Origin of the sequence: Anaerocolumna chitinilytica (genome assembly GCF_014218355.1) — a bacterium.
Lineage (GTDB): Bacteria > Bacillota > Clostridia > Lachnospirales > Lachnospiraceae > Anaerocolumna > Anaerocolumna chitinilytica.
In genome coordinates this window covers 2576177-2633847 of sequence record NZ_AP023368.1, presented here as the reverse complement: position 1 = coordinate 2633847, position 57671 = coordinate 2576177, and the positions used below count along the sequence as shown (strand labels likewise).

The 57671-nt window shown below is 39.8% G+C and carries 55 protein-coding genes and 1 riboswitch (2 of these 56 running past the window's edge); of the genes, 9 read left to right on the top strand and 46 right to left on the bottom strand.

Annotation, left to right across the window (positions count from 1 at the left end):
• Positions 1-348 carry the start of a cytochrome c biogenesis protein/redoxin gene (locus tag bsdcttw_RS11475; RefSeq protein ID WP_185259496.1) on the bottom strand. It extends 978 nt beyond the left edge of the window, so only the first 348 of its 1326 coding nucleotides appear in the window; its start codon is at positions 346-348; the stop codon falls past the left edge of the window.
• A 265-nt stretch (positions 349-613) separates the two neighbouring features.
• Between bsdcttw_RS11475 and bsdcttw_RS11470 the strand changes: the two genes are divergently transcribed.
• The gene (locus bsdcttw_RS11470) at positions 614-1741 is read left to right on the top strand and encodes an SLC13 family permease (RefSeq protein WP_185259495.1); all 1128 of its coding nucleotides are present in this window, start codon (positions 614-616) and stop codon (positions 1739-1741) included.
• Positions 1742-1783: 42 nt separating this feature from the next.
• On the opposite strand, the gene bsdcttw_RS11465 is transcribed toward bsdcttw_RS11470, so the two are convergent.
• Complete coding sequence (locus bsdcttw_RS11465; RefSeq protein ID WP_185259494.1) at positions 1784-2128, bottom strand: winged helix-turn-helix transcriptional regulator; 345 nt, start codon at positions 2126-2128, stop codon at positions 1784-1786.
• A 154-nt stretch (positions 2129-2282) separates the two neighbouring features.
• Here bsdcttw_RS11465 and bsdcttw_RS11460 point away from each other — a divergent pair, with 154 nt between their 5' ends.
• Complete coding sequence (locus tag bsdcttw_RS11460) at positions 2283-2675, top strand: pyridoxamine 5'-phosphate oxidase family protein (RefSeq protein ID WP_185259493.1); 393 nt, start codon at positions 2283-2285, stop codon at positions 2673-2675.
• A gap of 142 nt (positions 2676-2817) precedes the next feature.
• Here the strand turns inward: bsdcttw_RS11460 and bsdcttw_RS11455 are convergent, their stop codons facing one another.
• From bsdcttw_RS11455 to bsdcttw_RS11375, 17 genes are all read right to left on the bottom strand, one after another.
• Positions 2818-3645, bottom strand: coding sequence for an ABC transporter permease (locus bsdcttw_RS11455; protein WP_185259492.1), 828 nt, complete (start codon positions 3643-3645; stop codon positions 2818-2820).
• Positions 3645-4559 (bottom strand): ABC transporter ATP-binding protein, encoded by a 915-nt coding sequence (locus bsdcttw_RS11450; RefSeq protein WP_185259491.1) that lies wholly within the window; start codon positions 4557-4559, stop codon positions 3645-3647. The genes bsdcttw_RS11455 and bsdcttw_RS11450 overlap by 1 nt, the downstream gene beginning before the upstream one ends.
• Position 4560: 1 nt before the next feature.
• Positions 4561-5235 carry a MarR family winged helix-turn-helix transcriptional regulator gene (locus bsdcttw_RS11445; protein ID WP_185259490.1) on the bottom strand — a complete coding sequence of 225 codons (675 nt, stop codon included), beginning with the start codon at positions 5233-5235 and terminating at the stop codon, positions 4561-4563.
• Positions 5236-5407: 172 nt separating this feature from the next.
• On the bottom strand, positions 5408-6022 hold the full coding sequence (locus bsdcttw_RS11440) for a MarR family winged helix-turn-helix transcriptional regulator (RefSeq protein ID WP_185259489.1): 615 nt from the start codon (positions 6020-6022) through the stop codon (positions 5408-5410).
• A gap of 32 nt (positions 6023-6054) precedes the next feature.
• Positions 6055-7134, bottom strand: a complete 1080-nt coding sequence (locus bsdcttw_RS11435; RefSeq protein WP_185259488.1) for a hypothetical protein — start codon at positions 7132-7134, stop codon at positions 6055-6057.
• A gap of 82 nt (positions 7135-7216) precedes the next feature.
• Entirely contained in the window at positions 7217-7483 is a 267-nt protein-coding gene (locus bsdcttw_RS11430) for a hypothetical protein (RefSeq protein ID WP_185259487.1), read from the bottom strand.
• Between the two features lie 50 nt (positions 7484-7533).
• Positions 7534-7956, bottom strand: a complete 423-nt coding sequence (locus tag bsdcttw_RS11425; RefSeq protein ID WP_185259486.1) for a MarR family winged helix-turn-helix transcriptional regulator — start codon at positions 7954-7956, stop codon at positions 7534-7536.
• Between the two features lie 168 nt (positions 7957-8124).
• Positions 8125-9978 (bottom strand): trypsin-like peptidase domain-containing protein, encoded by a 1854-nt coding sequence (locus bsdcttw_RS11420; protein ID WP_185259485.1) that lies wholly within the window; start codon positions 9976-9978, stop codon positions 8125-8127.
• A 23-nt stretch (positions 9979-10001) separates the two neighbouring features.
• Positions 10002-11540 (bottom strand): FHA domain-containing protein, encoded by a 1539-nt coding sequence (locus bsdcttw_RS11415; RefSeq protein ID WP_185259484.1) that lies wholly within the window; start codon positions 11538-11540, stop codon positions 10002-10004.
• 31 nt (positions 11541-11571) lie between these two features.
• Positions 11572-12297, bottom strand: a complete 726-nt coding sequence (locus bsdcttw_RS11410; protein ID WP_185259483.1) for a PP2C family protein-serine/threonine phosphatase — start codon at positions 12295-12297, stop codon at positions 11572-11574.
• A gap of 39 nt (positions 12298-12336) precedes the next feature.
• On the bottom strand, positions 12337-13605 hold the full coding sequence (locus tag bsdcttw_RS11405; protein WP_185259482.1) for a trypsin-like peptidase domain-containing protein: 1269 nt from the start codon (positions 13603-13605) through the stop codon (positions 12337-12339).
• Between the two features lie 36 nt (positions 13606-13641).
• Entirely contained in the window at positions 13642-14475 is an 834-nt protein-coding gene (locus tag bsdcttw_RS11400; protein WP_185259481.1) for a PP2C family protein-serine/threonine phosphatase, read from the bottom strand.
• On the bottom strand, positions 14462-15151 hold the full coding sequence (locus bsdcttw_RS11395; protein ID WP_185259480.1) for an FHA domain-containing protein: 690 nt from the start codon (positions 15149-15151) through the stop codon (positions 14462-14464). The genes bsdcttw_RS11400 and bsdcttw_RS11395 overlap by 14 nt, the downstream gene beginning before the upstream one ends.
• A gap of 22 nt (positions 15152-15173) precedes the next feature.
• Entirely contained in the window at positions 15174-17531 is a 2358-nt protein-coding gene (locus tag bsdcttw_RS11390) for a protein kinase domain-containing protein (protein ID WP_225903866.1), read from the bottom strand.
• Between the two features lie 76 nt (positions 17532-17607).
• Entirely contained in the window at positions 17608-18345 is a 738-nt protein-coding gene (locus bsdcttw_RS11385; protein WP_185259478.1) for an RDD family protein, read from the bottom strand.
• Between the two features lie 136 nt (positions 18346-18481).
• Entirely contained in the window at positions 18482-19627 is a 1146-nt protein-coding gene (locus tag bsdcttw_RS11380; RefSeq protein WP_225903839.1) for an N-acetylmuramoyl-L-alanine amidase, read from the bottom strand.
• A complete protein-coding gene (locus bsdcttw_RS11375; RefSeq protein WP_185259477.1) occupies positions 19627-22221 on the bottom strand; it encodes a protein kinase domain-containing protein in 2595 nt (864 codons plus the stop codon). Before bsdcttw_RS11375 ends, bsdcttw_RS11380 begins: the two co-directional genes overlap by 1 nt.
• A 226-nt stretch (positions 22222-22447) precedes the next feature.
• On the opposite strand from bsdcttw_RS11375, the gene bsdcttw_RS11370 reads away from it, so the two are divergent.
• Positions 22448-23896, top strand: a complete 1449-nt coding sequence (locus bsdcttw_RS11370; RefSeq protein WP_185259476.1) for a sensor histidine kinase — start codon at positions 22448-22450, stop codon at positions 23894-23896.
• Entirely contained in the window at positions 23856-24440 is a 585-nt protein-coding gene (locus bsdcttw_RS11365) for a response regulator transcription factor (RefSeq protein WP_185259475.1), read from the top strand. Before bsdcttw_RS11370 ends, bsdcttw_RS11365 begins: the two co-directional genes overlap by 41 nt.
• A 105-nt stretch (positions 24441-24545) precedes the next feature.
• On the opposite strand, the gene udp is transcribed toward bsdcttw_RS11365, so the two are convergent.
• On the bottom strand, positions 24546-25322 hold the full coding sequence (udp, locus tag bsdcttw_RS11360) for a uridine phosphorylase (protein ID WP_185259474.1): 777 nt from the start codon (positions 25320-25322) through the stop codon (positions 24546-24548).
• Positions 25323-25701: 379 nt separating this feature from the next.
• On the opposite strand from udp, the gene bsdcttw_RS11355 reads away from it, so the two are divergent.
• Entirely contained in the window at positions 25702-26466 is a 765-nt protein-coding gene (locus bsdcttw_RS11355; RefSeq protein ID WP_185259473.1) for a GntR family transcriptional regulator, read from the top strand.
• 170 nt (positions 26467-26636) lie between these two features.
• On the opposite strand, the gene cobI is transcribed toward bsdcttw_RS11355, so the two are convergent.
• From cobI to bsdcttw_RS11250, 21 genes are all read right to left on the bottom strand, one after another.
• On the bottom strand, positions 26637-27350 hold the full coding sequence (gene cobI / locus bsdcttw_RS11350; protein ID WP_185259472.1) for a precorrin-2 C(20)-methyltransferase: 714 nt from the start codon (positions 27348-27350) through the stop codon (positions 26637-26639).
• A 12-nt stretch (positions 27351-27362) separates the two neighbouring features.
• On the bottom strand, positions 27363-28145 hold the full coding sequence (locus bsdcttw_RS11345; protein ID WP_185259471.1) for a sirohydrochlorin cobaltochelatase: 783 nt from the start codon (positions 28143-28145) through the stop codon (positions 27363-27365).
• 100 nt (positions 28146-28245) lie between these two features.
• Complete coding sequence (locus bsdcttw_RS11340; protein WP_185259470.1) at positions 28246-28572, bottom strand: energy-coupling factor ABC transporter substrate-binding protein; 327 nt, start codon at positions 28570-28572, stop codon at positions 28246-28248.
• A gap of 181 nt (positions 28573-28753) precedes the next feature.
• Positions 28754-29518: an energy-coupling factor ABC transporter permease gene (locus bsdcttw_RS11335; protein WP_185259469.1), complete on the bottom strand. Its 765-nt coding sequence runs from the start codon at positions 29516-29518 to the stop codon at positions 28754-28756.
• Between the two features lie 111 nt (positions 29519-29629).
• Positions 29630-30451: an energy-coupling factor ABC transporter ATP-binding protein gene (locus tag bsdcttw_RS11330; protein WP_330602427.1), complete on the bottom strand. Its 822-nt coding sequence runs from the start codon at positions 30449-30451 to the stop codon at positions 29630-29632.
• A 58-nt stretch (positions 30452-30509) separates the two neighbouring features.
• On the bottom strand, positions 30510-31295 hold the full coding sequence (gene cbiQ / locus bsdcttw_RS11325) for a cobalt ECF transporter T component CbiQ (RefSeq protein ID WP_185259468.1): 786 nt from the start codon (positions 31293-31295) through the stop codon (positions 30510-30512).
• On the bottom strand, positions 31279-32661 hold the full coding sequence (locus bsdcttw_RS11320) for a cobyrinate a,c-diamide synthase (protein ID WP_185259467.1): 1383 nt from the start codon (positions 32659-32661) through the stop codon (positions 31279-31281). The genes cbiQ and bsdcttw_RS11320 overlap by 17 nt, the downstream gene beginning before the upstream one ends.
• A 112-nt stretch (positions 32662-32773) precedes the next feature.
• Positions 32774-34819: a precorrin-6A reductase gene (cobK, locus tag bsdcttw_RS11315; protein WP_185259466.1), complete on the bottom strand. Its 2046-nt coding sequence runs from the start codon at positions 34817-34819 to the stop codon at positions 32774-32776.
• On the bottom strand, positions 34816-35547 hold the full coding sequence (cobJ, locus tag bsdcttw_RS11310) for a precorrin-3B C(17)-methyltransferase (RefSeq protein ID WP_185259465.1): 732 nt from the start codon (positions 35545-35547) through the stop codon (positions 34816-34818). The genes cobK and cobJ overlap by 4 nt, the downstream gene beginning before the upstream one ends.
• Positions 35531-36667 carry a cobalt-precorrin 5A hydrolase gene (locus tag bsdcttw_RS11305; RefSeq protein WP_185259464.1) on the bottom strand — a complete coding sequence of 379 codons (1137 nt, stop codon included), beginning with the start codon at positions 36665-36667 and terminating at the stop codon, positions 35531-35533. The genes cobJ and bsdcttw_RS11305 overlap by 17 nt, the downstream gene beginning before the upstream one ends.
• On the bottom strand, positions 36664-37422 hold the full coding sequence (cobM, locus tag bsdcttw_RS11300) for a precorrin-4 C(11)-methyltransferase (protein ID WP_185259463.1): 759 nt from the start codon (positions 37420-37422) through the stop codon (positions 36664-36666). The genes bsdcttw_RS11305 and cobM overlap by 4 nt, the downstream gene beginning before the upstream one ends.
• Positions 37423-37424: 2 nt before the next feature.
• On the bottom strand, positions 37425-38537 hold the full coding sequence (gene cbiD, locus bsdcttw_RS11295) for a cobalt-precorrin-5B (C(1))-methyltransferase CbiD (protein ID WP_185259462.1): 1113 nt from the start codon (positions 38535-38537) through the stop codon (positions 37425-37427).
• A gap of 21 nt (positions 38538-38558) precedes the next feature.
• Positions 38559-39203: a precorrin-8X methylmutase gene (locus bsdcttw_RS11290; RefSeq protein ID WP_185259461.1), complete on the bottom strand. Its 645-nt coding sequence runs from the start codon at positions 39201-39203 to the stop codon at positions 38559-38561.
• Positions 39204-39248: 45 nt separating this feature from the next.
• Positions 39249-40406, bottom strand: a complete 1158-nt coding sequence (locus bsdcttw_RS11285; protein WP_185259460.1) for a pyridoxal phosphate-dependent aminotransferase — start codon at positions 40404-40406, stop codon at positions 39249-39251.
• A gap of 92 nt (positions 40407-40498) precedes the next feature.
• The gene (cbiB, locus tag bsdcttw_RS11280) at positions 40499-41479 is read right to left on the bottom strand and encodes an adenosylcobinamide-phosphate synthase CbiB (protein WP_185259459.1); all 981 of its coding nucleotides are present in this window, start codon (positions 41477-41479) and stop codon (positions 40499-40501) included.
• Positions 41480-41515: 36 nt separating this feature from the next.
• A complete protein-coding gene (locus bsdcttw_RS11275; RefSeq protein ID WP_185259458.1) occupies positions 41516-42148 on the bottom strand; it encodes a histidine phosphatase family protein in 633 nt (210 codons plus the stop codon).
• On the bottom strand, positions 42121-42504 hold the full coding sequence (locus tag bsdcttw_RS11270; protein WP_185259457.1) for a bifunctional adenosylcobinamide kinase/adenosylcobinamide-phosphate guanylyltransferase: 384 nt from the start codon (positions 42502-42504) through the stop codon (positions 42121-42123). Before bsdcttw_RS11270 ends, bsdcttw_RS11275 begins: the two co-directional genes overlap by 28 nt.
• A gap of 89 nt (positions 42505-42593) precedes the next feature.
• A complete protein-coding gene (locus bsdcttw_RS11265; RefSeq protein ID WP_185259456.1) occupies positions 42594-43364 on the bottom strand; it encodes an adenosylcobinamide-GDP ribazoletransferase in 771 nt (256 codons plus the stop codon).
• A 9-nt stretch (positions 43365-43373) separates the two neighbouring features.
• Positions 43374-43919 (bottom strand): bifunctional adenosylcobinamide kinase/adenosylcobinamide-phosphate guanylyltransferase, encoded by a 546-nt coding sequence (locus tag bsdcttw_RS11260; RefSeq protein ID WP_185259455.1) that lies wholly within the window; start codon positions 43917-43919, stop codon positions 43374-43376.
• On the bottom strand, positions 43916-44962 hold the full coding sequence (cobT, locus tag bsdcttw_RS11255; protein WP_185259454.1) for a nicotinate-nucleotide--dimethylbenzimidazole phosphoribosyltransferase: 1047 nt from the start codon (positions 44960-44962) through the stop codon (positions 43916-43918). The genes bsdcttw_RS11260 and cobT overlap by 4 nt, the downstream gene beginning before the upstream one ends.
• 144 nt (positions 44963-45106) lie before the next feature.
• Entirely contained in the window at positions 45107-46606 is a 1500-nt protein-coding gene (locus bsdcttw_RS11250) for a cobyric acid synthase (protein WP_185259453.1), read from the bottom strand.
• Positions 46607-46707: 101 nt separating this feature from the next.
• Positions 46708-46900, bottom strand: a riboswitch (cobalamin riboswitch).
• Between the two features lie 226 nt (positions 46901-47126).
• Between bsdcttw_RS11250 and bsdcttw_RS11245 the strand changes: the two genes are divergently transcribed.
• Positions 47127-47921 (top strand): prolipoprotein diacylglyceryl transferase, encoded by a 795-nt coding sequence (locus tag bsdcttw_RS11245; RefSeq protein ID WP_185259452.1) that lies wholly within the window; start codon positions 47127-47129, stop codon positions 47919-47921.
• Between the two features lie 72 nt (positions 47922-47993).
• Here bsdcttw_RS11245 and bsdcttw_RS11240 read toward each other — a convergent pair whose 3' ends face one another.
• Positions 47994-48695 carry a FadR/GntR family transcriptional regulator gene (locus tag bsdcttw_RS11240; protein ID WP_185259451.1) on the bottom strand — a complete coding sequence of 234 codons (702 nt, stop codon included), beginning with the start codon at positions 48693-48695 and terminating at the stop codon, positions 47994-47996.
• A gap of 370 nt (positions 48696-49065) precedes the next feature.
• Here bsdcttw_RS11240 and hypB point away from each other — a divergent pair, with 370 nt between their 5' ends.
• From hypB to bsdcttw_RS11225, 3 genes are all read left to right on the top strand, one after another.
• The gene (gene hypB / locus bsdcttw_RS11235; RefSeq protein WP_185259450.1) at positions 49066-49734 is read left to right on the top strand and encodes a hydrogenase nickel incorporation protein HypB; all 669 of its coding nucleotides are present in this window, start codon (positions 49066-49068) and stop codon (positions 49732-49734) included.
• Between the two features lie 47 nt (positions 49735-49781).
• Positions 49782-52466, top strand: a complete 2685-nt coding sequence (locus bsdcttw_RS11230; protein WP_185259449.1) for an FAD-dependent oxidoreductase — start codon at positions 49782-49784, stop codon at positions 52464-52466.
• Positions 52467-52566: 100 nt separating this feature from the next.
• Positions 52567-52908, top strand: a complete 342-nt coding sequence (locus bsdcttw_RS11225; protein ID WP_185259448.1) for a hydrogenase maturation nickel metallochaperone HypA/HybF — start codon at positions 52567-52569, stop codon at positions 52906-52908.
• Between the two features lie 77 nt (positions 52909-52985).
• Here bsdcttw_RS11225 and bsdcttw_RS11220 read toward each other — a convergent pair whose 3' ends face one another.
• The 4 genes from bsdcttw_RS11220 to rhaB form a co-directional block, all read right to left on the bottom strand.
• Complete coding sequence (locus bsdcttw_RS11220; RefSeq protein WP_185259447.1) at positions 52986-53858, bottom strand: hypothetical protein; 873 nt, start codon at positions 53856-53858, stop codon at positions 52986-52988.
• Between the two features lie 92 nt (positions 53859-53950).
• Positions 53951-54775 carry a rhamnulose-1-phosphate aldolase gene (rhaD, locus tag bsdcttw_RS11215; RefSeq protein WP_185259446.1) on the bottom strand — a complete coding sequence of 275 codons (825 nt, stop codon included), beginning with the start codon at positions 54773-54775 and terminating at the stop codon, positions 53951-53953.
• Positions 54776-54920: 145 nt separating this feature from the next.
• Complete coding sequence (locus bsdcttw_RS11210; RefSeq protein ID WP_185259445.1) at positions 54921-56177, bottom strand: L-rhamnose isomerase; 1257 nt, start codon at positions 56175-56177, stop codon at positions 54921-54923.
• Positions 56178-56298: 121 nt separating this feature from the next.
• Positions 56299-57671 carry the 3' portion of a rhamnulokinase gene (gene rhaB / locus bsdcttw_RS11205; RefSeq protein WP_185259444.1) on the bottom strand. 28 nt of this gene lie beyond the right edge of the window, so 1373 of the gene's 1401 nt are visible here — the last part of the coding sequence; the start codon falls outside the window, past its right edge — the gene reads right to left on this strand; the stop codon is at positions 56299-56301.

Genomic DNA, 57671 nt, shown 5'->3' with positions numbered 1-57671 from the left:
AGAAAACTGGATAAAATCCAACTGTATCAATCCTAATAGGATTATAAGGATGCCACTGATTCTTATAAGGAGATATCGATGTTCTCCTAACAGCTTTCCTAGTAAGGTGAAGGAAGTCCCAAGCAGTAAAAATGCGAAGGATATTCCAAGAACAAAAAAGGCAGTATTAAGAAACACCCTTCTTCTTTCATATACAATTACACCATCATGCTCAGTCTTTGCACTTCCTGCAAGATATCCCATATAAACCGGCAGTAGAGGTATTACACAGGGAGAGAAGAAGGATAATAATCCTTCCATAAACACCAAGACATAACTTATGTGACTAGTTAATGCAATTCCAACCATTTATACCTCCTGTATTTTAGTTCTGTATTTAAGCAGCAGTAATCTAAAACTACCCTTACAATATTGTAATCCATTATACAGAATCAGAAATTATTCTCTGTGATTACATCACATGAGAGCCTGCATAAAAATTTTTAATCTTTGCTTGTCCCTGATATTAATACGAGGTATAATAACGTCTGTGCAGTTAGAAATAACCTATCCTAAGTGATTAAACTTCTGCTGCGATAGATATAAGAAACTATAATAGAAAGACGAACTTAATATGACAAAATTAAACCTTACTAGACTAAAGCATTTCTTAAAATCCGAAGCGGTTTTAGTAATAGCTGCTTTAGCAGCATTGCTCTCCATGTTTTTTGTTCCCCCAAATAAAGATTACATCGAATACATAGACTTTCGAACCCTTTCTCTTCTTTTCAGCCTAATGCTCGCCATTTCAGGTCTAAAAAGCATAGGCCTTTTTGATGCACTGGCTTTTGCTGTCATACCACGTTTTAAAAATGCCAGAACACTGTGTTTGGTACTTACTCTCCTATGTTTTTTTTCCTCTATGTTTATTACAAATGATGTAGCACTAATTACTTTTGTGCCCTTTACCATTATTTTGTTTACCGCATCCGGATTAATGGAGAGACTTATCTTCACTGTGGTCTTAGAAACTGCTGCCGCTAATCTTGGCAGTATGCTTACACCGGTTGGCAATCCACAAAACCTCTATCTCTATTCTCGCTTTCACATCAACCCTGTTGAGTTTTTTTCTATTACCCTTCCGGTTTCTATTATGGGGATTATCTTCTTATCAGCTGCCTCTTTGCTATGCAAAAAACAGCAAGTTTCCATGGAGCCTCAACCTTTGGTATCTCTCTTGGATAGAAAGAAGCTGTTTTTGTACCTGTTATTGTTTATCCTATGTCTTTTATCCGTATTCTATTTGATTGATTATCGGCTTATGGTACTATTAGTTGTTCTCCTGATTTTTAAGACTGACCGCAAATTACTTCTCCATGCCGATTATGGCTTGCTTCTTACCTTTGTTAGTTTCTTCCTCTTTGTCGGTAATGCCGAGAAGATAGAAGCTATTCATAAAGCATTGACCACCTTCATAAAGGGGCGGGAACTTCTTTCAGGCGTCCTGTTAAGCCAGGTAATCAGCAATGTTCCTGCAGCAGTTTTGCTGTCTGGGTTCACTGACAATTGCCGTGCTCTTTTAATTGGAACAAATATCGGCGGTCTTGGGACCTTGATTGCCTCTCTTGCCAGCCTGATTTCCTTTAAATTTTATGTGCGCACGAAGAACGCCAAACCTTTTCGGTATATTTTTGTCTTCACAGTTCTTAATATTGGACTTTTATTACCTATTTTAGCACTTTCACTAATTTTTCTTACCTAATTGTAGAGGGTTTCAGAAATTAACCTGCTGTTAACGAAGAATTTACTCATTGCTCTTTGTCTTTTGTAGCCACTGAATGTAATCATTTCCCCAGTTCTCAAGAGCATCAAGAACAGTCTCAAATTTCTCACCGATTTCACTTAAGCTGTACTCTACTTTTGGTGGTATCTGCTCATACTCATGTCGTATTATCAGTCCTTCCTCTTCTAACTGCTTTAGCTGTCTGGAGAGGGTTGCATGAGTCATCTCCTCCGGAAGTCTTCGCTGCAATTCGTTGAATCTAACCGGTCCCCTACTTAACAGGTACAATATGTATATGGACCATTTCCCCGTTAGTATCTTTTGTGAAGTTACATATGGGCAAATCCCGAATAATTCTTTTTTCATGGTTCTCCTCTTTCATACAGGTATCATTTTATATTCCGGTATCATTTTGTATACCGGTATCATTAAATATCGTACTTGTGATTTTAATTACAGTATATATAATAATACTGTTAATCGATTATAACATGGTATTATGAAAGGAGCAAATTATTTCATGAAGGAAGTATACGATTTTTTAAAAAAGAGCCAGACTTTTTACCTTGCAACCAACGAGGGAGAGCAACCCCGTGTAAGACCTTTTGGTGCAACAGCTGATTTTGAAGGCAAACTTTATTTTACAACGAATAATACAAAGGAGGTCTTCAAACAACTCATAGCAAATCCTAAAATTGAAATTTCCGCAATGCTTGATGGCAGCTGGATTCGTCTTTCCGGTACAGCTGTTCATGATGATCGTTTGCCTGCTCGTGAGAAAATGCTGGAAGAAAATCCTTCCTTAACCAGAATGTATTCCGCCGATGATGGTATCATGGCTGTATTCTACATAAAGGATGCCACCGCAACTATCAGCTCCTTTACCGATGCACCTAAAACAATAACATTCTAAATCCTGTCAAAATAAAAAAAGCGGTTATCTGATTTCAGATACCGCTTTTATAAAAGTGAAAGGTTTTTCCTTTTGTATAACTGCATTGTTAAGTCCATATCCCTTTGATATTTACATATGAATTTCCAATGATTTTTTATAATTACCGTCTGGGGCCAGCAGCTACTTTTACGTTGGAAAAGTCCGCTTTATTGAATTTATCAACACATAACAGGAAGAATATTACTCCCATCAATATAATAATAAGTAATCCAATTATTGGAGTAATTACAAATCCGTGGATATCATAAGCTACTCCTTGTTTGATTAACTCAGACTGTGATACACCTTCCATTTTTAAAGATATAAAACGAAAGATTGCGGTCAAATACGTCAGTGGATTGATATAAACTAACGGAGCCAGGAATTTGGGCATAATAGTTGTTGGGATATAAGCTCCTGAGAGAAATGTAAACGGCATCATTATCATGGTACTTACAATCTGAAAAGAAGATGAATTCCGGGATATTGTGGCAAGGAATAACCCTATGGAACCAAAGGTCAAGCCTGCTGCTGCCATTACAGCAATCATTTGGAGTAAATGAAGGATATCCAGATGAAAGCCCATAAAAAGACTTAAAACAGTAATCAAAAGTCCCTGTAAAACAGCAATGATAGAACCGGATAAAATGTGTCCTATAGATATTTGTGCCCGGGAAATAGGTGATACCAATACCTCTTTCATATATCCACTGGCAATATCCGATAGGATATCTGTGGAGTTGTTTAGACTGGTCTGAAAAACTGTCATAATTATTACTCCCGATATCAGATAATTCATCGGTTGCTCTAAACCGCTCATGGAAGATTTCATCACAAAGGAGAAAATAAACAGGAAAAACAGAGCCATTATGATGCTTCCGAGCAGCCTGCCCTTATCCCTAATAAAATTCAAAAGATTTTTTTGTAAAATAGCACCTACTACATTCATTATGCTCTGATCTCCTTTCCCGTAATAGCAAGAAATACCTCATTTAACGTACCCTTTTTCACTTCAAAGTCAACAATATTATCTTTAAATCGAGTTAACAAATCCAAGGCTTTTGACGGCTGGGCGGTGTTAATGATGATATGGCGGTTGTCTATTTCATGTGCAATCTTCTCACCATTCAAATAATCTTCTATCTCTTCCGGTATTTTGCAGTCAATCTGCAGTATGATATTGGTATATTGCTTCTTTAAATTCTCCGGGGTATCATAAGCAATAATTTTACCATGATCCATAATAGCAACATTGGAGCATATTTCTGCTTCATCCATATAATGTGTGGTCAGAAATATCGTAATGTTTTTCTGTTTTTGCAGTCTTCTTATATATTCCCATACATTTGCTCTGGTCTGAGGATCAAGTCCGGTAGTCGGCTCATCCAGAAACAGTACTTTGGGGTAATGCACAAGTCCTCTGGCAATTTCCACCCTTCTTTTCATACCACCGGAGAGTCCTGCCACCTTAACTTTTTTCCAATCACTTAATTCCACCAGCTCCAATACAAAGTTAATTCGCTCCTCAATCTGATTCTTTGGAACCTTGTAGAAATGACAGTGGAATCTGAGATTCTCCTCAACGGTAAGCCTTGCATCCAAGGTGGAATCCTGGAAGACTATCCCAATGTCCTTTCTGACCTTTTCTTTTTCTTTCGCCACATCATGTCCGTTTATCATCATAATTCCGTTGGTCTTATCAAGAATGGTGCATAAAGTATTAATTGTAGTGCTCTTGCCTGCTCCGTTAGGACCAAGGAAGGCAAATATCTCACCTGCTTTGACGTCAAAAGAAATATCATCTACTGCTTTAAAATCCCCATAGCTTTTTGAAAACCTTCTTACTTCAATTATATTATTCATACTAATTGCCTTTCCTCCAGTTATGATGCTTATTCAGATCATGAGAAAAACTGCACTCCGGTTGAAATCCCCCTCTATTAAAAAATTCGCCCCTGTTACAGAACATTTCTGTTCTTAGATAACCTTCTCTGCTGTGATGTTTTCTGCTGCCATGAAAGTCACCATGATACTCTGTATTATCACCGAACCGGAAGGCTCCAAAGAGTGCTTCTCTTCCCCATAATTCCTCAACATCATCCTCCTGTCTCAATTCCTTTTCCAGATTCTCTGCCAGATGATTAAGAATACTTTGAAGGTTATTTTTCTCTTCTTCCGTCAAGCAGTCAAAGACCTTATCCATTTCTGCCTTTCTTTGTTCTGCTTTTCTTGCAGCTTTCTTGCCGGTTTCGGTAAGCTGAACTGTAAGCAGTGTCTTATCTTCTTTCACTGTCTCTAATGTAACCAGTTCTGCTTCTTCCAGCCTGTCAAGCAGCCTGTTCATACCCTTAAGGGTTATCCCAAGTGCTTCGGAAAGGTCTTTGCTGTTTATACTTTGGTTTTCCTGAAGGCTTATTAGTACCTGGTCCAGTTTTCCTCCCTTAATACCAACTCTTATCCCTCTGCCGGCTCTTATTCTTTGAACCATCATATTGGTATCATACATTAATTCTTCTAAATTCTTTTTATTATTTTCCATATTAATATCTCCTTTTGATTTACTATTTTGATAAGGTACCTTTCTATTCGTATTATAAAGGTACCTTTCTATATTGTCAATAGATATATAATATTTTTTTAAATACTAAAAAAAGAAACAGATGGAATATCCAGCTGCTTCTTTTGCTATTTATGATTTGTAAGTGTACTTGTTATTCCTTTTTTGTATCCCTTGTATTTCTTCGTCCCTTTCTTAAATCCTCTCTATCTGCCTCCATTCCGCCAAACATCTGGGCAAAATGACTTTTGTCAAAACCATGAGGAGAGCCATTTCTGTCAAAAGGGAAGCCTCCATGAAAGTCTCTTCTGTGAAAGCCAAAATCCTCTTCTCCGAATTTCTCTTCCAAATCAAGAATGATGCGCTCAAAAAGGTCCGCAAGGACTGCCTGTTCCTCTTCCTTTAAGCATCCAAAGATCATATCCTTCTCGGAATCCTGACCACTCTGGTTAGCAGCTTCTTTCCCAGCTTCTGTTAAGCGGATATCCATAACCCGGCGGTCTTCCTCTGAGGGGGTGCGGGTGATATAACCGCTCCGCTCTAACTTCGCCAGTAACTCACCTAAAGATTGAGAGCGGATATCCAAAATGGTGGATAATTCCTTTTGGCTAATTTCCGGCTTAAGTTTTAAAAGAGCCAGTATTCTGCCCTGCCCTTTATGTGGATTGACCATAGGCCCGAATTCTCTTAAATTATGCAGCTGGCATCTTCTTACCAACCATTCCAACCTCGAAAACTGTTCATATAAATCAACCTTATTATTACTCATGACACACCTTTCTTTCCTTCAACATTCCTTCACTATTTTTCGTTTAATTTCATTTCATACATAAATTGCAGCTTCCGGTAATAATCCATTTCAATCAAATCTGTGGGCTTTACTTCTCCGTCCCTTTTATCAATGTAGGCAATACCTGCAAAGGTTAGCATCTTATGGACAAACTGAGAGCAGAACATGATATTGGGTTTATGGGAATACTTTAAGACAAGCCCCATAAGATTATAAGCACTCCCATCCCTGTTAATCTCCTGTACTTTATCATAAATCTTTCTTTTCTGTTCTCTGGTACAGGAAAGCTTGTACACCAGAATCGAAGCATCTTCTTTTTTATTGAAAAAATCCAACATTTCATAATTTAGTCCGGGCGGATAAACTCTCTCGCCTCCATTATAACTGATTACTGTTTTTAACTCCGGGTCAAAGGACAGGGAGGCATGATTGTATTGTTTTCCCGTAAAAGTTGAGATAATTTCACTGGCAGGACTTCCGGTATTAGACAGGATAATATAGATATTTTCATCATCCAGCCATTTACCGGCTTCCTGAAAGTATTCATCTGTCAAAACTCCTTTATTAATATATTCAAAGGAATTGTGCCGGTACAGCTCGTCCTTAATACATAATAAATTCTCAACAGAAAATGCCTTACCAGCTTTATCAATCTTCTCCATTGCACTGATAATCTTATCTCTCCCAGCCTTGATATCAGTGAAACTGATACTTGCTACCTCCTGGGCAGAAGGCAGATAAAGGTCCGCATATTTATTAATGGTCACAAACCTTTCTACCATGAAAGGAAACCATATAACGGCAGCTCCGAACATTCTGCCGATTATCCTATGAATTTCAGTCTGTCCGGATTGAAAGGTTATCAGAGAGATATAGGTTATCTGTAATGCCATAATTGCAAAGTATACCGGAATCAGGCATAATTTGATTCTGCTTTCCGTTGGAACCATTAAAGTCCGCATAAACATTAACAGGCAGATAAATATATAAGTACATACGGTAAATACAAAATTTCCGCCTATAATTGTATTGATAATCATTAGAATAATTAACAGTTTCAAGGCTATAGTATATCGTTTTAGATTCTTCATATAGGGCTCCCAAAATAACTTTTTTAATACTCACTATTATTTATACCACAGGAAGACGCGGAATGAAATAAAAAAGTTTGATTTAGAATCTTTCAAGCCATCGAAGCATACTTGCTACTACTTCCGGATACCTTTCCCCGATTAATAAACCGGTATGGGTTGCATCCTTTATCCCCATGTATTCTGCGTGAAAATATTCCGCTTCCGCTCTTAACCTGTTCTCTTCTTCTTTATTATTGCTTGTTCTGATAACCAGACTGGGATAGGTTATCAAACTGTTATCAATAGAAATACCATTGCTTACTCCAAAAGCTATAGAGCAAGCCCCAAAAGCTTTTTCTGATTCCATGGAAAGATATTTCCTTTTAGTTTGACATCAAACTATATGGGTAAATAAAATTACAAATTACCATAAATCCTGCTTAAAAGACAGAATAATACTTCCTTCTCCTCCTCTGATATACCGGCATAAAAAATGTCCAGCAGTTCTTCCGATATCTGTTTAAATACAGGCTTAAGTTCATCACCTCTTTGTGTTAAAGTGACATAAATTATCCTGGTATCTTCGGTATCCCTTTCCTTTATCACATAACCTAGTTTTACCAGCTTTTCTACCAGGGCAGTAACCGTCGACTTATCCTTGCCTATCACAGAAGCAATCTCAGCCATGGTCATTCTGCTTCTATGATTTAAGGCAAATAAAATATCTCCATGGGATGTTACGATTCCTTCTATCCCGTGACTTTCCATCTCTGCTATCAGACGTTTATTTACTTTTTCTCTAATCTTTGAAATTAAGGATATGATGTCATTTGCATTCATAATTTCATTATAGTTTGATATCAAACTATTGTCAATATTTAAACTTTGTGAATTTATTAATTCATCTGATACTCAAGGTATGACCGAGTTCCTCCGGCCATACTTTGAGTATTCCAATTCACTTGAACTTTCTATTGAAGCTGTTTATCTGCTAGTGTTTTATTAGGTTTAATAGGTCACATAAAACATATAATCCAACTGGTTGTTCAGGTAATTACTGTCCGAATACACTAAAATGTAATAATCTCCTGCCGGTAAAGTACTGCTAAGTCCAAGATATTGGGATCCGTCACTGGTAGCAGCCGTCGAATCCGCTACTTTGTTACCGCTTAGATCTGTTATCACAAAGTTTAGTTCATTAAAATTTTCTTTATCAGTTGGTTGGCATACGGCCACGATCTCTCCTTCCTGGGTTAGGTTAATATGATATGCATCAACAATATTTGATTGTAACAAACTTCCGGAAACTATTGTATTACCGGCTATCAGCTGGGCTGTGTAGGTCGAACTGCTTTTGGAGCTATCCTCGTTTACACGAGCGGGCTCTGCCGTTTTATTTGATGCATAAAAATCTTCAGCTTTTATGGTCGTATCTAAATTTACCTTGGAAATTTGGAATACATTCAAAGCAAAATTCAGATTCTGGCTGTCTAATAGGATGAAATCATTGATACCAATGACCTCCCCATATGCATTGATAAGAGGGCCACCGCTGTTTCCTGCAGATATTGGAGCCGTTGTTTGAATATATTCTACATTGTTATATACCCGGGAAGCAGAGGATACAATGCCCTGGGATAATGAGCCCGTCAAGCCTCTGGGGCTTCCAAGGGCATATACCGTTTCACCTACAGAGATGTCTCCCTTGTTCAAGGTAAGATATTCCGTAGCCGCATCAATGCTTAAGATTGCAATATCATAATCTTTATCGTAACCAAGAATATACTGTGCATCATACAGCTTACCGTCATAGGTCTCCACCTGAATCTTATTAGCTCCCTCGATAACATGATAATTTGTTACCAGAATACCGCTGCGGATAAAGAAGCCAGAACCGATTGCTTCACCGTCATAAGTTGTAATCTGAAGCTCCACCGTAGCAGGCGCACATTTTGCATAGATTTCTTTAGCAGACAGTTCCTTAGCATCGGAAGTCCGACCATTGGTATCTTTTACAACCTTAACATTTAATATAAGCTGTTCATCCGTATTCTTTGATTTAATAGTTATGGTAGTACTGCCTACCTTATTCGGGTTGATTACCAGAGCAATCACATCTCCATCGAATTTCCCCCATTTGCAGCTGAGAATATCTTTATTTTTGATATTAAAAATAATGCTATCATCGTCGTCCATACCATGGGTGGTAATATAAATGATTTTCTGGTCGGAACATACAATATCCTTTGTATCCGTCGTAAACATCCCTCTGTTGATCTTCACCGGGTAGGATACAGATATATTTCCCGCCGTAGCAACAACCTCCACTTCTCCCGCCTTTTTTGCCGTTAACTTGCCATTTTTGCTGTTTATAGATGCAATAGAGTTGTCCGATACACTCCATTCCACGCTTCCAATGGCTCCATTAGCCTTTGCCTTATAAGTAAAGGTCTCTCCTATATTAAGAGAACTAGTTTTTGAGGTCAATTCAATATTAGGGTTATCTACGGTTACCTTAATTTTGGAAGTGTATTTATTTCCCCCTTTCCTTATGGTCACCGTAACTGTCGTATTCCCTTTTTTCACCGGTGTGATAATTCCTGTATTACTTACCCTTGCTACCTTGCTATTACCGGACTTAAAATCCAGGGAAGCATCGTCATAAAGGTTTTTTAACTCGATTTGATAAATCTTATACCCCACATACAGGGTAACATTGCTTTCCTTAACCGCCGGTATCGTGGCTGCTATAGCAGTAATCGGAGCTACTCCCACGCCCTGAAATGGTACAGTCAGAGGTAATGGCAGAGCTAATACAAAAGATAATAGGATTCCTATACTTACTTTTACTAGCTTTTTCATACTTTTTCTCCTTTTTCCCAATACTAAAACTTCAAATTAAAACTTATCGAACCAATTGTTATTACATCCCCACTTCGAAGCTTATTGGCTGAAAATATCTTCATATTGTTAATTAGGGTTCCGTTGGTAGAATTCAAATCTTCAATATATACTACATTATCCTTAAAATATATTCTTGAATTCTTCTTGGATACATCTTTATTTTTTATTCTTATGGTACAATTTTTATCCCTTCCAATATAAAGCTCGCCTTGGAGATAAAATTCATCGGATTCCAGCCGGCCCGGCCCGGCAATAAATTCTGCCTTCATATATACTCCAGATGCTTGGGTCTCCTTTAAACTTCTTCTTTTTACTCCTTTTTCTTTTAAAATGGAACGCCTTCTTTTTCTCAATAACATTGCGACTCCTATAATAATGATGATAACCAGAAAACCGACTAAAAAGGAGCTCAGATATTTATGAATCAGACAGACCTTAGTTCCCGCCTCCCCCTTAATAACACTGGTCCTCCCTTTAGCCAATCCGTCATTCCCTTCTTTGGAATCACTGTTCCCAGCCACCGGCGCTGTACTTACTGTTACATCCTGGGAGCCTTCCTTACCCGTTTTTCTAATCTGAATAGTCTTTCTGGCATCAAATATGGTACCATCACTGCCGGGTGCAGCAAATATCAGCCTTAATAGACTTCCTTCTTTCTTTGCTTCATAATCTTTGATATCGAACCTTACCTCATAAAGATTATTTACATATGTTATTATTTCATTTGCTAATTCAGCTTCCATCTTATTGTCATAGTTTAAAACTGTGTGAATACCCATAGACGTTCTTGCAAATGCTCCCAGTATTTTAAGAGCCTCCACCGATTCCTTTTTATCACTATCATCAGTACTTTTTGTAGGTAATCCAAAGGTATGGACAAGAACTGCTGAAGATTTTATTTTTTCTACTACCTCACCCTGTGTAATCCCATTTTTATCCGCCTCAATACCGTCGGAAATTAAAATAATATTGTATAATTCACCCTCTGTACGCTCTCGCATATCCAAATAATCAATAGCATTGGATAAGGAAGTGTATAAACTCGTCTGTTTCACATCATATTGCAGAGTATTCAAGGCATCTTCAAGCTTATTTTTTTTGTGTGTAAAGTCACACAGAAGTTCAAATTTATCCCCAAAAGACCCCAAGGCAAAAGAACAATTCTTTCCTGACTGGGACACAAATCTTTGAACAAAGGTATTTATATTATTCTTAAAACCTGGCATGGACGTAGAAATATCTATCATAAACAGATAGGATACCGGCATGGTACCTTTTATCGTCTTAACCATAGGCTCTGACTGCTTAAAGGTCTTCGTATTGTCTAATAAAGCATCCACAGTCAAAGAATTATTCTCTTTTTCCTTTGGAATATTGACATAGGCATAGAGTTCAGAATCCTGTCCAAATGCCTGGACAATTCGCACGTCGGTACCGAATTCTGCTTGATCTGCCCGAACAGGATGGATAAACAGGTTCACCGAAAGCAATATACATATTATCAGTAACACTTTTTTCATCTGGGTATCTTCCTCCGTATACCAATTTGTTTTACTCTGTAAAAACCGTTATAAGAGAGTAATTGTCGTTTGAAGGCTTAGTCCTCTTGATATGCCGCAGAAGCATATAATCTGCCCATTCCTTAGGAGAGGAGGCCTTTAGATAATCAATTAATATCTCTTCGTTATATACAAATTCCCAAAAGCCATCAGAACATAGTAAAAATGCATCTCCTTCTTTTAGAATCTGAGGTGTTTCAAGAAATTCCGGTTGATATCTCTCTATGTTCCCGAAAGCTCCCAAAAGACTGGACCTGTCTTCATCCGTATTGATATCTCGGTAGTTGATTTCTCCGGCAAGGTACTTTTTATAAGTTACGGAATGGTCGCTTGTTATCATGGCGATTTCATTATCGGTAAGGTAATACAGTCTGGAATCTCCCAGATGGCCCCAAACCGCCCGGTCCTGGCAAACCGCCAGCGCCACTGCTGTCGTTAACATTCCCTGGGTTTCCAATTCTCTGCGCTTTAAGTGAAGTTCTTTATTGGCGTGATAAAAGACATCCTTTAGCTCTGCTACCCCAATTTCCGGGAGTTTTTTCAAATCTTCAAGGATAGACCGGACAAGAAAACCGGAGGCAAGCTCTCCGTCACCATGGCTTCCCAAACCATCTGCCAGTACAAATATACTTTTATCGTCATCTTCATAATAATCGAGACAGTCCTCATTTACTATCTGTCCCCCTATATTCGTATAGGTAAAAACTCTTAATTTCATAAACACCTCCTATCTGCTGATACTTCATTAAAAGTTAGTCTATTCCATATCTACATAAATAAGATTATCCTTCTCACCAAGATAAAAAGAATCCTTGACTTTTAAAGGATAGGGAACATTGGGGTCCAGTTTCTTTCCACCGGCAAGAAAAGTTCCATAAGTAGATTTTAAGTCCGTCAGGATAAAAACCTGATTTCTGTCGTCATAATAAATCTGGCAGTGCTTTGAACTTACACCCGGTGTTCCTTCCTTGTAAACAATACGGCATACAGAAGGATCCCTGCCAATGTAGACAGGCTGGGAAGTGACAGTAACCGACTTTCCTAAATGCTGGCTCGACATTAAACGAAGGATTGCCACTGCCGGTTGTCTTACTGGTACCTGCTGATTTGTTTCAAACACCTGCTGGCCTAAAACAGGTATGTTTGGAGCCGGCTGGTACATTTTTTTCTTCTTCCCTCGGCTTAAGGCTATGATTAAAATAATAATACCAAACAGGATGATTACTGCCGCAATAACAGGAATTAATAATTTATTGAAATTAAAGTCTTTTGCTATTTCATAGGGTATATTGTTGTTTTTTAGTAAAGGAATGGCTTCTTCGATGCTGACTGCATAATTCATATCATCGTCCAGGCTGGAGCCGTAGCTGTCAATACCAAGAACATCCCCTTTGGGATCAACAAGAGGTCCTCCAGAATTCCCGCTGTTAATATTTACATCCATCTGCAGCAGCTGAGTGCCGGTACCGGATTCCAATATCATTCTGCTTATGGTTCCCGCTGTTACCGTTGCATCATTTTTACCATAATAATTTACCGCATTAATAGTACCATCGGACGTGTAGGGATATCCCACTGCAAATACAGGAGTTCCTACAGCAGTTTCATCCACAGTTTTTAGTTTTAGTGCACTTCTGTTTTTCGTAGGCTTTGATAGTTTTAAGACAGCGATATCTTTTTCCTTGTTATAAGTAACAACATAAGCTTCTTCATAGGTATCCTTGTCATAGGCAATTTCCAGCTTACCGGGTCCTGCCCCACCCCCGCTTACCAGAAAGTCCTCAATCACATGGCAATTTGTAAGAATATATTGGGGATTCTCCCCTGTTTTCCCAACAAAGAAGCCGGTTCCGGCAGCATAAAACACTTTGTTCTCTTCCACATAATTGGGTATTGCTGTAATGATATATACCACACCATCCAATGTAGACTGACTGAAACTGCTGGCATATGCGGATCCAATCCCTGTAGTAAAAAGAAGAGTAATTATCAGCGTTGTGATGAACGTTTTAATTTTCTTTTTCATAAATACCCCTTTCTTCCTGTTCCTTCGATCGTTTGTCTATTTTAAACATGATATAATCAAAGCGGTATAGTTATCCTGATTTCTATGAGACTGGACTTCCAGGGCTGACTGCAGCAGTTCGCAGGCTTTTTCAGGAGGATGGACCAGAGCATTGTTTATCACAGCTTCATCCAGATAGCTGCTAATACCGTCCGAGCACAAAAGGATTACATCCTGATTTCTTAGATTCAATGGCTTCCGGTTATAATCAATAGCATCAAGCCTGCTGTTCCCTAAAAATTCACTGAGCCTAACTCCGTCCGGATTATTCTCTATGGCTTTTTTATCAATGGTATCCTTATATATCTCTTTCAGAAATAGTTCATTCTGGTAAGTATGAGCCTGGTTCAACCTGTATAAGCCTCCATCACGTCTTAAATAGATAGAACTGTCTCCAACACTGGTCCAAAATGCCTTACCCTGATACAACAGAATGCATACGGCTGTTGTTCCTCCGTCACCATCAAACTGCCGGTAAAGAGCCTTGTTCACCAGCCGGACATTATCTGCCATCTGTTCCGGGATATTACCGTTTTTATCCATACTGTGAAAAGCCTGAACGAAATCTTCAACAGCTGCTTCACTTACCAGTTTCCCCTCCCTCATTCCACCCATCCCATCGGCAACAATAGCAAAAAAGCCATTTTGAGCTATTTCATTTACATCCAAGGCATTTACTAATGCAAAGGAATCCTCCTGGCTGCTGCGTGAGCCTACCCTCTGAAGATTTCCAATACGGTAGGACAAAGAATCGCTCTCATTCTTCAGCTTTATCGTTCTGCCCCCATCTATTACCTTTCTGCTTCCGGGTCTTTTTTTAAACAGAAACATTACCGTTATCACCTGCTTTTTTTGAATTCCAGTCAAACCTTTCACTGCAAAAGGGTATAAACATCAATTTGGTTTCTCCAAAATCAATAACATCATAGGTATTAAGAAGTGTTGGTGTAAAGATTTCTTCATCGTTTAGGTAGATGACATTCCTGCCTTCCGCAGGTATTAAATTAAATCTGTGGTGTCGTTCACTGTAACTAAGTCTGGCGTGGTTTTCATAAGAAATGGTGTTGTCATTTTTAATACAAATATCCATTTTCTCACTCCTGCCAATAGTATTAATCTGACCCCTGATTTTATAATCTTTTCCCACATCCTTACCTTCGATGCAGACCAGCCAGCCTACCACAGGATCAATACCCAGCTTTTCTTTCATAATGCCTATGGTTTTATTGTCATCGTCTACTTTTCTTTCTTTCACATAGTCCCTGGGGGGCAGTGTCTTTCCTTCATTTAATACAGAAATTCCCCCGTTTAACTCCGGTATGACCGATATGGAATTGTACTGGTTTTGTTGGGGGCCGTATCCGTCAGAGACAGGCATAGTCTTATTTTCCCATCCCACGGAAACTCCTCCGAAATTAACAGTCTGATTACTGCTGTTACAATAAGGACATGTGGTATAAATATTGTTGTCATATAAATGTCCTCTTCCACATTCAACGACTGACATAGTGAACCTCCTCTTTTCAGCTTTATTTGGTTTTCTTTCCAGTCCCTTTGCATGCCGGACATGTGATGGTCTTAGGACATGGATTTCCGGCAAGAATATATTCCTTTCCATCATTGCTCCAGTGGGGAGTGATACATTCTCCGGTTCCGTCACACCAGGTGCAGTTTATTCTTCCTGTCCCATGGCAATACTTGCATTTACCCGCTTCGGCTTCGGCAGCTTTTTTTGTAGCAGCAGCCTTGTCAGCAGCTTTCTTTGCAGCAGCTTTCTTTGCAGCAGCCTCTTTCGCGGCAGCTTCTTTGGCAGCAGCTTCTTTGGCAGCGGCTTTCTTTGCAGCAGCCTCTTTTACAGCAGCTTCTTTCGCAGCGGCTTCTTTGGCAGCGGCTTTCTTTGAAGCAGCTTCTTTCTTAGCAGCTTTGGCAGCGGCCTCTTTAACAGCTTTTGCAGCGGTTTCTTCCGTTGGCTTAAAGCTTGAAATAATCTTGGATGCGATGCTTTCCTCTACTCCAACAATCACATAATAGGTATTTTCTAAAAGCTCAGAAGCTTTAACAGTTGCTCCCTCCGTTTTTACCTGATCCAAATCCGTCTGGTCAAAATATCCGAAACTGATGCTTTTTACTTTTGACTGGCAGTTTTTTTCTGTCAACTCTATAAAATCATCCTCTTTATCCGCCTGTTCCAGACTAACAGAAACCTTTTCAATACCGGACAGCTTTGGAAATGTACCGCTAAAATCCTTAAGGTCGGGACCAATTACTACTGTAACCGATATCAGCTGAGCTTTCCCGCTATCCGTAGGCAAATCGGAAACCGCTTCTCTGGGCCCCACAGTGTTTGTGGGCTTTGGCGTATCCTGTACAACAACATTAGCACCTCCCATAACAGAAATGCCAGAATTTATGTTTTTGCTATTGTGGCTGCCATATATGAGATAAATCCCCCCTGCCATAATAAATAACAGCAGAATACTTGCTAGGGACATTAGAGCCAAAACTCTCTTATCCTTTAAAATACTCTTTGAAGTTTTCACAGCTGTTTTCTCATGCTCTTTTTTTACAGCACTGTCTTCCGTAATGGTGTTCTTAATCTCTTCCTTTACACTAAATCTTCCGGAAGAAACGGAATCCTTTCCATGACAGGTAACAGATTCGTGTATATTTTCTGTAGAAGTCTCCTTCTCCTGTGTTGTCATGCCTGTTGTCAAATAGAAATTTTTTGATACAGACTCCCAATATGATCCGGGTGCTTTCTTCCATTCTGATATAACCGGCTCCGCCACAGCCTCTGATACCGGTGCAGATATCGTGAGGGGACCTGATATCCGATTAAGTTCTGGTACCAGATTGGGAATTGATTCAGTATTGGATAATGTTATTTGATTAGGAATTGGGTCAGAATTCGGAATTGACCCTGGTTCAGTCATTAAAGCCGCTTTGAATTCCTCCATGGATTGGAACCGGTCCTGCGCATTTACTTCCAATCCCTTCATAATGGCATTTTCCATATAATAAGGTATATGAATACCTCTTGTAGCTATGGGTATGATTTCGTCATTCTCAATACGCTCCAAGGCTTCCGGCGGAAGATATCCGGTAATACTTGCATAAAAACAAACTGCCAGAGAATAGATATCCGTAAAAGGTCCTTGCTTTCCTTTTCTAATATACTGTTCCTTCGGCGCATATCCGGCTTTTAAGATCACATCCAAACATCTGCTTTTATCGCCAAGGCTATATCGGGCAGATCCAAAATCCAAAAGTTTGATTTCATTATTTTTTGAAATATATATGTTATCAGGAGTAACATCCCGGTGAATAACTCCTTCTTTATGAACATCAGCCAGAGCTTCCATAACGGGAAGAAGAATTCTAAGGGCATCATCATAAGAGATTTTCCCTCCCTGGTTTTTTATATAGTTCTTAAAATTAATTCCTTCGATATAATCCATAACAAAGTAAGCTGTATTATTTTCCCTAAAATAACTTTTTACGCTTACAATGTTTTTGTGTCCGATAAATTTTGCAAGAACCCTGGCTTCGTCCAGAAAACGGTCGGCTCCATAATTAAAATTTTCCTGTTTTCCCTCCCCCTCATAAACAGAAACAAGCGTTGTTCCAGGAAGTCGCACTGCCATACCGTCAGGCAGATATTCCTTAATAGCTACCTTAAGCTCCAGCTGGTAATCCAGCGCAAGATAAGTAATTCCAAAACCTCCCTGTCCCAGCACTCGCCCTACAATATACTGACCGTTAAGAACACTCCCTTCTCTAATAGACATGGGAAACTTTACTGTATTGGCAATATTATTATATCCACACCATGGGCATACCCCCTCATTATCCTTTTCATGAAAACAGTTAAAACAAAGTTTTTCCATATTTACCACATAAGCCACTCTCCATTTCTTCCACTATCAGGTCCTCTGCGATGTCCGGATATAAAATGCTCCAGACTTATATATTAGTTCGGAATAAATTAATGTTTGATGCCAGATAAAAGCCCTCACCGACTCTTAATGCCATAGGTTGATCCTGGGTAATCCTCTTTCCGTTTTCTAAAAACGTTCCATAAGTGGAACCCATATCATACAAAATAAACATGTTGGTTTGGGTATTATAAAGTACCTTACAGTGAATCCGGCTAATTCCTTTGGTATTTTCGGAATAAACCACGTCACATAGGTTCCTGTCTCTACCAAAGGTCACTCCCTGCTCCGTAACAGGAAATGCCTTTCCTGCAAAAGGACCGGCAATAGAGATTACGCAGGGATTTTGTTGCTTATTCGTCGTATGTGCCATAACCGACTCCTCTTTCAGAGAAGTAGCATCTGCAACAAAAGTTCCTGCCATCTTATCATGCAATGCCTTATTATCAACATCAAATAAGGCAATAAGATACCCTATTCCCAGGATCAGACCGGAAACCAATCTGCAAATGGACCTGGTAAAGCCCTTTGCTGATGACAATTTATTACCCTCCTCATCAACGACTACCAGACCGCAAATCTTTTTTCCAAGAGAAGCACTCATGGAACTGCCTTCGCAAATCCCAAAATATAAAAATGTTACAAAAGGAGAAACAAGAAATAACGAATAAGGATTATACAAAATAAGAAATAAATTAATAAAATCCAAAAATAAACTATCAAGAATCAGAGCTCCAATCCGTGCTCCCATAGATGCTTTTTTCATATTTTCCACTCCCGCTGCCTTCAATTACTGCTTTGCAGTGTCTTTACACATTATTGTATGACACCCCATCGTAAACCACCTATTGCAATTTCCTGAATATTCCCAAACATTTTAGGAAGTCTTAAGGAAAATCAAATTACTCGAGGAAAAAATCATCAATGCCATCAGCTATACCCTTGACGATTTTATACTGGTAATCCTCTGTTGCCATCAGCGCATCTTCTGATGGATTAGTCATGTACCCCATTTCTACAATAGTGACAGGTACCTTACACCAGTTAATTCCTGTCATTGTATCTGTTTCCCAGACATATTTTTTCTTACATCCTGTAGCACTGACCAAATCGTCTAAAATACAGTTTGAAAGCTTTTTACATACCTTGTAAATATCTGCATTATATGGATTCTTTGAAGTCTGACATATGGTCATAGCTCCTTTTATAGAAGAATCCTCCGAACCGTTTGCATGAATCCTGACAAATGCATCCACCTGTCTATCATTGGCTATTTCTGCCCGCTCAGCATTGCTGATATTGACATTATTTTTTGTCCGGATCATAATGACTGTATACCCCCGGTCTTCAAGTTCCTTTTGTAATTTCAGCGCCACCTCCAGATTTAATTCAAACTCCCTCAGCCTGCTTACACAACCGGAAGTTCCTCCCGCTACTTTAGCTTTTTTTTCTGAAGCTCCCGGTCCAATAGGTTCCCGTTCGTTATTTGCTTTAGCCTGATGACCGGCATCAATAGCAATTACATATTCTTTGGTATTTTCCGCTTTTTCCTTTAAAAAAGCACTGGCAATGTAATACCTCCTCCCATCTAAAAGGACTTCGCTCCACTTTCCACCATTGTGAATTCTTTTGACCTCACTCCTTCTAGGAAGCTTCTTATATACTACCCCATGGACTGAAGGAGACACCCGCACATTCACCGTATCCGACGTATATAATGTTTCTAGTTTTTCTTCATCATAAAGCTTCGTAAGTCCTTCTTTTGAATTCCCGCTAGTACTGTTCTTAATCTTATCTTCAAAGGTACTGTCCTTCTTTCCTTCTTTCATGTCGTCTTCTTTTGCACTGTTCTTAGACACATTTGACTTTTTCTCTTTCTCTATTTCTTCCCTTGTGTAAGAATTATCCCCTGGTGTTTCCTCCTTTGTTACGGCTGTCTTTATCTCCTCTTCCTTATCTCTGGCTTTTGTCCTGTCTGTTTTAAGGGCACAAGCAGTCAGTCCGATAATAAATAGAAGTACTGCAAATAAACCAATCCACTTTTTCATCAACGGTATCCCTGTTCTTTCTCATATTCTATTATCAAATCTCGATTAGCAATTTCATATTGATTTAATACGGAAGCATCAAAATCCTCTGCTGCAATGGTTCCTTCGTACCATTCACAAGAATTAAAATACGCCTGCAGTCCAGCATCATCGAACTTTCTTCCATGCCTTGCGTAGATTTCATTCCTGGCCAGCCTGCATTCTTCCTGTGTTAAGCCTACCAAATCATCTTTCGTCAAATATTTGGAATCACTGTCCTCCAGCACATATTGCCTCTTCTCATTCTCAACCGTCCAATCTTCAGGTGAATATAACACTTCATCCCCTATTTGCGGGTAGGTATACAGATACATTTCGGAGATACAGGTGTGGTCATATTTGCTTCCGAGCTGGGTTCCCGCAATAGAAACTATTATTTCCCCAGCTGCTAAGGGGCTGTCAAAATCAAAGAATAGCATATCTTTGTTCTTATCCTGAAAGTCCGGTGTATAAGAGGAAAGATTTATGGTAGCTTTAAAATTTCCACTGGAAACAGTTATACTTGTTGGTACCGAATTACGATAATAAAAAGCTTTCGACTTCATGTTTCCTGGCATAATAGCAAGACCATAAACTTTTGCTGAGGTGTCATGTATTTGATACAGCACATATTCACCTACTCCTGTCCCCGGGACTCCTTCTATCCATGCAGTGGAAGCCTTTTGATCAGTCAGGTTATCCGCTCCATAATTACCCTTCGTTAATTGAGAAGAATCACTTAGGCTGGCTTCCAGCTTAATGGGGTATCCATAGGCAACATCTTCTTTTACCGTTTCAGCATCCTTTTTATTAAAAGCTTCCATGGAATTCACATAACTTCTTGATACATTTTCAATAATTTGTCCTGCTATATTCTCCTTCACTCCGACAATAATAAAATAACCGCCTTCTCCCAACGCATCCGATTCCTTAACTGTCGCTCCGCTTTCCTGTGCCATTTTCAATAGTTCCTGGTCAAAATATCCAAAGCTGATACTTCTTGTATTTGCCTGAAAATTAAGCCTTGTCTGATCCACGAATTCTGTCTCACTCTGTGCATCTCTCTTATGAATAGATACCCCTTTCAGATTGGACATATCCTGAATGGTATTTCCGTTTGCCATTATAACCGGATCAATCAGTAGTTCTACGGATATCTTCCTGTCAGCCTGGTCTATCGCAGAGGAAGTACCAGCATCATCCGGCGAAGAATTAGAGTTCATATTTGCTCCTTCTGAAGGGAAAGTAAAGGAGTTGTTCTCACCGTTTCCATCGAATTTTATCCATATGCCCGCTACTCCTGCAGCAATGAATACTAGCATGAGACAGGCTGCCGACATCAGTAGTAAAACTCTCTTGTCCATAAAGATTCTTTTTACTGTTTTTCCCTTTTGTTTGTTTACTGCCCCACTAAAGTTAGATTCATTAGATAAAGCGATGTCAGACAAAGAATTGTTTATGGTTCCAGTTACAGCATCCGTTTGGAGAGCAGACTGAATTCCCGTCATTACTTCCGGTATCGAAACAACATCAGAAAGCACTACTCCAGTCCCTGATCCCTCATTCGGTGCAAAGTTTAATGGAACAGTTAAATCTACGGAATCCGGAGCACTAGTCAATGCAGCTTTAAATTCCTCCATAGATTGGAACCGGTCCTGCGCATTCACCTCCATGCCTTTCATAATGGTATTTTCTAAATATTCCGGTATGTGAATACCCCTGGCAGATATGGAAACTGTCTCATCCCTCTCAATACGTTCCAGCGCTTCCGGTGGAAGATATCCGGTTATACATGCATAAAAGCACACCGCTAGTGAATAGACATCCGTATAAGGCCCTTGCCTTCCTTTCCTAATGTACTGCTCCTTCGGTGCATATCCGGCTTTTAAGATTACATCCAGACACCGACTTTTATCCCCAAGGCTATACCTGGCTGCTCCAAAGTCCAGAAGCTTTATTTCATTATCCCTCGTTATATAAATGTTGTCGGGAGTGACATCCCGATGAATAACTCCTTCCTTATGAACGGCTGCCAGGGCGTCCATAACAGGAAGAAGTATCCGAAAGGCATCATTATAAGGGATTTTCCCGCCTTGACTTTTTATATAGTTTTTAAAATTTATTCCTTCGATATAATCCATAACAAAATAAGCCGTATTATTTTCCCTGAAATAACTCTTAACGCTTACAATGTTCTTGTGACCGATAAATTTCGCTAAAACCCTGGCTTCGTCTAAGAAGCGTTCAGCCCCGTAATTAAAATTTTCCTTCTTTTCTCCCTCGTATACAGAGATAAGCGCCGTTCCGGGAAGACGTAATGCCATACCCTCAGGCAGATATTCTTTAATAGCAACTTTAACCTTAAGTTGGTAATCCAGTGCAAGATAAGTAATTCCAAATCCTCCCTGCCCCAGCACGCGTCCCACAATATACTGCCCATTGAGTATACTTCCCTCCTTAATGGACAGGGGAAATCTAACCGTGTTTTCTACATTATTGTATCCACACCCGGGGCATATTTCCCCGTTTTCCTTTTCGTGAAAGCAGTTAAAACAAAGCCTTTCTATATTTATCATATCTGTCGGCTTCCACTCCTTTCTCCACCAACCTATTTGCTAACCATACAGGTTTTACTTATGTTTTTGCCTCAAACATATTATAAAATTCCCCCCATTGAAATTCCAGTTTGAATTTGCAAAATATTCCCAAACATTTTGGGAATATTTTGCAAATATTTCTTTACTTCCTGCAGTTCTTCCTTTAAAATAATGATATCTGATTAATTACGCATGAGGTATACATATGGTTTTTACATTAATACTCTGGGTATTTATGTTTCTGGTTTATTTTTCTTCTAGAAATAACAAAACAAACCAATGGTGTGCCATAACTTTCTTTATTTTTAGCCTTGGTCCTTTTAAAGAATTCCTTTTTTATGATTTGCCGGCTCTAAAGCTGATGACCAACGGACTACAGATTCCTTTGTCCATAAGCCGTGAAATGTACTCTGTCCTTACAGCAATTCTCTATTATCTGGTCATGCCCTGCAGTGTAGTTTTTGCATTGTACTTTTCTGAATTACTGGTAAACCGGAGCTTCTGGTTACAGCTAATAAAAATAAGTCTGTTTTTACCATCCATCCTCCTATTTCTTGTTTTTCTTCCCACGAAAACTAGTATGTACCAGAATACAAGTATGACTTTCTGGCATACGGTTACTATTTATAACTTTGCATTTGGTATTTTGCTTACTATGGTAATGATTGCTTCTGTAACAACCGTCAAGGCTCCTTCCCAGAAGCAGCAAAACCTATTTATAACTCTAATTTTACTTCCTCCTGTCTGGTATTGGCTTATCACTATTTTTCTTGTACATAGCCTGCAGCTCACCTTGTTATACAAAATCTGGAAAGATAATGTTTTCATTCTAAGTATTTCATTGCTTTTTTACTTTGCGCTTGCCTGCACAGAGGGCATTATGGGATTGATATTACGATTTGACCATTACCTCTGGAATTCGGAAAGGCGGATTGCATCAAAAGAGGTAAATTACACCGACCATATGTTAAAAAATGAGTTGGTAAAAATAGAATGGAGCATCAGCAACTTAAGAAAAATAGACGCATACAAAAATGCGGAAGAATTAAAAATCCTTGAGCATTCCGCCTCTTATATAAGGGACTTTATATCAAAAAACCAGCTTTATTCCGGTAAAATCATATTAAATCTGCAGAAATGTTCAGCTTCCGAATTAATAAATATGGCCATTGCTTCCTTTCGGAATTCGGGAAAGCACACCGCCGAATTCGAATGTCATATTGAAACGGATTTAATTATTCCTGCAGATCCACTCCATTTGTTGGAGGTTTTCGAAAATTTGTTTCATAACGCTGCTGAGTCCATGAAAAACAGCGGTAAAATTACTATCATACTCGATAACAGGATAAGGAAGTATCTTTGCAGAATAACAATCCGCGATGAGGGCTGCGGAATTGCAAAAAAGAACCGGAGCAAAATATTTACCCCCTATTTTTCCACTAAGGGTTCCGGTATGAATTACGGTCTGGGGCTATCCTACTGCTATAATGTGGTCAAAGCCCACAAGGGCCATATTTACATAGAAAGTGAAGAGGGAAAGGGAACTGCCTTTTTTATTCTTTTGCCGGTTAATAATTCCGGAAGAGAACACAGGCAGCAGCAGGGAGAAAACCATGCCAGACTCAAAAATAAAGGTATTGCTAGTAGAAGATGACCTGGATTTTATATATTTAACAGAAACGCTTCTAACAGCCGATCCCGGAATTGAATATGTGGGTTATGCTACGAATAATATAGACGCATTTCGACTCTCTACTTCTTTGAAACCCCATGTAGTCCTTATGGACCTAAATCTTACCGGGAGAAATCTGGATGGAATTGAAGTATCAAAAAAAATACGCTGTTCTACGGATGCCAAGGTCTTAATCATAACCTCTTTTGAGGATTACGATACAGTTACCCTGGCTTGTGCGAAAAGCTTTGCGTCGGGATACGTTTTTAAAAGCCAGTTTGATATCCTGCTGCAAACCATCAAGCATACAGCCCACGGAAATACCCCCCAGGAGCACTTGATTCATTCTCTAATCTTAAACCAGCTAAGCGATGCGGAAAAAGCAGTACTTCTGAAAATAAACGGTGAGGAAATAAGCCTTAATTCCTCCTCTAAAACTATATCTAATCAAAAGACAACTATACTAAAAAAGCTGGGATTAAAAAACCAAAAGGAAATTCCTCATCTTTTCAGGCTGAAAGGATAACCCACAGACTTTCGTAATCCTGCTAATAGCACAAAAAAAGAAACGGTCAATTTCTCTTCACCCGTTTCTTTTTTTGTTAACTATTATATCAGGTCTCTTTTCAATTTATTTATATTGACGATCCTGCTTTATCAGAATTCTAAGTGCTTCCACACCAACTTTAACAGCTGCATCTGTATCGTGAACAACCGGGTTATCAAGACCTGCCTTCTCTCTCTCCTGATTAGCAACAACTAGAAAATTAGAGCCGCAGCGAACACCAAGATGGCTTGCTACAACAAACAATGCGGCTGATTCCATTTCAGAAGCCTTGCAGCCTAAACGAAGCCATGCTTCCCATTTGTTCATCAATTCATAGCTTACCGGCTTTGTCTCCGGCGAATGCTGTCCATAAAAGGAATCCTTACATTCAACAATACCTGCATGATAGGAATTTCCAAGATTTTTAGCAGCTTGTATTAAAGCGTTTGTTATCTCAATATCTGCCACTGCCGGAAATTCTATAGGCGCATACTCTTTGCTGGTTCCCTCCATACGGATGGCCCCTGTTGCTATAACTATATCTCCGCCCTTTACATTTGTATCCATACCACCACAGGTTCCCACACGGATAAAAGTATCTGCCCCGCTCATAACAAGCTCTTCCATAGCGATAGAAGCAGAAGGTCCGCCAATTCCGGTAGAAGTTACGCTTACTTTCTCCCCTTCCAGATATCCTGTATAAGTAACAAATTCTCTGCTGTCAGCCACTAATTTGGAATCATCAAAATAACTGGCAATCATGGCACATCTCTTAGGGTCTCCCGGAAGAATTACATATCTTCCTACATCACCTTTCTTTATCGCAAGATGATAAACCATACCTTCTTCTGCATATTTCATAATAATCCTCCATCTGACGAATATATCGCACAATCAAATTAGGTGTTCATAATAAAACCTTTTATACTCTACACTATATAATTTAGACATATATGTCTATTTAATATAGTTAAATCTTATCATTTCTTCCTTCCTATTGTCAACTATTTTTATCATTTTGCAATGTAAAATCTATATCCGGTACCTATTATTTCGCTCTATATTATCTGTAAAATTCCAAGGAAATATCCATTATAAAAAGAATTATATTATTTGACAGTCTGTTGTCCTTTAGGTTATACTAGTTGGCAAATAGCTGCAAACTGTCTGGTTAACTTCTACTTCTTATTAATTGGTCGTTAATATAATTATACGAATTTGTCTAGACAAAGGAGACGATATGAATTCAGAAGATAATATAACAAAAAACAATATTTCGGAAGAAAAAAAGAAAAAGCTGAAATATGTTAAAATCTATGATGCACTATACCTTAAGATAATAAACGGAGAATTTCAACCCGGAAGCCAGCTTCCAAATGAGCCGGAGTTAGCAAAGATGATGGGCGTAAGCCGTATGACTCTCCGGCAAGCTCTCTCTTTATTAAAGGAAGATGGATTAATTGATAATGCAAGAGGAAAAGGCACTTTTATTATTGATGAAAAAAGCAATGTCTCTTTTGAACAGCCATTTACCGGTCATCCGGTTTATAACTGGTGCTCAGTAATTCCAACAAAAACAGAACTAGAATTTCGTATTGAACCACCTTCGGAATCTATCATAAGGAGCCTCCAGCAAAAAACTCCTGTGGTTGTGATAACTGACAGATGGTATAAAAATGAGGACCGTGTATTTGCCTATTCACTTTCCTTTATTCCCATTGATACCATAACGAAATATAACCTTGACCTAAAAGATAACTCAGGCTTTTTGAATTTTATTCAGAAAACGATATATGAAAAATCTGAAAGCACCCGTATAAACATCCGTTTTTCAGGTGCCGGTAATTTCACTGCGCAAAAATATACCTTATCAGAAAAAGGGCATTTCCTGATGATTCAGGAAACTTTACTGAATGATAAGAAATTGCCTCTGATTGTAACAAAACATTATATCCCGGTAGACACCACAAATATTAATTTTACTTTGAACAAATTATCCATGTAATAAAAGTATGCTCCATAGAGGGGTTGTAAGCAAGGAAACACGTGTCGAAAAAATCACCAGGTTAGTTGCAAAAGCGGCAGCTCCATTATTCTTAGAGGCCAGGATGCTCATAGTTGCAGCATCCTGCCGACTCCCATTGTACTCTGCTTTCACAGTATGGCCAAACCCTGTCAATTATTTTCTTCCATTATAGATTTTTCTTTTACAATTACCAACGTAAGGTATCCGCTGTTTTCATCCAAATTTTCCACTCCAAAACTCAGCTGTTCAGTGTCCATGCCGCAATTGGAAACTGTGTAAACCACGTAATTCTCAGGTCCCTGCTCTATCAGCATTTCTTTTACTTCCTTCAAGCCCTTCCCGGCTTTCATATAGATTCTGGTTCCTTTCAATTTCATCGTAGACTTGATATCATAGGAAGCGGGAATGATGTGGATTTCTTCTTGTTTTTCTCCCAATGATATACCCAGTGCAGCAGAAGCCGCGCAAAAAGACGGAATTCCATTTATGATAACAGCTTTTCCTCCTGCCTCTAATACTCTGCTGTGAATATAGCTGTAAGTGGAATATACACAGGGATCTCCAATGGTAAGAAATGCTACCTTTTTGCCTTTGGCCAGGTATTCTGAAATTCTCCCATATATCTCATCATGTGCCCTCTGGAGTTTATCCTTATCCTTTAGCATGGGAAAAGGCAGACATACAAGCTCTTTCTCATCAATCTCCTTGCATATCATTTTGACAATATTATAAGCATAACATTCTTCTTTGGGCTCTGAAGGAAGGATAATTACTTCACTTTCTTCAATACAACGAATTGCTTTTAACGTAAGCATTTCCGGGTCCCCGGGACCTACTCCGATTCCGTACAAAACACTATCCATTTTATTACCTTTCTATAATTCCATCACTTTTCTCAAATGCTCTATATAAATTCTACGAATACTTTCATATTCACCAAGGCCTTTAAGTATACATCTGACCTTATATCCTTCTGCTTTCAGCTTTGCAGTAAATGAATCTTCCTCTCCTGCCATATCATGAATGGCATGGTCTCCCGCCACAAGCATAAACGGCAACAATACAATTCGGCTATCTATCTTTGTGCTGCTTTTAAGGCGCATAATTACATCTTCTATGGTTACCTTGCCTTCCACTGTAGCAAGATAGATTTCTTCTTTTGTATAATCACGGAATTCGGCTTCCAGTTTCTCATAGCATTGGTCTGCCTCATGAGCAGAGCCATGTCCCATAAAGATAACTGATGCACCATCTATTTCTTCTTTGATTTCACTCCACAAGTCTCTTACTATCATCTTATAATCCTCTTCTCTTGCTAACAGAACATCCGCTACTGCTATACTCCTAAACATCCCACGGCAATCATCAATTGCCTGCTTCATTCGGTTATTTTCGATTCCATCAATAATATGTGTAGGAAGAACTGCAACCTGGGTAATTCCATCCCTTTGCATTGCCAGAAGTGCTTCTTTGGTATCAGGGATAATAAACTTATCCCGCTTTTTTAATATATTTCTTACAATACTGCTGGAATATGCCTGATAGATTGGATAATCAGGATAATATTCGGCGACTGCTCTGGCTACCCTTTCAATGTTCTTTATTTTGGTCTCCTGATGAGTTGTACCAAAGCTCACAATTAATATACCTTTTTTCATATGCTTTCCTGTTTCTATAGCAGGCCGATAAGATAACCAGACTACTTATACCTTATTTTTATTTTTGTACAAATTATAATGACAGATTACAGAAACAGACTTATAATTCTGCTTCTTCGGATTTTCTCGAAGTCAACTTCTTACGCTCCACAAGACGTCCCATAATAAAGGCTATGATACCTACTCCGATTCCTGTCTGAAGGCAGAAGAAAAGGCTCTCTATCTCCCCCGGAAGTTCTCCGTGTATCAATTGTTCCAGAACAGGTGTAAACCAGGGTTCATAACCACCGGTAATCTGATTAATCATTACACTTCCTGCATCATCAGAGCCGCCAAAGGACGCTCCTTTTAAAGCAAATAACGGCACCATTGCAATCAGTACGGCAACAATTATTAATATTATGGCTGTTCTTTTAGACTTTTTCATTTTACATCCTCCATCGTCAACATTCTATACTTTTACAACAGCACAATTTTATATCACAATGAATTTTAATCTACCTTGTTTCTCTAATATACTATAAGATAGGCTGATGATCTCCTATTTAAGACATGCCTTTCAGAACACCTTAAAATTATACTAAGGATTTCGAAAGTATTTGTGTAAATTATTCTTTTCCATAATTCATACTGTCGTCTAAAAAATTAATTGCTTTTAATTCCGGCTGTGCATAGCTCTCCAGTGCCATAATTATCAGTACAGTAAGGATTCCTTCCAGTATTGCTAAAGGAAGCTGTGTAGGTGCAAATACACCAAGGAATTTTACTATTGATGCAAGTACACCTCCTTCCTTGGAAGGATAAGCTAGAGAAAGTTGGAAACTGGTTACACAGTATGTAAAGATGTCTCCCAGAAAAGCCGCCAAAAAGATAGAGACCTTACGGTTTACCTTTAATTTATTACACAATTTATAGATTACATAACTTAAAACCGGACCTGCTATGGCCATGGAGAAGGTATTAGCCCCAAGAGTTGTAAGTCCACCGTGTGCTAATAAAATTGCCTGAAAAATCAGCACGATGATTCCAAGAATACTTACGGTGCTGAATCCGAAAAGAATTGCTCCAAGACCTGTTCCCGTCATATGGGAGCAGCTTCCGGTTACAGAGGGAATCTTTAAGGAAGAAAGCACGAATACAAAGGCACCTGCCATGGCAAGCAGAGTGATATTCTTTCTGTTATCTTTTAATTTTTTCTTAACAGACAGAAAACCTGCCGCCAAAAAAGGGATACATAGAATTCCCCATGCAATACAATATTTCGGCGGAAGATAGCCTTCCATAATATGCATTGCATTAACACTGGGAGTGATACCAAGGAGCACTGATAATATCCCCAGTATTGCTATTAACCTTTTTTCTTTTTTTGACATATAAATACCTACCCTTTCCGGCAACGTGTAAATATTGCTTATTCATTATTTACATATTACAAGCCATTCATTTTTTATTAATTAAAAATATCTTTCTCCGCTTCTCCTCCTTCACAGTAGTAATAACTCAAGTTCTGACAACTGTTTTGGATAATGCGAACTATCCTTCACTTTCCCCTTTTTTTTGAGTAATTCATATATTTCCATGAAAACCGGTTTTTTTAGATTTGCCCTTTTCAACAATTCTTCATTTCCAAAAATATTCTCTGGTGTATCATCCCCTATTAGCCTTCCATCGCAAAAAACCAGTATCCTTTTTGCAAAGCGGTATGCAAAGTCAACATCATGTGTAGATAGAAGTATCGTCCTACCTTCTTTTTCCATCTTATCCAACACTGCTTCTAGCATCTGAGCATTAACAGGATCCAGGGAAGCCGTTGGTTCATCAAATATCATGATTTCACAATCCATTGCAAGTATATCCGCAATGCTAACCCTTTTTTTCTCACCTCCGCTCAGGTAATGAGGCGGCCGCAGGATGTAATTCTCCAGATTCATTTCCCGGATAGCCATGAGAGTTCTCTTCTCCACTTCCTCTCTGGATAGTTTCATATTCATGGGTCCGAAAGCTACTTCTGCCTTTACTGTAGAAGCAATAATCTGACTGTCCGGATCCTGAAATATAATTCCTACGTGTTTTCTTAACTGAATCTTTTTCTTTTTCTCAATAATATCTCCCTTATAATAAATCTCTCCCTGCATAGGTTCTCTGACTCCATTGAGATTAAGAAAGAAAGTGGATTTTCCTGCTCCATTGGCACCTAATACCGCTATTTTCTCCTTTTCATAGATGGAGACGTTAATGTCCTTTAGGGCATAACCCGTCGGATCATAGGCAAATGTCAAGCCCTTTATCTCAAGTATCTTTTCCAATATAAACCATTCCTTTCTTTTCAAAGGTTCAGCATAGAGAAACAGTACTCTACTCCTGTTATTTACCCATGATAAAAGCCGGTATAAGCAACAACAAATACATTAATAAGTATCCCAGCTGTCTTCTTGTCAGCACCTTTTTTTCTTCCCAGAAATTTAACTCACCGTCATAGCCCCTGGCTTCCATCGCATCATAATACATATCTGCTTTCTTCATTGAAAGAACAAACAGATTGGCAGCCTCGCTGCTGAAAGTCCGTAAGGAGGTTGCAAGGTCACAATAACCATTTCTGGATTTGGCTGCTTCCCTTTGAGCTTTATTCGTATCAAAGAGGATAAAAATATAACGGTATATCAGATGCATCAGTTCCAGAATAATGACCGGAACATGTACCTTTTTAAATACAGAGATAATCTCTCCCATAGGGGTAGAAAGAGTAACCATATAAAAGGCACTGATGGCCGCAAAAGCTTTCAGAGCAGTATTTATCCCAAGTGCCAGAGTATCTTTTGTGATATAGAGTTTTGTCCAAAAAAATCTTATAGCAAACAAACTATCTGTTCCTTTTCCAAACTGAACCATAATGGCTAATCCACCAAGCAGGATAAACGCTGCCGGTAACCATAAAAGCTTAAGATAATCCATCCCATGTATTTTTCCGACACCTATATTTAAATACAGCATAAAAGCTATGGTTACAACAGATACAGCCACAGTATTGACTGCAATGACAGTAATTAAGGCTCCCAGTGAAAAGATAACCTTATACATCGTATTCCAGTTACTTAGACCTGATATATAGGAGTAATAATCAATGGAGATATGACTATGCGCTTTCTTCATATTCACCTGCCTTTTCTAAGAAATTACTGACATATTCTATATTAGAGTAGTAATATAGGTGCGGAAATCCCCACCAATGATTAGCATCTGCATGAACACATTGCCAGCTTCTTTCTGTAACAGGTTTTTCTGCCATACAGGATGTTCCGTTATCTGTACTATCAAAGTAATGAAACTCATGCCCTCTGATTTTACCGCCAATACCAAGATAACTTTCTGCCCTTCCTGTCAGCTCTATGTAACCAAAGCGCACCAGTTTCCCGGTATAAAGACAGCTTCCTCTTACAGCTCCGACCATAGGATAAGCTTCACCCTCCATATTAACAAGATTTTCGTGAAGATACATAAAACCGCCGCACTCCGCAATGGAAGGCATTCCTTTACTTAATGCAGTGCTTATACTCTCTCTCATCATTTGGTTTTCCGACAGGACTTTTGCATATAATTCCGGATATCCTCCTCCCAGAATAAGTCCATTTATATCTTTGGGCAGCTCTTTATCCCACAAGGGTGAGAAGGGAACTAACTCTGCATTATATTTCTTAAGAAGTCTCAGATTATCTTCATAATAGAAGCAAAAAGCTTCATCTCTTGCTATTCCAATTCGTATCTTTTTGGCAGCTGGTACCGATATTGCAGGCTTCCTATAGGATACTTTTTTTGAATAAGTTAAATCTTCTGCAGTAAGTGCAATGTCTAGAACATTACGAATGTTCAAAGTAGTTGTCATAACTGCCGCAAGCTTTTGGATTTCTTCTTTTAAACCCTTTACTTCCCCCGGGAGTTTAAGCCCTAAATGTCGGCTTTCCAACTTGATTTCCTTCTGCTTCGGAAAATATCCAAGTACTGTTACCGGCAGTTCCCGCTCTATCTCTCCTTTTATCAGCTCATAAAACATCCCTGAAATATTATTTAGCACCACTCCCTTTATCAGGAGTGCCCTGTCATACTGCAGGAACCCGTTGATTAATGGAATAAGGGACCTGCCCATACCATTGGCATCAATTACAAGAATTACCGGCGTTTTTGTGACCCTTGCCAGATGATAGGAGGAAGCCTCCTCTTTTATCCCTGCAAGCCCATCATAAAGTCCCATAACTCCTTCTATAACAGAAATATCTTTCCCCTTTGCATCCTCTAAAAATAAATATCTGGCAGTATCTTCATCAGAAAGAAAAGTATCCAGATTTTTTGATGGTACTTCGATGATTTTCTGATGAAACATAGGATCAATAAAATCCGGCCCGCATTTAAAGGCAGCTACGCTCTTCTCCATATTTTTAAGTACCTGCAGGAGTACACAGGTAAGAAGAGTCTTTCCGCTGCCGCTTCCCGGTGCTGCAATCATTACTCGGGGTGCTTTCATACTTGGCTCCCATCTGCGTGCTTTAGCACGCGTATAAAATCAGGGGGAGTGAAAGATTTATCTTTCATTCTTATACCTCCTGCATAAAGCAGACCTGTCTGCATTAGGACATTCAAACCTTTTCCTGTCCTTCTTCTTTGAAAAAGAAAGATATTACATAGACCGGATTCTCAGCCTTCATTAAATGGTATCTGCCGGCTTTGCTGGCTTTGCTTACCTGCAGTTGTACTATTTCTTCCTGCCTCACCGGCAAGGTTCTAAGGAGCTCTGTTACTTCACTGAGTGTTTCCAGGGTTATAACATTGATTACAATGCGGGCTCCCGGATTCTTCCGGTATATGGCTGTCAGTATTTCCTTCATATTTCCACTGCTGCCTCCAATAAATGCATGTGTCGGAAACGGAAGATTTAAGAAGGCCTCCGGTGCTTCCCCCTGTATCACCGATACATTGGTTAAGCCAAATTGGGCACGGTTTACTTTTATAAGCTTTGCAGCTTCCGCTTTCTTCTCAATAGCATAGACCTGGATGTCTTCTGAGATTCTTGCACATTCCACCGCAATAGAACCGGTTCCGCTTCCTACGTCATAAAGTACGGATGTTTTTGCTAAGCCTAATTTGCATATTGAAATTTCCCGGATTTCTTCTTTCGTCATAGGCACTTTATCCCGTATAAACATCTCATCAGCCATTCCGTGGGTTAATACTCTCTCTGCTGCTTTATCATTCACTATCATACAGGCATAGAGTCCTTCTTTTTCTAAAGTCAGGCATTCTGCGGGAGAAATAGTTATAATTTCTTCTTCTGGATAAGATAGCTGATAACCCAAAGAGATTACTACTTCCTCCATACCGGCTGCCATCAGGAGAGAGCCAAGGGTTCTCACATCTGAAACTCCTGATACTAATAAAAAAGTCTTTTTATTTGCTCTGACAGCCCAGGCTACATTGGCAGCTCTTCCATGAATACTTATAATTTCTGCTTCCTGCCAGCTGGTCTGAAGTCTTGCTGCCAGATAAGAGATGGAGGAAATACCCGGATAGATGAATACCTCTGATTTTAAACCATTCTCTGCTTCTGCCTCATCTTTTAAGGCTTCCCTAAGTTTTTCGGACCCGCTGTAAAAGCCGGTATCTCCTGAGAAAAGTACTGCTGCCTGCTTTACTCTGTGTTCTTTCAGCCAAGGAATAATGTCTCTAGCAAGATAAAAGGAATGCTTTTCTTTCATCCAGGGGATGCTATTTACAAGCCGCTCAGCTCCGAAGCAAACATCCGCTATTTTCAGCTTCTCTTCTGCTTCTTTTGTAAGCAGCCTGGGATTACCCATTCCCATCCCAATAAAGGAAATCTCTACTTTTTCTTCCTCAAAAAGATTCACTCCGGTCAGCTTTTCCAGTTCGAGATATACTTCCGTCTGGGTTAACCCTTCATCTGGCTCAGGATTTCCGATTACCATAACCTTAATATTAAGGTTTTCTGCTGCTTTTATTTTTTGCAAAAAGCCCCCGGCGCTGCCGCTTTCCTTTGTTACAAGGCAGCTAATATCATATTGTTTCATGATTGCTTCATTCATTTCAACGGAAAAAGGTCCTTGCATGGCAATTATCTGTCTCCCGGTCAATCCCTTCTCATAACATAGATTAATACTTTCAATTCCCGGCAATACCCTTACAATTAATCTTTCCTTAAGCCATGGCTTACTGCTGTAGATGGCAAGCTCTTTGCTGCCGGTAGTAAGAAGAATCTTTCCGGATGTATCTGTTAAAGCCTCTGCGCAGCTATTACTATTCGGATAAAAGGAAATCTGCATTTCCCTTGAATTATGTATTCTTTCTATGACCTGATTTCTTGTCTGACGCCTTAAGCGAAGGTATGGTATCCTGCAATCTGTCATACTGCTTCTGATATTATCAGAAACAACCGTTGCAAAAGGGTGGGTTGCATCAACTACTGCATTATAATTTTCCTTTTGTATTAATTCCCTCATCTCCCGGACAGTCATTCTGCCCTGACAGATTCTTAGCCCCTCTCTCTTCTCCATTACCATCTCACCGTACTCCGTAGCCACGCAGACGGTACAGTGAATACCTTTTTTACATAGATCTTCTGCCAGCTTTCTGCCTTCCGTCGTACCGGAAAAAATCAATATCTGATTCATAGGTGATACCCTCTTTTGGCAACCAGCTTCCCGTTAATAAGCTCTGTATTGGAATTACCAATAAATACAGTGGTAAACATATCTACCTGTTTCTCTTTTAATTCTTTTAAAGTACAGGTAATACATACAGTTCCTTCTCTGCCGATATTCGCAACATAGCCGCAAATACGTGTTTCTTCTATCTGCTCCAGCAAAATTTCACAGGCCTTCTTCAGATAATCCGCCCTCTTATGGCTGGAAGGATTATAGATTGCAATACAAAAATCCCCCTCTGCGGCAGCTTTAAGCCTCTTTTCTATCTTATCCCAGGGTGTTAATAAATCACTGAGACTTATAACACAATAATCATGATTCAGCGGCGCTCCAAGATAAGCTGCACCGCTGTTGGCAGCAGTAATTCCGGGAACTATGGTAATCTCACACTCTTCATATTCCTTCCCGATTTCATACATCAGAGATGCCATTCCATATACTCCCGCATCTCCGCTGCAAACCATGGATACTTTTTTTCCCTTTAAAGCTTCCTCAAAGCACATCCGACAGCGCTCAGCCTCCTTGCGCATGGGAGTGGACAGAAATTCTTTGTCAGAGAAACGATCTCCTAACAATTCTAAGTATACCGAGTATCCAATAATTACATCACTATCCTCCAAGGCTTTAATTGCCTGAAAGGACATCATCTCTTCTGCTCCCGGCCCCATTCCTACTACATTAATTGTGTGTTTCATCAAATACCACACTCCATTTCTTTTTAGCTATTGCTACGGTAACTCCGTTTTCTGCATGTTTTTTTATAATCAACTCTCCGTCACTCCCTGTAGCTGCCATGGCAGAACGCTCACATACATTGTCAACTCCTACTTGTTCTTTTACAAAGGCTGAAGCATAAAAGTCACCTTCTATGCAATTTAATATCTTCTCAGAAAAGGTTAGAAAGGGAAGGTTATGTTTCTCCGCATATTGAACCAAGGCTCCCTCATCCTTTTTCCGATCAATGGAAGCAATTGCAAAGACCGCTTCCTTTTGTATGCCTGCTTGCTGCAGCTGTTTATGAATTACTTTTTCAATCTCTTCCAGGGATTTTCCTCTTTTACAGCCAATTCCAATTACATAAATCTTTGGGCATAGCTGTAATTGCGCCTTTTCCCCGTCCGCCAAATAAGGTGATACCATAATTGATACTTTCTTATCCTTAGGGTATTCTACCAGCGTTATCTCTTCCGGTACTCGTCCGCTGTACTCTCCTGCTACCGCCATTGTTACCTCTGATTTATCCAGAACAGCGGAAGATACTTCCTTGATACCTTCTTTGTTACAAATGCTTAAGTTATTCTTTTTTGCAAATACATCCACTGCAAACAGTCCGTTGACATCTGTGGCAGTAGTAACAACAGGAATTGCTCCCATATCCTTTGCAATTCTTTCCGCCAATTCATTGGCTCCTCCGTAGTGTCCGGAAAGCATTGGAATTACAAATTTTCCTGCCTCGTCCATTACCAGAACCGCTGAATCAGAAAGTTTATCTTTTAGAAATGGTGCAATAGTGCGCACCGCTATGGCACAGGCACCAATAAACAGTAAGGCATGATGGTCTGTGAACTGTTTTTCTGCCCATTGATGCAGAGTTTCAGATACGAATTTTATTTCTTTGTTGATGATAATTTCTTTGTTTTCTTCTATTTCTTTATTTTCTTCTGTTGCTTGATCTGTCTTCATCCTATCTTTTGTTATTGCTGCTTTATGCTTTGTAAATATCTCTGCATCTATTTTATAACTTAGTAAAATATCTCTGACTTTATAGGAGAGTTCCATTCCTCTTTTTGTGAAACTGATAACGGAAATCTTCATATTCTTTTTTCTCGGAATTCTGTCTCAAAGTCCGGTGCATAAAGTCTTGATAGTTTATAATTTTGATGGGCTATTGCATCTCCAACCAAGATAAGGGCAGTCTTTGTGATGCCATGAGTCTTAGAAGTCAATTCCAGCGTCCTGATTGTACACAGGTAAGCCTTTTCCTCCGGCCAGGTAGCTTTGTAAACAATAGCCGCAGGTGTATCCTCTGAGTATCCGCCCTCTATCAAACTTTGGCTTAGCTCTTTTAACAAACCGGTGCTTAAATAAATGGCCATAGAAGCCTTATGTGTCGCCAGGCTTCTTATACTCTCTGCCTCCGGTACGGCAGTCTTTCCTGCCATTCTTGTAATAATCAAGGTCTGAGATATCCCCGGCAAAGTATATTCAAGGTTCAGGGAAGCCGCCGCTCCAAAACATGCGCTGACGCCAGGACAGCTCTCAAAAGCAATTCCTAGTTCCTCCAACCTGTCCATTTGTTCTCTGACAGCTCCGTATATACTGGGGTCCCCCGTATGAAGGCGTACTGTAGTTTTCCCCTTCTCCTCCGCGGACTTTATAACTTCTATGACTTCATCCAACGTCATTCTGGCACTGTTGTGAATTATACAGGACTTTCTGGCATAGCTTAAAAGTTCAGGATTTACAAGGGAGCCTGCATAGATTATCACCTCCGCTTTTTCTAACAGATTCTTTCCCCTCACTGTAATTAAGTCCGCAGCTCCCGTTCCAGCTCCAACAAAATACACCATAACTATTCTCCATTTCTCTTTATTCTTTCCATCAGGTCTTTTGCTCCGCTGCTGCTTGCCAGTTCTCCGAATTCATTGGCATACATGATGCACTCAACAGCTATCTTTCCCCTTGACCTTACATTAAGATAAAAACAGGCTTTTTCCATAATAAGACTCATCGTATCAGTAAGCTTACCGCAGGTTTTCAGGATTCTGATTCCTTCTTCAGTTGTAACACTATTAAGAATTTTCCTTGCCGTATCCGCGGTAATACCTGCCTGTATCCCAGCTGTTGCCATCAATTCCATACGGCAGTCCCCTTCTTTGGAATGGGTATTCATAATTCCGCCGGAGAGTTTAACTAACTTACCGATATGCCCGGTTAAAAGCATTCCTTCAAATTCGGAGGCTATTGCCATATCAATGGTATCACCAATATAATTACTGCACTTTACACTTTTATCCAGTTCATATTGATAAGTTTCCCTCATAAAGGCCTGTCCATAATTTCCCGGTGCTACTGCGATATATTTACATCCCTCTGCTTTTTTTACATTCAGTTCAACTTGAATAGTGTCCAACAGAGCTTTGGTGCTCATAGGTTCCACAATTCCACTTGTACCTAGAATTGAAATTCCTCCCAGGATACCAAGCCTTGGGTTAAAGGTTTCTGCTGCCAGCTTTTCTCCGTCAGGAACGGATATAATTACACTAATACCACCTTTATAATCCGTCAGAGCACAGATTTCAGACACTTCCTTTGCAATCATTTCCCGCGGAACATGGTTAATGGCTGCGTTCCCTATAGGCTGGTCAAGTCCGGGTTTCGTCACTCTCCCTACCCCGATTCCTCCATCGATACGGATTCTGTCGTTCTCTTCCCTCTCTTCCAGGGAAACAGCTGCAAAAATTAAGGTCCCATGAGTAATATCCGGATCATCTCCACCGTCCTTTCTAACCGCACAACTGACGACCCTTTCTGTTCTTGTGATTTCCAATATTTCAGTCTGATAAGGAATTCCTTTTGGAGTATCGATTCTAATTGTCTTTTTTTCTTTCCCGGTTAAGAGCATATAGGCAGCAGCTTTTGCTGCAGCTGCCGCACAGCTTCCGGTAGTAAACCCATAACGCATATATTTCCTCATTAATGATATTTATTCGCTTTTATTTAGTTCATAAAGCAGTGCATTTACGATAGCTGCTGCCACATTACTCCCGCCTTTTCTTCCTCTGTTGATGATATAGGGAATATCTGTTCCTGCTATTAATTCCTTTGCCTGAACCACGTTGACAAAGCCAACGGGTACACCAATGATAAAAGCAGGTCTGAAAATTTCCTTTTCAAGCATTTCATAAAGTTTAAGGAGGGCTGTAGGAGCATTCCCAATAGCAAATATTACAGGCTTCTCTATTTTTGCCGCAATCTCCATGCTAACGGCAGCTCTGGTGGACCTGCTCTCTTTCGCGATCTCCATTACTTCCTTTTCTGCCATATAACAATGAGCCTCGCCGCCATATTTTGCAAGTATCCCCTTATTGATTCCTGCCAGCGCCATATTAGTGTCTGTAACAATATCCGCTCCTTGTGCTATAAGCTCCTTTGCCTTTCTAACTGCATCCTCTGAAAAGGCAAGGGTATCCGCATAATCAAAATCTGCGCTGGTATGGATAACCCTCTTTATAACCATTTCCTGCTCGGCTTTTAATACGATGTTTTTTCCCTTTAATTCCTCTGAAATAATTTCAAAGCTTCTATTTTCAATCTCATCCGGAAGTACGAATTCAATTTCCTGAATCATTTTTAATCACCCTTTCGTACCTGTACAGGTGTAAATTATCTTTCTTTAATGTTCCAGCTTTTTTATCTCTTTCACTGCATTTATTAATTGCTTATTCTCCTCATGAGTTTTTACTGCAATACGATAATATCCTCTTCCCAAGCCACGGAAATTACTACAGTCACGGATCAGTATTTCTTTCTCAAGCAGTTTTTCATAGAGAGGTATTTCTGTTCTGATGAACAGATAATCTGTCTGAGAAGGATACACTTCAATTCCCATTTTTCTTAGTTCTTCAGATAAGTAATCCCGCTCTTCCTGAACAAACTTAACTGTCTGTTTCATATATGCAATTTCTTGACAGGCAGCCCTTCCTGCAGCCTGTGCAAATACGGATAAGTTCCATTCCGGAAGGTGTTTTTGTATCTTTCCCTTTCGGTTTTCATCACTGCATAAGAGAAATCCCAGTCTTACGCCCGGTATTGCAAATATTTTTGTAAAAGCTTTAACCACTATAACCTCCGGATATTCCCTCAGTTTCCTTTTAAAGCTATACTTTTCTTCTTCCCCTGTAAAATCCAGAAAGCATTCATCGATAACAAGGCATATCCGTTTCTCCTTGCAGTCTTTCGCAATTTGCTCTAACAATCCACCTTCTACCAGATTCCCCAAAGGATTATTGGGATTTGCGAGAAATAAAAGGTCCGTCTCCTCTGTGAGATACTCTCTGATTCCTTCGTCCAGCTTGAAAGCTGCTGTCTCTTTCATCTCATAGAAAACTACTTCCGGCTCTGCCATCATAGCAGCTTTGGCTGGTCTTTTCCCTAATGTTTCCACTGGCTCTTCCAAAGCTGCAGCTATGGCTGTTTCTTTATTGATAATTTTAAATGACTCTGCCATAGCTGCGGCTTTTTCATATCCGTAGAAGGAGGGTACCGGTATAACAATCCTTCTTGGTTGTATCCCATGTACGATGGCGGCAAATAATTCGGAGGCACCATTTCCAGGCAATATGAACCTGCCATCTACTCCGGTTAGCTCGGATATACTGTTTATAAGATCCATTGACTGAATATCCGGGTACTTATCGCAATCTCCTATGGCTCTTAATAAAGCTAATCTTACAGAATCCGGCATTCCATATGGATTTATATTAACTGAAAAATCAAGTTTAATTTTATTTCTGTAGATATCACCACCGTGCTGCATATTCGTTCCTTTCATCTTTCCTTGAATTTTTTCAATTAAACCATAGACTAACAGATATAATTATTATGTAATCCGTATTCTGTTTCGCTTATTTTTGCTACTGGTTCTCACAATAATAAGCCAATAACTATCAAACAGATTAGACAGATTCCTTCACAAAGTCCTGCCGTTATGTATAAGAGACAATTAGCTCTGACTATATCTTCCTCTTCAACATTCCTTGTTGCATCACCTATAAAAGGTTTCTGATGCATTTTTCCAAAATAACTTGCATTACCTGCAAGGCGTATTCCCAATGCCCCGGCACACACGGCTTCTGTATGGGCAGAATTAGGACTCGCATGATTTCGCCTGTCTCGCTTATATATCTTACAAGCAGCTCTGCCGTTATAATCTCTTCCGCCAAGATAACTGGCAATTATCATTAAAACAGCGCTGACTCTGGCAGGTATGAAATTTACTGCATCGTCTAATTTTGCCGCTGCTCTACCAAAGTATAGATATCGGTCGTTTTTATATCCCACCATGGAATCCATCGTATTAACTGCCTTATAAAAGAATCCCAATACAGGCCCCCCCACTGCCAGAAATAGCATTGGTGCGATAACACCATCAGAAGTATTTTCAGCCACCGTTTCAATAGCAGCCTTTGCAACTCCAGTTTCATCAAGGCACTCAGTGTCTCTTCCTACAATCATGGATACTGCTTTTCTTGCTCCGGACAAGTCTTTTTCCTTCAACTTTTTGTATACCTTCATACTTTCTTGTTTTAAGCATTTTGTAGCAAGAATCTGATAAGTCATAATACTTTCAACAATAAGACCCAGGTAAGGTGATACCCAATACGCCAGGTATAAGATTAGGAAAGCGGAAAAGACTGTAATAAACAGCACTAGTACCGTTAATAGAATTCCTTTATAGAATTCCTGTTTATCATTTCTTTCCGATTCCTTTGTTGTTAAGAGCACATGATCTAATTTTGAAATTAGTGTGCCAATAAGTCTGATTGGATGGGGCAGCCAGTATGGATCTCCCATTAAGAGATCCAGTACAAATCCAATAAAAAATCCTCCAATATGATAAACCATTCTCTTCTCCCTAAATTTACTGATACATACTATATTTTATAATTTCCTAAGGATATCTATCTTAATATTTTGCGGTAGCCCATGGTCCATGGATAATATCATGTTGCATTCATAACCCTCAGCATTCTTACATTGATAATTAAAATAATTATCCTTTCCGTAAGTGCTAAGTATTGACATAATGGTTCCACCATGCACTATTGCAGCCACCGTCAGCGGAGTATCCGCTTTCCTATTTATCAGTTTATCTACCATCAGGTACATACCATTTAGGCATCTTACAAGGAATGCCGCTCTGCTCTCCCCCTCCGGAAAAGGCAATGTTCCGTTGCTGTCTATCCACGCCTGATACTCTCTGTCTCCATTGAGTTCCTGATAATTTTTACCTTCAAAGCGGCCAAAATCAATCTCTCTCCACTCCTCAATAAGAATCGGAGTACAGCATTCATATATAAGCCTTGCAGTTTCTATACACCGTCTCATAGGACTAGAAAAGCAAATGTCTGCTGCAGGATATTTTCCTTCACTTTTAGCCTTAAGAATCCTTTCTATCCCCGCTTTGGATAGATTCTCCTCGGTCTTACCGAGATATCTTCCTAAACCATTGGATGGTGTCTCTCCATGCCGTATCAATATTAGTTTTATTTGATTATCTGCCCAATTCCGCATATGATCCGCTCCACCTTAACTGCTTTCTCTGCCAGTCCGCAAAGAATCCTGCCTAATCGTTCACGATATTCTCTTTCAGCAGCTTCCACTGGAACGATACCATTTCCCACCTCATCACAGATAATAATAAGCTCCGGATTTTCTTCAGATAATTCTTTAATGGTATCTTCAGGATTTCTGCCATCTTTTAAGATATTCTTTACTAACAGATGAAAATGATTGATAATTAGTACTTCTCTTTTGATATTTCTTCCTGTTATTTCCACTGCATCTAAAACCATTTCTTCAGAAATTCCTGTTTTTTTAAGTACATAGTTTAGTTTTCCCTGAGAACATCCTCCAATATATAATTCCATTTTTTTATCCTTTCGCTTCTTATTTCTCTTTTTACCTGCCTCTTTCTATTATATCTGTGGCAAGCGAAGAAATATAAGATAAAGAAATGCTAGATTACCTTTGTAATGCAGCAAACCGCAATGATTACCACAGTTATCACCTCACATAAGGTTACAAGATATCCAGACGTATCCCCAGTTATCCCGCCGAACTCCTTATAACAGCGATAACGGTAATAGATAAACGTAAGTAGACCACCTATTATAACTGCAAATCCTGCCTCCAAAGACTGATAGAGCAGAAAAATTGCACATAGGATAAATTGTATATATAGAGTAACCTTAACAGCCTTCTCGTGAGCTTTGCTGGAGAATAGGTATAAAAGACCTTCCTTTTTGGCATTCTGCAAAGTCACCACTCCGATACCGCTGATAGTCCGGGACAAGAAGAACCCTGCTCCCATTATCAGCATGGCTTTCGAACTATTAAGCTCTGAATAAGCACCAATAAATATTAGATAATAAAGTACTATCTGTATAACTGAAAAAGCTCCGATATGGGGGTCCTTTAAGATTTCAAGCTTTCTCTCTTTTGGTTGATAAGAACGGAGTGCATCCATCGTGTCCATAAAACCATCCACATGAAAACCGCCTGAAACCAAAAGAGGAATAGCCGTTCCTGCCATTGTAAATAGGAGGGTTCCAAAGTGAAAATGTAGAAAGAGATAACCCCATAGATATGTTAACACTCCAATGATTCCGCCGATCCAGGGAAAGAAGCAAAGCACATACTTCATGTCTTTATCTTTCCATTCAAACTGCGGAACTGGTATTTTAGAATAGATTGAAAATGAAATAAAAAATGATTTGATAACCGACATAACCTCTCCTTAACCAGTCAGATTTCCTTTCATAATTACAGGGATACCAACTACCACTTCTATTACAGTATCTGCTGCTGACATCAGCATCTCATTTATTTTCCCCAGTGCTTCCAGATAATCCATTGTTGCAGAATCGTATTGAACTCCATCTTCAAATACATTATTGGTCACAATTACGAGATTCTTTGTATGTTTCTTCAGCAGATTTATGTCATTTTGAATTTTATTACATACCTCATTGGGTTTACAAATTCCACGGGGAGAAAACATTTCATTGGCTGTAAGATTCGACATACACTCTAACAGAACTGTTTTTCTGCCAGCCTTCATTTTTTCAATAGCCTGACTGACATTAGATGGCTGTTCAATCGTCAGAAAACCCTTTCCCTCTCTCAAGACCTGGTGCCTCCTAACCTTCGTTCTGCCTTCTTCCCCAAAAACCTGCATTGTTGCAAGATAATATAACCTGTTGTTTGCAGCCAGTGTCACCGCTGCCTTCTCGGCATAAGCTGATTTCCCGCTGCCGCTTCCTCCAATAATAAGAATCATCATAAACTGTAATTGATATCTTGAAAGGTTGAACTTCCTTCATAAACAGATAGTATCGTATCCAGCATGGGAAATAAAAGTACCGCTCCCGTCCCTTCACCAAGTGCTAAGGAAGCATCTATAACAGGAGAAAGACCAAGCTCCGCAAGCAGCAGCTTTGCCGCAGGTTCTTTACTTAAATGTGAGGGCAGCATATATTCTTTTACACCCGGAACCAACCGCTCTGCTGTCAAAGCTGCTGCTGCGCTAATTACACCGTCAATTATAACCGGGATATGATAAAGTGCCCCTCCAATAAAAACTCCGGCAAGCCCTGCCAGATCAAGTCCGCCTACAGAGCCAAGAATTCTTAAGGGTTCATCTTTTCTCAGCTGGTATTTTTCCAATGCTCCTTTGATTATCTCATACTTACGGGCTAAGCCTTCCTTACTAAGACCGGCTCCCATACCGGTAACTTCCTCTGCTCCAAGGCCTAACAGCGCAGCAGCCATAGCACTGCTGGTAGTCGTATTTCCCATACCCAGCTCTCCTGTAGCTAAAATACTAAATCCCCTTTCCTTGCACTCTTTCACCATGTCAACTCCGACTGTGATTGCCTCTAATACTTCTTCCTCTGACATTGCAGGTTCCAGGTAAAAATTCTTAGTTCCAGCTGCGACTTTTCTTTGTATAAGCCCTTTTATCTCCTCTTCTTGATGAGTTCCAATATTTACAGGTATTACATCAGCTCCTGCCCTTAATGCCATTCTGCTCACCGAAGTGGTGCCTCTGGCCAGTTCCTCCGCGATAATTGCTGTCATCTCATATCCGAAGCTGCTTATCTTTTCCTCAACAATTCCATTGTCAGCGCACATAACAATGACCGCTCTTTTTGAAATATCTATCTTGTCTGTCTCCGTTATGGCTCCTATCTGTGCTATCATTGTTTCAAATTGTCCCAGACCGTTAAGAGGCTTTGCAATTCCATCCCAGTTCTCCTTAACTTTCTTGTAGAATTCCTTACTTGGGCTGTCTATTACTAATTTTTTTAATTCTTCCTTTGTCATAATTAACCTCACTCGTTTTAATTTAGTTATTTCTTTCTTCATACTCTTTCTGGATCTGGACTTTATCCCCTTGCTTATCCAAATCCAATAACTCCCAGCAATAATTATTACTTTAAGCAGCTAACCAACTCACCTGTCCTATGTTTAATCATTCATTATATGATAAATTGCATCTATATCCAGATATTCTCTTAAGGTATCTGCTAACTTATCATACTGTGTCTCCTTAAAAGTACCATAATCCATCATAAACCCTTCCTCTATTGACAGGCCTTTTCTGGCTGCAAGTTCTTTCACAACCCTTAGAGCAATTTCTCCCTTGTCAAATATTCCATGGACGTAGGTGCCATAAACATCTTCCACTGATACCCCGTCAGCCTTCTCCTCTCCGTTCAACCGGTTTGAAAGGCTGCATAATGGTGTATGGGTTAGTTCATTTACCGTACTTCTTCCCATATGTATCTCATAACCTTCCAGTTCTAATCCGTTAAGTACCGATAACCTTCCGGTAGTATCTTGGAAGGTTCCATACACCTGAGTACGAACCTTTTCTTTCTCCAGTACCGTTTCCATAGAGAAAAAGCTCATTCCTCCGACTTCTCCTCCCTCTTCCACGCCATATGGGTCCAAAATCCTGCTTCCCATCATCTGAAAGCCACCGCATATACCAAAGATAATACAATCTCCCTGACGTTTCTTTACCGCAGCTTCCAGACCATTCTGTCTCATCCATTTCAAATCTCCCATGGTGTTTTTACTGCCGGGAAGGATTATCATATCGGGATAATGTAAATCCCTTACCGAATCCACATATCTTACAGATACACCTTCAATCTGTTCAAAGACAAAGAAGTCTGTAAAGTTTGATATTCTAGGGAAACGAATAACAGCAATATCTATCTGTGCCTCTTCTCTCCTGTCGAACCGGCTGGTGAGACTGTCTTCTTCCTCTAAAGAAATATTTATATACGGAACAACACCCACGACCGGGACATGTCCCCTATCTTCAAGCATGGTAATTCCCGGATCAAGAATGGTTTTATCACCTCGGAATTTATTAATAATAAGCCCTTTAACCCTTCCCTTTTCTTCTTTCTCTAATAGCATTAAGGTTCCAAGAAGCTGGGCAAAAACACCTCCCCTGTCGATATCCCCAACCAGTAATACCGGAGCATTCAGTAATTGAGCCAGACCCATGTTTACAATATCATTTTCCTTCAGATTAATCTCTGCGGGACTTCCAGCTCCTTCTATTACTATAATATCCGCTTGTTTTTCCAGTTCATGGAAAGCCTTCATGATATCCGGTATCAGTTCTTTCTTATATGCAAAATACTCTCTTGCCTTCATATTTCCGATTACTTCTCCGTTCACAATGACCTGTGAACCAATATCGTTAGTGGGTTTTAAAAGAATGGGATTCATCAGCACCGAAGGTTTTATCCCTGCTGCTTCCGCCTGCATCACCTGAGCTCGTCCCATTTCCAGGCCTTCCTCGGTGATGTAGGAATTCAATGCCATATTTTGAGACTTAAAAGGAGCTACCCTGTAGCCATCCTGCTTAAAGATTCTGCACAAGCCTGCTACCAGCAAGCTTTTCCCTGCGTTGGACATGGTCCCTTGCACCATGATTATTTTAGACATAAAAAAACCTCCATTGCCACTGAGGGCATGGAGGTAACTTTAAGCATAGTTCGAGACATAGTTCGACTTATCTTTCCATTCCAAACCAGTTACTCGTGGCTGTACAAGCTTCATTCAAGGCAGGTCTCCTGGCTGAAAGATCATCATTAACGGCAGCCTTCCCGATTAAAATCAGTGACGTATTTGCCGCAACTCCCTTATCACAGTGACGAGTTCGTACAGGATTTGCACCTGTTTCCCTTTTCATCAGAACCAAGCATAAGCTTTTCTGACACCTTGGATGTATTAAATTTTATTTCATGTAATTATATTATAAATTATTAATTTTTACCAGTACTTTTTCATTTATTTCGTATTCCTTTGGCCTGGTGCCATTTATAAGCTTCCTGATATGTGTATACATGTCTTTTAAGATACAAAACTTATTCCAATCTCTTCACAAATTTGGTATAATTGCAATAATTAGGAATGCAATTATCTTGATTACACCAAACATTGAAAGGATAAGAAATTAAGCATTATGAAAAACGAATTATTTACAATTGGACCTGTTACGGTATACGGATATGGGCTCATGATTGCTATAGGCATCATAGCTGCCTATACTGTTGCCGAATACAGAGGGAAGAAACAGGGGTTACAACATGAGCTTATTTTTAACTTAACTATCTGGTGCCTAATCGGAGGTATTCTTGGCGCGAAGCTTTTATACTATCTCACACAGTTAAAAGCAATAATTGCTGACCCCTCCCTGCTGCTTGATGTATCACAAGGCTTTGTGGTATACGGAGGAATCATTTTCGGAATCTTAGCCGGATTTTTATTCACCAAAAAGCACAAATTAAACTTCCTTACATATTTTGATTTGGTTATGCCCTCTATCGCTTTGGCTCAAGGTTTCGGACGTTTAGGCTGCCTTCTGGCAGGCTGCTGTTATGGTGAGAAAACCAACAGCTTTTTTCATATCATATTTACCGATTCGAAATATGCCCCCAATAACATAAGTTTAATTCCGACTCAGCCCCTTTCAAGTGCCTTTGATTTTCTAAATTTCTTTATATTAATATGGATTGCAAAGCACACAAAAGCTCATGGTCAGGTTGCGGGTTTTTATCTGACTTTCTATAGTGCGGGACGCTTTATCATCGAGTTCTTCAGGGGTGATTTGGAACGCGGAGAAATTGGAATCTTATCAACCTCGCAATTTATATCTATCTTTACTTTTTTAATAGGTATCGGAATCGTTATCCTCTGTGGTTTGCGGCATCGCAAAAATACACCGGAGCTTAAAAATGATGATGATATTGTATATTAACAAATAGCAATTAATACACCGCTGTTGTACCGACAGGAGTATAATATTATCATTTCTGACAAGATAATTATATTAAAATATCTGATGGCTGCCTTCTATAGCATCATCCATCCTTTTGTCGGTACATCTTCTTGCTGCCTCAAAGTCACGCTCCTTTAGACATTTATACAAGCATAACACCCCGTCATAAAGAGCATCCTTTCCATAGCGCAGGCAGTATCGCTTCCAAAGTTGTGTTACAACAGGCTTAAAGGAGATATAAATCAAAGGCATAATACTATTGCCGCCGATCACTGACATCCTATGATGAAAGGAAAAGGTTGCACTTACTGCCTCCTGAATGGATTTTGCTTCTTCTACTTCCTTTAGTATAGCTTCCAGTCCAAGAATATCATCATTAGCAGCATTCTTTATCACAGAATCCGTCGCTAGATGCTCCAGTGCCCGCCGGACTTCCAGGATAGAACGGATTTCGGATGAACTTAGGGTATCCCCGTGGTATTCCATGATTGCATTCAGAGTATTGATATTCCCGTTCTTACCATAATCTGCTACGAATACTCCTTGTCTTGGATGTATCTCTAAAAAGCCCTGCTTCTCAAGTTCTGCAAATCCACTGTTTACCACCGCCCGGCTAACCTGCATCTGCCTGGCAAGCTCTCTTTCAGGCGGCAGCTTACTCTGAGCAGGAAGCTGCCCTGATAAGATCATATTTCGGATTTCGCAGATAAACATCTCTTTCAGGCTTAAGGCATTGAGTTTTTGAAATTCCATATATGCTCACTTTCTGGCCCTGGTCACACCACGAGCCAATACTATTTTATCATACAATCTTACCAAAATCCAACAAACAAATATGTAATAATGACAATTTTTTTTTGCATGATTGCTAGTATTCCATTAATACCTTATAATAATATTGTTAAAAAATATACAGACATCTCTTGGCTGGACCAGAGGTATATTTTTATAAAATGAGCAGCAAGGCAGTTAAGCAGCTTATTATAAGAACGGTAATTCCCATAGCCGTATAAGTAAGTTACATATCAGCTTTATAAGCACAATCTCTTACAAAATGGTTGTGCAAAACACCAATGTTTATGCTAATCAAATTAATTTCATAAAAAGGAAAGGAGCGTGACACATGGAAGAATTTAAAGTTCTTGAGATAAAGACGAGCGTCTTTGCAGACAACAACCTACAGGCAGATAAGCTTCGAGAGGAATTAAAAGAAAAGAAGGTTTTTCTTTTGAATCTTATGTCCAGTCCAGGTGCCGGCAAGACAACTACTCTTACCCGCACAATCAATGCATTAAAAGATAAATTTCATATCGGTGTTATGGAAGCAGATATCGACTCCGATGTAGATGCCCGTACGATACAGGAAACAGGTGCGAAGGCCATACAGCTGCATACCGGAGGCATGTGCCATCTGGATGCAGAAATGACTCGTCAGGGCCTGGAGGGACTTGATACAGAAGGACTTGATCTTGTGATTCTTGAAAATGTAGGAAATCTTGTCTGTCCTGCTGAATTTGATACCGGTGCAGTAAAAAATGCAATGATTCTCTCCGTCCCAGAGGGGGATGATAAGCCGCTAAAATATCCGCTGATGTTTTCCATCTGTGATGTAGTATTAATTAATAAAGTAGATGTTATGCCTTATTTTAACTTTGATATGGAGAAATGTATTGCTAATATCAAGCTTCGTAATCCAAATGCTAAAATCATTCCTATCAGTGCCATAAAAGGCGAAGGCCTAGAAGACTGGACGGCTTGGCTTTACAATCAGGTAACTACCTGGAACGAATAATCAAACGGAAGCTTGAATTGCGCTAAGGCAGCGCAGGAAAGGAATCTATGAGTGAATTAAGACCTAAAATCGTAAAGCTGGCAAAAATGGTAGGCGGTATTGCCGGTGCGATGAACAAAATCGATGAAAATACCCCGGAATACTATTCCCTTAATTGCGTCGTTACCGATGAAATGGCTGATATTGCCATGATTATCGGCCTTCGTAAACCCCGTACCTTTGAATATGTGTTAAACCGTTCCGGAAAGAACAGAAAAGAAACACAGGCTATTCTGGACCAGCTTACCTATACCGGTGTCGCTAAGGTATGGAAGGACAAAGAAGATGGAAAAGAGCGCTATTTTGTAAATATCTTTGCACCTGGTATGTTAGAAATGATGGTTAATAACCGTGAGCAGTTAGCAGCTCATCCTGAAATCGGTAAAGCTTTTGAAGAATATACCAGAATACGTCTTGCGCCTATGGCTGCAAAATTCCCCCAAGGTATGGCAATGATGCGTGTTATTCCTGTAGAAGAAGCAATAAAGGATCTTCCCGGCACACAGCCATGGGAAAGGCTATCCTATTACTTAGACAAATATGATACTTTTACTGTATCCGATTGTTCCTGCCGTCAGTCCCGCCGTGTTTTAGACGAAGGCTGCGGACATCTTGAAAAAGATATCTGTATTCAAATGGGCGAAGGAGCCGAGTATTATATCAAAACCGGCAGAGGCCGCCAGATTACCAGAGAAGAAGCAAAAGAAATAATAAAATTTGCAGAAAATAATGGTCTGATGCATGAAATGCCTCATACCGATGGCCTTGGAGAATCAGCTGCTATCTGTAACTGCTGTAGCTGTTCCTGTTTCTCCCTGCGCCTTGCAACATTATTTAATACTCCTGATGCCATCCGTTCTAACTTTACGGCGAAGGTACAGAAAGAAAACTGCGTAGCCTGCGGACAATGTGTGGAGAACTGCCCTTCTAACGCACTTACCCTTGGACAGAAACTTTGCTCCAAAACACCGGTTACCGTAAAGGTTGAACCCACTGCCCGTGATCATATCTGGAGTGAACGTAAATGGAATGTAGATTATCGTGAAAACCGTAAGGATGTATCAGAGGAAGGTACTTCTCCCTGTAAGACTGCCTGTCCTGCCCATATCTCCGTACAAGGATACATAAAGCTAGCTGCTCAAGGCCGCTATCATGAAGCCCTGGAACTCATTAAGAAAGAAAATCCTTTTCCAGCTGTCTGCGGTCGTATCTGTCCTCATGGCTGTGAAAGTGAATGTACCCGCGGTGATATCGATGAACCGGTATCCATCGATGAAATCAAAAAATTCATTGCTGACAAAGAGTTGGATGGTTCTATACGCTATATTCCTCCTATGCGCTATAACCTTGGCAATAAAATCGCTGTTATCGGTTCCGGTCCTGCCGGTCTTTCCTGTGCTTATTATCTTGCCATCGATGGGTATCAGGTTACCGTATTTGAAAAGGAGGAGAAGCTTGGCGGTATGCTAACCCTTGGTATCCCCGCTTTCCGCCTGGAAAAAGAAGTACTGAATGCAGAGATTAATGTTCTTCGGGAAATGGGTGTGAGCTTTAAGACCGGAGTAGAAGTAGGGAAAGATATCACACTTAATGGGCTTCGTAAAGAAGGCTATGAAGCTTTCTATCTTGCTATCGGCGCACAAGGCGGAAGAAATCTAGGTGTTGAAGGCGAAGATGCAGAAGGTGTTATCACCGGTGTTGATTTCCTACGGGATGTCAACCTGGGAAGAAAAGCCGAGCTCTCCGGTAATGTTGTCGTTATCGGCGGCGGAAATGTTGCCATAGATGTAGCTCGTACCGCCACACGCCAAGGCGCTGCTGCTGTCAATCTTTATTGCTTGGAAAGCCGTCAGGAAATGCCTGCACTACCTGATGAAATTGAAGAAGCGGAGGAAGATAGTGTAGCCTTTAACAATGGCTGGGGTCCGAAGAGAATTCTGACTGAAAACGGAAAGGTAACCGGTGTGGAATTCAAACGCTGCCTTAGTGTGTTTGATGCAGAACACCGTTTTGCTCCAAAATATGATGAAACCGATACAATCACAGTTGCTGCTGATACCGTCCTTCTATCCATTGGACAGTCCATAGAATGGGGTGGTTTACTTACTGACAGCAAGGTGGAACTTGGCAGAGGAAATACTGCCAAAGCAGACGCGCTGACCTTACAGACCTCTGAACCGGATGTCTTTGTAGGTGGTGACTGCTTTACCGGTCCGAAATTCGCAATACATGCCATTGCTGCCGGAAAAGAAGGTGCCATCTCCATCCATCGTTATGTTCAACCGGGTCAGTCTCTTGTTTACGGTCGTGACCGAAGAGAATATCATGCCTTTGATAAGAATAATGTAGCTGTAGGCGTACAGGATTTTGATACGACTCCCCGTCAGAAACCAGGCCATTCTCCGGAGAAAAAAGGAAGCTTTAGAGATGACCGAATGACCTTTACAGAAGAACAGTTAAAGAAAGAAACCGAACGTTGTCTTGGCTGCGGTGCTGTTGAAATCAACAGCTATATGTGCATTGGTTGTGGTATGTGTACTACAAAGTGTAAATTTGACGCGATCCATCTGGAACGTACTTATAACACCGTCCCCGATACCTATGAGAAGCTTCCCGTAAAAATGGCAGCAAATGCTATTGTACGTACCGGAAAAATTGCGGCTTCTACTATAAAAGGTGTTGGCAAAAGATAATAAAGTAATAGAGATACATATTTAATGCAATTGAGTAACATAAAACATAAGAAATACAAAACAAAAGCTTATTTCCAAATGAGCCAAAGGAGAAATAGCCATGCATGAGCTTGGTGTCTTGAATTCCATGGTACACACCATCGAACGGATTGTAAAAGAACAGAATGTAACGATAGTCCACAAGCTCGTTATCGAGGTAGGCGAACTCTCCGGTATCGTACCCAGATACTTAGAGCAGAGCTGGCCTGCCGCCTCCTACAAGACATTCATGGAAAATACAGAACTGGAATTAATCGTTATTCCGGGTATTGTAAAATGCAAAGACTGCGGCAGGGTATTTAATGCTGTATACAGTGATTTAAGCTGTCCTGACTGTAAGTCGAATGCCATGGAGATACTAGAAGGCGATGATATGATTATCAAAGAAATCGTATGCGATTAGAATGTACTACATAAGAAGGAAGGCTGAGGTGGATATAAGAACCCATCTCAGCCTTTTATATTACTCTTCTTCTTTTATTAAGGAATTTTCACTTCTATTTTTTCGTTAATCGGAATAGTTACTTCTTTCTTCTTTGCATCATATTTATGTGCAATTGGAGAAAGGTATATTACCTTTTCTTTTTCACTTATCAGATCCAGATAATATTTGCCGCTGCCTTCACCTATTGATGCAGTATAGCATTTAATTTTCTTACCGTTCTCATCCTCAGCCTCAAAGGTATACCATACATCTGAAAGCGAGTTATAATCATAATTACATTCAAGGAGCATATACAATCCATTAGAAATAATCCGATTAATCTTTATCTGCTTGTTTAAGTAAGAAAACTCATGATTAATTTCATAAATCTTTTCATGGTATAACTTATCCGGTGCATAGTTGAATTCAAAATCCTGAGAAAGGCTTTGGCTGTCCTTCTCCAGCTTATAATAAATTGTTATAACTATTTTAACTTTATTTTCTTCAAAACTTGGAATTGAATCAAAATTATCATCCCTCAAAACAGCTAAGTTCTTCCCCTGATACTCCGTTTTATAATCAATACTTTTATTCTTGACAGAAATAACAAGTGAATAGATTGACTGCTTTGAGATTACATTATTATTCTTTATAAGTTCATATTTTAACACTGCCTCATGATCTTCCAGAAAAACATCATAGACTTTTAATGTCAGTTCATTATTTGATATTGTTTCGATAGTGTTATCTGTATTACCTCTAAGCTGTTCATAGTTTTGATAGACCATATCCGGAAAAGAAGATTTTGCATTGCCGAATGCTCTTCTACTAAAGGATAAGGATAGAAATACTCCTACTAATATTAAACTGCATATCAGGACGACTAAGCCCGTAATTTTTTTGTTTTTTGAATATCTATCCTTTACCATAGCATCCACTCTTTCCTTTTAATGTTAATTGTATTTTATCATATATACATTATTTAACATATAAAAAGTTGATTTATGCTTAAAAAAAATTATTATTTTTCATACAAGAACTTCTCCGGCAAGGTAACTTTAAAGTCTCTGGCCAGATTTCGAAAGTCATCAACTTGAATAGTCTGCAGTTTACTTGGCTGCATGGACAGCATCTTTACAAGTATTTCTGCTGATTTTTCAACGGTATGCATGAGACCAAATGTCAGATCAAAATCTTCACCCGCTGCGAACATTCCATGATGAGCCCAAATGGCGACATCATATTCCTTCATCAACTTGCTGGTTGCCACTGCAATATCCCTTCCACCGGGCACCATCCAGGGCACCACTCCTATTCCTGACGGGAATACCACCGGACACTCAGTCGCCATTTCCCAGAGTTCTCTTGTAAATACTTCATCCCTTAAGGGAAGTACAAAGGTAAGGGCAATGACATTGGTGGTATGGGCATGATAAATCACGCGGTATCTGCCCTCTGTTGCAAGCATCTTAACTTCATGATTCATCAGATGGGAGGGCAGTTCCGAGGTAGGTTTGCCCCCGTTAACCAGTCCCCATACAACACGGTAATTCTCCCCCTTCTCATCCAGTTCTATCATGCAAAGGGAATCTTCCGGCTTAATGATAACATTACGGAAGAACTTACCGCTACCCGTTACCAGGAAATATTCTCCTGCCAGTCCTGGCACGCTTGTACCGATTGGCTGCCATTCTTTCACCTCAAAAGCTTCGCGTACAGCTTCCACTTCTTCTGCTTTTATACGATAAGAAAGATTTCCTCCGTTTCTCTCATGCCACCCTTGTTCCCAGCCATCATTAGCCATACGTATAAAGCCCTTTACAAATTCTGCTTCTAGAAATCTCATTTATTCAGCCTTCCTCTTATTCGTTATTTTGTTGTACAATCAATCAGAATTGTTCCGATTGTTCTGCTGCTTTGTACCTGCAGAAAATTCCTGCTTATTTATCATCGTAGGAACTCTTCATTCTCTAACTATTTTACTTATTAACTTAACGCTTTACCAGTACTTCTTTCTCATAGCTAACTATTTCTTCAAACCATTTCTTATCCTCTTGGACACCGCACTGCCTGCAATATTCCGCCCAGATATCTCCGAAGGGATATGTCTTTATCTCCTCCTGCAGTACCATAAGTTCTGTCAGACGATTTTCATCCTGAAGCTTTTTGAATAAAGCATTCGGCGTGCAAAGGGCATTCAGCAATGCTTTCTGCCAGCTGCGAAAGCCGATAACCCATGCGGATACACGGTTTATGCTTGCATCAAAGTAATCCAGCGCCATATAAACACGTCCCAGTGCTTCACAGCGTACTATTTCTTTTGCCATCTCTCTTGTCTCATCATCAAACAATAATACATGGTCACTGTCCCAGCGTACCGGTCTTGTTATATGTAATGCAATTTCCGGATAATAGCACAATAATGCCGGTATCTTATCGGACACTACTTCAGTGGGATGGTAATGCCCGTTATCCATTAACGGAAGACAGCCCTCATGGGTGGCGGCAAAGCTTAAGGTGAATTCAGCAGAACCTACGGTGTAGGACTCCACTCCGATTCCAAATACTTTCGATTCCACACAGGGTTTTACCTGGTTCTTGTCATAGGGCTCTGAGAGTATCTGTTCAATGGAATCTTTATATCTCATTCTTGGCCCCATTCGGTCTGCCGGGATATCCTTGTATCCGTCTCCTGTCCATATATTCATAACACAGGGTACCCCGGTTTCTTTTGCAAAATAATTAGATATGCGGATGCAGGCCTTGCCATGTTCAATCCAAAACTTTCTTGTCCCTTCATCCGGGCTTGAGAGTGTAAGTCCGTCTTTTACTTTATCATGAGAGAAGAAGGTAGGATTAAAGTCGATTCCCATATTTCTTGCTTTGGCAAATTCCACCCATTTGGCAAAGTGCTTCGGCTCCAGTTTATCACGGTCTGCATATTCACCATCCTCAAAGATTGCATAGCAGGCATGTAAGTTCAACTTCTTCTTTCCAGGCATCAGGCTGATTGCTTTGTCCATATCCTCCATCAATTCGTCCGGGGTTCTTGCCTTTCCCGGATAATTCCCTGTAGTCTGGATTCCTCCCGTCAAGGGGCCGTCATGGTCAAAACCTGTAACATCATCCCCTTGCCAGCAGTGAAGGGATACAGGAATATCCTTTAATCTGGCAATGGCGGCATCCGTATCAATGCCAAGTTCACCATATATTGCTTTTGCTGATTCGTATCTTTCTTTATTTACCATTCTATAACTTCCTTTCCATACTCTATATTCTAAATTCTTATATTTAATTTTTTGTAATAATTACTATTTTACAAAGCTATCCTAATGAATTCCTTACTTCTTTTTCTGTATTTTTTCTGAATCAGGGATGATAGGTAGCAATTGGAAATGACTGAAAGATACATTCCCTGGCCTCCTCAAGGCTGTTAAGCTCTCCTGCCGCTATCATCTGTGCTGCTATGTTTCCAGCTGCAGTTGCTTCGATTGGACCAGCATACACTATTCTTCCGGTAATCCTTGCTGTCAATTGGTTTAAATATTCTGCATTGGCACCACCGCCTACAATATGAATACAGTCGTAACTCTTACCTGTGATTTCTTCTATTTCCTGTATCGTTTTTCCGTAACATACCGCCAGACTGTTATAGATAACTGCAGCCACCTCAGCAATACCAGCCGGTACCTGCTGTCCTGACTCTCTGCAAGCACGCTGTACTTCCTCTGTCATATTTTTCGGTGCAAGGAACCGGTTGTCATTACAGTCAACCAGAGATTTTATACTGCACCTGGAGGCGGCTTCACAAATTTCACCATACCCCAAAGTCCTGCCAATTTCCTTTTTCACTGACTGTATCATCCACAGGCCCATGATGTTTTTTAAATACCGGAAGCGGTAATCATAACCTCCTTCATTGGTGAAATTATGTATTCTGCTTTCCTCGGAACAGTTTGCCTCCTTCTGCTCCGTTCCCATCAATGACCAGGTTCCGGAGCTTATATATACCGTATCTTCCTGTTTTAATGGTACTGCCATTACTGCCGAGGCTGTGTCATGAGTTGCAGGTAGAACCACCTTGCAGTTATATCCAATTTCCTTTTGTATTACTTCTTTCAGAGAACCCAACTCAGTTCCAGGATTCTTTATCGTCGCAAAAATCTGTAGTGGCAGCCCGAGCTTTTCTATCAGTTCTTTATTCCATTCTTTCGTTTTTGGGCTTACCAGCTGTGTTGTTGTTGCATTGGTATATTCCGATACTGCCTCGCCGGTAAGCAGATAATGAAAATAATCCGGTATCATTAACAGTTTATTTGCCCTTTTCAGCTGATCCGGCTTTTTCGTCTTTAGTGCCATCAGCTGATAGACCGTATTGAACAATTGCTTTTGGATACCACTTTCCCGGTATAGTTCCTCTTCTCCCAAAAAGCAATTTACTTCCCTGTCCATTCCATTTGTTCTGCCATCCCGGTATGCAACCGCATTTCCGATACGCTTATCCTTTTCATCCAACAGGACAAAATCCACCGCCCAGGTATCAATTCCAACACTCTCAGGAATTTTCCCAAGCTCCAGACACTTTTTCATTCCTGTCTTTATCTCTTCAAATAACCTGTCAACTTCCCAGATTAATTCCCCATCCATTTCGATCATGCCATTTGGGAAACGGTAAATCTCTTCTAACACCATCCTGCCGTCTTCCCTATGCGCAAGTATGTGTCTCCCACCGGATGCTCCTA

What these genes read in the sequence shown, in the direction of transcription:
- cobT (WP_185259454.1), bottom strand. Translation starts at nt 44,962, where the DNA reads ATGACAAAGGAAGAATTAAAAAAATTAGTAATAGACAGCCCAAGTAAG.
- cobM (WP_185259463.1), bottom strand. Translation starts at nt 37,422, where the DNA reads ATGGTGTATTTTGTTGGAGCTGGAACGGGAGCTGCGGACTTAATTACA.
- bsdcttw_RS11390 (WP_225903866.1), bottom strand. Translation starts at nt 17,531, where the DNA reads ATGGAAAAACTTTGTTTTAACTGTTTTCATGAAAAGGATAATGAGGGG.
- bsdcttw_RS11425 (WP_185259486.1), bottom strand. Translation starts at nt 7,956, where the DNA reads ATGAATGCAAATGACATCATATCCTTAATTTCAAAGATTAGAGAAAAA.
- cbiD (WP_185259462.1), bottom strand. Translation starts at nt 38,537, where the DNA reads ATGCGTTATGGGTTTACTACCGGAAGCTGTGCGGCAGCTGCAGCAAAA.
- bsdcttw_RS11230 (WP_185259449.1), top strand. Translation starts at nt 49,782, where the DNA reads ATGAGTGAATTAAGACCTAAAATCGTAAAGCTGGCAAAAATGGTAGGC.
- bsdcttw_RS11435 (WP_185259488.1), bottom strand. Translation starts at nt 7,134, where the DNA reads ATGAAGAATCTAAAACGATATACTATAGCCTTGAAACTGTTAATTATT.
- bsdcttw_RS11420 (WP_185259485.1), bottom strand. Translation starts at nt 9,978, where the DNA reads ATGAAAAAGCTAGTAAAAGTAAGTATAGGAATCCTATTATCTTTTGTA.
- bsdcttw_RS11335 (WP_185259469.1), bottom strand. Translation starts at nt 29,518, where the DNA reads ATGTCAAAAAAAGAAAAAAGGTTAATAGCAATACTGGGGATATTATCA.
- bsdcttw_RS11260 (WP_185259455.1), bottom strand. Translation starts at nt 43,919, where the DNA reads ATGATGATTCTTATTATTGGAGGAAGCGGCAGCGGGAAATCAGCTTAT.
- bsdcttw_RS11450 (WP_185259491.1), bottom strand. Translation starts at nt 4,559, where the DNA reads ATGAATAATATAATTGAAGTAAGAAGGTTTTCAAAAAGCTATGGGGAT.
- bsdcttw_RS11245 (WP_185259452.1), top strand. Translation starts at nt 47,127, where the DNA reads ATGAAAAACGAATTATTTACAATTGGACCTGTTACGGTATACGGATAT.
- bsdcttw_RS11440 (WP_185259489.1), bottom strand. Translation starts at nt 6,022, where the DNA reads ATGAGTAATAATAAGGTTGATTTATATGAACAGTTTTCGAGGTTGGAA.
- bsdcttw_RS11405 (WP_185259482.1), bottom strand. Translation starts at nt 13,605, where the DNA reads ATGAAAAAGAAAATTAAAACGTTCATCACAACGCTGATAATTACTCTT.
- bsdcttw_RS11460 (WP_185259493.1), top strand. Translation starts at nt 2,283, where the DNA reads ATGAAGGAAGTATACGATTTTTTAAAAAAGAGCCAGACTTTTTACCTT.
- bsdcttw_RS11380 (WP_225903839.1), bottom strand. Translation starts at nt 19,627, where the DNA reads ATGAAAAAGTGGATTGGTTTATTTGCAGTACTTCTATTTATTATCGGA.
- bsdcttw_RS11365 (WP_185259475.1), top strand. Translation starts at nt 23,856, where the DNA reads ATGCCAGACTCAAAAATAAAGGTATTGCTAGTAGAAGATGACCTGGAT.
- bsdcttw_RS11385 (WP_185259478.1), bottom strand. Translation starts at nt 18,345, where the DNA reads ATGAAAAAAGCATCTATGGGAGCACGGATTGGAGCTCTGATTCTTGAT.
- udp (WP_185259474.1), bottom strand. Translation starts at nt 25,322, where the DNA reads ATGAAATATGCAGAAGAAGGTATGGTTTATCATCTTGCGATAAAGAAA.
- bsdcttw_RS11430 (WP_185259487.1), bottom strand. Translation starts at nt 7,483, where the DNA reads ATGGAATCAGAAAAAGCTTTTGGGGCTTGCTCTATAGCTTTTGGAGTA.
- bsdcttw_RS11285 (WP_185259460.1), bottom strand. Translation starts at nt 40,406, where the DNA reads ATGAAAGGAACGAATATGCAGCACGGTGGTGATATCTACAGAAATAAA.
- bsdcttw_RS11305 (WP_185259464.1), bottom strand. Translation starts at nt 36,667, where the DNA reads ATGAAGATTTCCGTTATCAGTTTCACAAAAAGAGGAATGGAACTCTCC.
- bsdcttw_RS11395 (WP_185259480.1), bottom strand. Translation starts at nt 15,151, where the DNA reads ATGTCAGTCGTTGAATGTGGAAGAGGACATTTATATGACAACAATATT.
- cobJ (WP_185259465.1), bottom strand. Translation starts at nt 35,547, where the DNA reads ATGAAACACACAATTAATGTAGTAGGAATGGGGCCGGGAGCAGAAGAG.
- bsdcttw_RS11265 (WP_185259456.1), bottom strand. Translation starts at nt 43,364, where the DNA reads ATGTCGGTTATCAAATCATTTTTTATTTCATTTTCAATCTATTCTAAA.
- bsdcttw_RS11415 (WP_185259484.1), bottom strand. Translation starts at nt 11,540, where the DNA reads ATGAAAAAAGTGTTACTGATAATATGTATATTGCTTTCGGTGAACCTG.
- bsdcttw_RS11410 (WP_185259483.1), bottom strand. Translation starts at nt 12,297, where the DNA reads ATGAAATTAAGAGTTTTTACCTATACGAATATAGGGGGACAGATAGTA.
- bsdcttw_RS11250 (WP_185259453.1), bottom strand. Translation starts at nt 46,606, where the DNA reads ATGTCTAAAATAATCATGGTGCAAGGGACCATGTCCAACGCAGGGAAA.
- bsdcttw_RS11400 (WP_185259481.1), bottom strand. Translation starts at nt 14,475, where the DNA reads ATGTTTCTGTTTAAAAAAAGACCCGGAAGCAGAAAGGTAATAGATGGG.
- bsdcttw_RS11275 (WP_185259458.1), bottom strand. Translation starts at nt 42,148, where the DNA reads ATGCGGAATTGGGCAGATAATCAAATAAAACTAATATTGATACGGCAT.
- bsdcttw_RS11470 (WP_185259495.1), top strand. Translation starts at nt 614, where the DNA reads ATGACAAAATTAAACCTTACTAGACTAAAGCATTTCTTAAAATCCGAA.
- hypB (WP_185259450.1), top strand. Translation starts at nt 49,066, where the DNA reads ATGGAAGAATTTAAAGTTCTTGAGATAAAGACGAGCGTCTTTGCAGAC.
- bsdcttw_RS11455 (WP_185259492.1), bottom strand. Translation starts at nt 3,645, where the DNA reads ATGAATGTAGTAGGTGCTATTTTACAAAAAAATCTTTTGAATTTTATT.
- bsdcttw_RS11290 (WP_185259461.1), bottom strand. Translation starts at nt 39,203, where the DNA reads ATGATTCAGGAAATTGAATTCGTACTTCCGGATGAGATTGAAAATAGA.
- bsdcttw_RS11225 (WP_185259448.1), top strand. Translation starts at nt 52,567, where the DNA reads ATGCATGAGCTTGGTGTCTTGAATTCCATGGTACACACCATCGAACGG.
- cbiQ (WP_185259468.1), bottom strand. Translation starts at nt 31,295, where the DNA reads ATGAAGAAAGCGCATAGTCATATCTCCATTGATTATTACTCCTATATA.
- cobI (WP_185259472.1), bottom strand. Translation starts at nt 27,350, where the DNA reads ATGGATAGTGTTTTGTACGGAATCGGAGTAGGTCCCGGGGACCCGGAA.
- bsdcttw_RS11345 (WP_185259471.1), bottom strand. Translation starts at nt 28,145, where the DNA reads ATGAAAAAAGGTATATTAATTGTGAGCTTTGGTACAACTCATCAGGAG.
- bsdcttw_RS11340 (WP_185259470.1), bottom strand. Translation starts at nt 28,572, where the DNA reads ATGAAAAAGTCTAAAAGAACAGCCATAATATTAATAATTGTTGCCGTA.
- bsdcttw_RS11320 (WP_185259467.1), bottom strand. Translation starts at nt 32,661, where the DNA reads ATGAAAGCACCCCGAGTAATGATTGCAGCACCGGGAAGCGGCAGCGGA.
- cbiB (WP_185259459.1), bottom strand. Translation starts at nt 41,479, where the DNA reads ATGGTTTATCATATTGGAGGATTTTTTATTGGATTTGTACTGGATCTC.
- bsdcttw_RS11445 (WP_185259490.1), bottom strand. Translation starts at nt 5,235, where the DNA reads ATGGAAAATAATAAAAAGAATTTAGAAGAATTAATGTATGATACCAAT.
- bsdcttw_RS11370 (WP_185259476.1), top strand. Translation starts at nt 22,448, where the DNA reads ATGGTTTTTACATTAATACTCTGGGTATTTATGTTTCTGGTTTATTTT.
- cobK (WP_185259466.1), bottom strand. Translation starts at nt 34,819, where the DNA reads ATGAATCAGATATTGATTTTTTCCGGTACGACGGAAGGCAGAAAGCTG.
- bsdcttw_RS11240 (WP_185259451.1), bottom strand. Translation starts at nt 48,695, where the DNA reads ATGGAATTTCAAAAACTCAATGCCTTAAGCCTGAAAGAGATGTTTATC.
- rhaD (WP_185259446.1), bottom strand. Translation starts at nt 54,775, where the DNA reads ATGAGATTTCTAGAAGCAGAATTTGTAAAGGGCTTTATACGTATGGCT.
- bsdcttw_RS11355 (WP_185259473.1), top strand. Translation starts at nt 25,702, where the DNA reads ATGAATTCAGAAGATAATATAACAAAAAACAATATTTCGGAAGAAAAA.
- bsdcttw_RS11210 (WP_185259445.1), bottom strand. Translation starts at nt 56,177, where the DNA reads ATGGTAAATAAAGAAAGATACGAATCAGCAAAAGCAATATATGGTGAA.
- bsdcttw_RS11220 (WP_185259447.1), bottom strand. Translation starts at nt 53,858, where the DNA reads ATGGTAAAGGATAGATATTCAAAAAACAAAAAAATTACGGGCTTAGTC.
- bsdcttw_RS11375 (WP_185259477.1), bottom strand. Translation starts at nt 22,221, where the DNA reads ATGATAAATATAGAAAGGCTTTGTTTTAACTGCTTTCACGAAAAGGAA.
- bsdcttw_RS11465 (WP_185259494.1), bottom strand. Translation starts at nt 2,128, where the DNA reads ATGAAAAAAGAATTATTCGGGATTTGCCCATATGTAACTTCACAAAAG.
- bsdcttw_RS11270 (WP_185259457.1), bottom strand. Translation starts at nt 42,504, where the DNA reads ATGGAATTATATATTGGAGGATGTTCTCAGGGAAAACTAAACTATGTA.